This window comes from Hyphomicrobium sp. 99, assembly GCF_000384335.2.
Classification (GTDB): domain Bacteria; phylum Pseudomonadota; class Alphaproteobacteria; order Rhizobiales; family Hyphomicrobiaceae; genus Hyphomicrobium_B.
Window position 1 is genome coordinate 1950961 of record NZ_KQ031382.1, and the last position, 56231, is coordinate 2007191.

The window sequence follows — 56231 nt, forward strand, 5'->3', positions numbered from 1 at the left end:
TCGCGACAAACGTCGGCTGCTTGATGGCAGCGAGGCGCTGCAGTTTGCCGTGATCCGGAATGCCCCATTCAACCACCGCGTCGTACTGGGCGTCACGCGTCTGAAGCGTGCCCGGCGCATCACGGTCCTTCCGCTCCATGAAGCGGCCAAGGTATTCCATGCCCTTTGCCTGGCTGGTCGTCGTCTGCTTGAACATGATGTAAAGAAGCTCCTGGGCGCCAGGTTGATCAGTGCGCACTGCGTCCGCGATATCCTTTCGCCAACCGTGCATCAGCGGGCCGCCCTGTGGCCCGGTACCAGCGAGAATGAGCTTTCGCACCAGGTAGGGGCGGAGGAGTGCAACCTCCTGGCCAACAAAACCGCCGAGAGAAAATCCGAGCAGGTCGACTTCGCTGAGCTTCAACGCCTCGAGGAAAACGATGGCATCGCGAGCCATCTGCGTGACCGTGTTCGGCGTCGTGCCGCTCGTCGAGGCGACGCCCACGTTGTTGAAGGCGATAACCTCGCGTTCGGCGGCAAGAGCATCGAGCAGCGCGGGGTCCCAGTTATCCATGCTGCCGCGGAAATGCTGAAGCAGAACGAGCGGAACCGCGCCCGGATTTCCGAACCGGCGATAGGCGTATCGAATACCGTTGGCCGCCTCGACTGTCTGTGTGGCGATCGTGTTTGCGGTTACTTTGCCGAGCATGCGCGCTTCTCCGAATTAAATACTGGCATATGCCAGCAATTAAGGACGAGCGCGGATGGAAATCAAGCCGGCTTTCGCGCCGCAGCGAACGCCAAACCGTCGCCGACGGGATTTAGTCGAAACAAATCAGTGGCATATGCCTTGAAAATTTTTTCAATCCGCGCCAGATTGCGGGAAGAGGGCGCAAATGACACGCGATTGCAACAATGCGATGCTCCGCCGTGCCAGTCGCATGCTGGGACAAATCTACGACGACGCGCTGACGCCGAGCGGCCTGCGCGCCACTCAGCACGGCATGCTGGCCCAGATCGCCATCATGGGCGACCCAACGCTCCGCGATCTCGCGACGGAGATCGTCATGGATCTCTCCGCGCTGGGCCATACACTGAAACCGCTAATCCGCGACGGTTACCTCGCGCTGGTGCCGGATAAGAAAGACCGCCGCATCAAGCACGTGACGCTGACGAAAGCCGGACGTAAAAAGCTCGAGCAGACGACCAAGCTTTGGTTGGAAGCACAGCGGCGTTTTGAAAAGACGTTCGGTGAGCAGCGCGCGGCTGACCTGCGTGCCGTCCTCGAAGAATTATCTTCAGAGCAGTTCCGCACGTCGTTCATCGCCATCCGTTAATAGCGGCGCAAACGTTCAAAAAGATCTTTTTTTGCGGCGCGAAATGCCTTTTCTGCGCGGTGCGGAACTCAATGACTCCGGCGTGCGTTGCTTCCCCGAATGAATTGATATGGAGGACCACATGGGTGGTAATCTCATTTACTACGCGATCGTTTTTCTGATTGTCGCGATCGTTGCCGCCGCTCTTGGCTTCGGCGGAGTGGCCGGCACGGCTATTTCTGGCGCGCACCTTCTTTTGATGGTCGCCGTCGTGTTCATCGTCGTCGGCCTTCTCGCGGGCGTTCTGCGGAGAGGCGTCTAGACATTCTTGGTGATGAGCTAAGGAAGCGGTTTTCCGATGGAACCGTGCGAGCCCCGGCGCAGCAGCGTCGGGGCTTTGTCATATGCGAGGTGTCCTACTTGGCCGATGGCACGAGCATCGCGTAGCCGGCGGCTTTTTGAAATCGCTCGCGGCGCGCCTTCGACATAAACATCGTCCGCAGCATAACGATCAATTTTACCGGCAGCGGCATTTCAACGGGCCTGCCGAGGCGATCCGCTTCCTCGCCGAGATAACGGATCTCCGCGGTGCGCCAGCCATGTTCCTCAAAAAATCCGAACCAGTCATCGGGCCGAAACCGGAACGGTGCATTCTTCAACCGGTTGCCCATCATTCGTTCGCGTGTCTTGATGAGTTCCGGCGTATAGAAATCGACAAGCCAGCCCACTGCGTGATCGAGAACGCGCAGATCGTCGGCGAGCGCTGCAACTTCTTCCGCGTTCAAATACGGAACGACGCCTTCGGTGAGCACGAGCAATTTCTTGGCGTGCGCATTCGTGGTGGCAAAAAGCTGCCGCCGCTCACCCACATCGGCCAGATCGCATTTGATGCGCGTGAGCTGGAAACGCGGCGTCTCTCCCGCAAGACGCTCTTCCTTATACGCAATGACGTGCGGATAGTCGGCTTCGATCCAGACGAGAGAGGAGGGCAGATCCATGCGGTAGGGCCGCGTATCGAGCCCCGCGCCAAGGTTGAGAACGGTGTCCACTCCCTGGTCGACGGCTGTGCGAATGAAATCGTCGATAATGCGCGTTCGGATCGCGATGACCCAGGATGTCATGAAGCCCCGAGGCATGGCTTCCGCAATCGACTTTCCGCGATCGCCAGCGAGAACCCCGGCAAGCGGATCGCGAAAAAGCGCGTCGTCCCGCGTCGTCTCGACGCTCCGGTAGTGCGCAACCCAGAAAGCCGTGTCAGAGACGTTCTCGATGGTCGCATTCATCACGTGCCTCGCCCTCATCCGTGTGCGTCATAAATCATATAGGCGGAGATTGAGGTACTATTTTGGGCGTTCCGACTCACGCGTAGATCATCTTCACCGTCATGCCGCCATCGATCGTGATGTTTTGGCCGGTCATAAAATCCGCGCTTTCCGCAAGAAACAGGCAAGCCTTGGCGATATCATCCGGTACGCCGACGCGGCCAACCGGATGTTGCTCGTTGTCGGCCTTCGAATGATGAGGCTCTTTCGCCCGTCCAGAAAACTGCCAATCGGCCGTCTCGATCCAGCCCGGGCTCACCGAATTGACACGAACGCCATACGAGCCGAGGCTGATGGCCATGCCGTGGGTCAGCGCCAAGATCGCGCCCTTCGACGCAGTGTAGGCTTCCGTATTGGCTTCCGACATGAAGCCGCGTGTCGATGCGATATTGATGATCGCGCCGCCGAGCTTGTGCTTCACCATTTCCCGCGCGACGGCCTGCGAGCACATCACCGCGCCGCGGACGTTGACCGCTTGAACGCGATCGAACTCTTCTATGGGAAGCTCAAGGAAGGGTTTGTTGGCCATAATGCCCGCATTGTTGACGAGCACGCGGGGACAGCCGATGTCTTTGGAGGTTCTCGTAATCCACCGCTTCACGTCGGCTTCCTGCGATGTGTCGGCGCGTTCGTAAAGGCAAAGCGAGCCAAGTTTTCGTATGTGCGCCGCCGCTTCTTCGCCAGCATCCTCGACCGGATCGGCGAGCGAAACGGCATAACCCGCTTTAGCGAACGCATAGCCGATGGCGCGTCCGATGCCCTGAGCACCCCCTGTGATCGCGACGACCTTTTCGCTCATCCTGAAAACCCCAATTTTTTGCGGACGCCGAGACTGTATCGACGCGCTGTAATCGACGAAAGTTGCGTGAAACCATCAACGAAGTTCGAGCGTCGCCGGCATGCCGTATTTGGGCGGCATCGTAATCTGAGGCTTGATATCGATTACGGCATCAGGCGCGAGAGTGAATTTGTATTTTTGCCCAACGGCGGCGAGTACGATTGTAGCCTCCATCATCGCGAAGTGGCTGCCGATGCAAAGCCGTTGCCCGCCGCCAAACGGGTAATAGGCAAACTTCGGCAATCGCCCCGCCAATCCATCGAGCCAACGCTCGGGCCAGAACCTCTCGGGATCGGGAAAGTATTTCGGATCGCGGTGGCTGACCCATTGGCTCATCAGGATCGTGTAACCACGTTTGACGCGGTATCCTCCGAGCTCGAGATCGGTCGTCGCTTCCCGGCCAATTGCGTAGACGGGCGGATAAAGCCGCATCGCCTCGTGGATGACGGCGGACGTGTATGGAAGCGCGGCGAGGTCATCCGCATTTGGAATTCTCCCGCCGAGGACGCGGGCCCACTCGTCGACAAGTTTGCGCTCGGCTTCCGCGTGTTGCGAGAGGAGGTACCAGGTCCAGGTGAGCGTCAACGCCGTCGTCTCATAACCGGCGAGATAGAGCGTCATGGCTTCATCGCGAAGCTGCTGGTCGCTCATCCGCGTTCCGTCCTCGCGCTGCGCCATGATCATCGTCGATAAGAGATCGTTGGCGAGCGGACGAGACCGCTTCCGCGCAATAAAGCCGTCAACGAGAGCTTTGACGTTCGCGATGGCGCGGCGCAGCCTGATATTGGTGGGCGTCGGGACCCAGAGCGGCAGGCTGAAAGTTTTGTCGAGCCGCGCCGTCAGAGCATCGATAGCCTCCATCAAGCTTTGATCGACCTTCTCGCGCTCGCCGTGATCATCGAGGCCGAAAAGCGTCTTGAGCGCGATGGCGCTTGTGAGTCCGCTGAATTCGAATTCGAGATCGACGGCCTTGCCGGGCGCCCATTTCGAAAGCATCGCCGTCGTCAACTCGGCCATGATAGGCGCGTAGGACAACACGAGCGACTTCAGGAACGACGGTTGCATCAAGCGCCGCTGGCTGAGCCAGAAATCGCCCTCGCTCGTCACCAGCCCGTTGCCGAGGATCGGTTTGAAAACGCGCGCGCCGAAATGTTTCACGTAGTGTCGCGCATCGGTAACGAGCACCTGCTGGATCAGTTCTGGATCGCTGACGAGAAACAGATGCCATCCGCCCACGCGAAAACTCGCGATGGACCCGTAAGTCCGTGCGAGATCGAGAAAGAAGTCGACCCGCCGCGGTCCGATCTGGGAAATATTACCCCCGATCAGAGTGCCTTTGGGACCTGGCGGAAGCCCCGCTTTGGCAATTGTGATCGATCTGCTCATGACAGCATCGCAACATCAGAAAAATCGACATTCAGAAATCACACCGACACATCCGATGTGCCGAAGACCAAAATGAAAAAACAGTAATGGACCGGCGTTGAACTCGGCCGGTTCAAAGCCTCCGAGTTTGCGTGCGTCCTTGCAAGTGAAATTACGCTTCGCCCGCGTCCTTTGCAGCCAGTGATCCGACGGCTGACCAATCGAGATGGTCGCCACCATTTGCAAGCAACGTCAAAAAGCGGTCGCGCAGCAGACTGGCGAGCGGCAGGGGCACACGCAAGTCCTGACCCGCAGCGAGAGCCAGCCCGACATCCTTCAATCCGAGCGGAGCGGCAAAACCCGCTGGCTCGAACTTACCATCCGCGATCAGCGTACCGTAGGTCTTGTAGACGGGGGCGCCAAAGAGCGTCGACGTCAGGATTTCGAGATACTGGTGCTTATCGACGCCCGCTTTGCCGACGAGCGCCATCGCCTCGCCAAGTGATTCAATCACGGCCGCGATGAGAAAATTGCCGCTGAGTTTGACGATGTTTGCGGCCTCCGGCTGTTCGGAAATCGTGAAAGTCTTTTGCCCCACTGCGTCCAAGAGAGGAGAGACCGTTTTGACGGCATCGCTTTTGCCGGCGGCGACGACGAAGAGTTTTCGGGCCGCCGCCGCATCCGGGCGGCCGAACACGGGGGCGGCAACGTAGCGCTGCCCTCTTTTGCCGTGGTCTTCGGCCAACCTTTTCGAAAGCGCGACGCTGATCGTGCTCGACGAAATATGGACAGCGCCCTTTTTCAACGTCGCGAGGATGCCGCCATTCCCGTAGACGACCGCTTCGACGGCCTTGTCTTCCGCGAGCATCGAAAATACGGCTTCGCCCTTGCAGGCGTCGCCGGGCGTCTCGGCGATTTTGGCCCCTTTGGATGCCAGAGCCTCGGCTTTGGCGCGTGTACGATTATAGACGGTGACATCGTGTCCGGCCTTGAGCAGGTTGCCTGCGATGGCTGACCCCATTTGGCCTAATCCGATGAATCCGACTTGCATGCATCCTCGCAATTTGGCCGTTGTACCGATGTTCGCGCCAAATGGCCATTTTCCGGCCGATCCGAGGCGGTGGAGGGCGTCGCGCGGTCGCCCGCACCATCAACCCTCACATAGACAATTAGGCTGTATGGTTCGTTCCGGAAGCGGGCGCTTTGGAACCCTTTTCCGGGTCAGAGGTAAAAAGTTGATCAGTGGCCAAAAACTTAGCGGTATCCATCTAGCTTCATGCGTGCTATCGACGGTTCATCGAACTTTGGCCGGATATTGCGAGGCACTCCGCCTCTGGCGCAGCCAAGCGCACAGACGTCTTTCCAAAATCGAACTGAGGTCGGCACATGCGCTCGTATTGACGCATGGGTCAATCTCAAACATCAGAGCCTTAAAAGGAACATTCTATGATCACGGGTACCGTGAAATTCTATAACGATCAGAAGGGCTTCGGCTTCATTGCGCCGGACCAGGGCGGGAACGACGTCTTCGTGCACGCGACCGCTCTTGAGCGCGCTGGCATGCGCGGCCTTTCGCAGGGCCAGAAGGTCGCTTTCGAAACCGAAACCGATCGTCGCTCGGGCAAGATTGCCGTTAGCGTCATTCAGAACGCTTAAGTGACATTGCGCGGTTGGTAAGGCCGAAGGCCTTGCCGGCAGCTTTTATCGCTTTTTTGATCTAGGTCACATAAGGCCGCGAGTACGCATGCGTACTCGCGGCCTTTTGCTTGTCAAGCAATGCCGTGGCGGAAATCGGGTTGCGACCTGAGTTCGGCGATCGTCTTACGAAGCTTCTCATTCTCGGCGCGCGCATACGCATCTGCCGCATGTTGGCCAAGCTTGACCAGCATTTCCCGCTCGTTTGAGTCGATAGCGGTGCCCGCCTCGTGGGGGCCGTAAAGGGCGACGGCATACGAGTTGACCCGGTTCGCAGCAGGAACCGCTAGGATCGGCAAATCGAGCCCCGCCGGGAAGCCGGCGTCCTTGACCGCCTCCGCGTCGAGGCTGCTCATCTCGCCCTTCCGCAGATTTTCCATCTCGCCCGCACCAAGGCTGAGATCGCGCACCGCCTTATCGTCCCAGCCCGCGCTGACGTCAAAGCGATGAAACCCGCTCTCCGTCTCTCGGAATGTTGCCGCCGACGAAAGCTTCAAGGCTCTGGCGACCCCATCCGAGAGAAGGCGATCGATCTCGCCGGCCGTCCTCGCCCGCAATATTGCACCTGCGATTTCTTGTTCTGTCTTGTCGAGCCCGCGATTGAAATAGCTGTCGGCGACCTCGACGGACCATTCATGCAGCCGCCCTATCGCAAAGAGAACGAAGGCGCCGATGACAAGCCACGACCAGCTCGGAAGCTCGACGAGTTCGTGCAGATGCTCGGCCTGCTGATGAAGAAGCAGCGCCGGTAAGCTCGTCATCAGCGCGAGCACGGTAACGCGCCTCAGCGGTATCGCGACGTTCACGACGCGTTGGCGGCGTATGGCTTCGACGACGAAAAGGCACAAAATGCCATTGACCAGATAGATAAGCCCGACGACGTCTTCGGGCATCGCGAGCCCGCTCCAACTGGTCAGAAGCGTCGTGTACTCGTTGAGATCCGCGATGACGAATGCGGGCAGTCCGATCAGGCATCCCCACATCACCCACCGAAGACGCTGATTGTCTTTCGGCGATAGCGAGCGGCGTCTCTTCAGCAGAATGGCGACGGCCGCAACGCTCACGATAATTCCGAAGAGGATCGTTGCTCTCATCAGCAACTCGGTATGAAAACCGAAAGAGCTGCCGTAGGCCGCCATCAGCACGACCGCAACGACCGGGGTAAGCGCGAGAATGGCCTTCTCAAAACGCACCCAGTGCGGCTGAATTTCGCCGGTCGGAGCCCGCATCACGAACACGAGCAAGCCCGCATATCCCGCCGCCTGTGAAATGCTGCCAAGCGCGTTCTGCGCTAGAAGCACCAGCGGCCAGCGCTGCAACTGCGCATAAAACTCGTACGCTTGCCCTGGATTGAACCAGATCACATAGAGGAAAAAGCCCCAAGTCATTCGACTTGGTCGCGTCCAGACCAGCCAGCCGGCCGCAAGGATAACGGCGATGCCCGCGATCTGATCGAGGATCAAAACCAGACGCGCAAACCAGTTCGTCGGACGCGGCTCGGCAATCAGCGTCAGGTCCCGAGCGCCCTGCGTCTCCGTCGGTAGGAGGTTGATGGTTGTCTGCCGTCCAGGCAGCACATATTCGTTGCCACCGACCGCCGCTATCGTGCTCGCGCAAACATACGCATCGTAGGGTACGCAGCGCATGCGCGAGAAGTCGAGGTGATCTCCTGCGCGCACGCCGGCCTTCCAGGCAGGCGACTGAGCCTCGCTCTCGAAGGGTCCCGCAACGTCATAGATGAAGCCGTCGCTGTCGGCATAAAAACCGAACGAACCGAGCGGACGAACCACGCGCGCGAAATCCGGCACGATCATCGCGAGAGCCCAGATGAGCAGTCCGAGAAACAGCAGGCGATGACGTGTCATGGCATTAGCCCAGACAATAGGTCCGTTGTTGCATGGATGCTTGCCGGCCCTTCGGCGCTTCACGGCGATGGTAAGATGCCGACGGTGCAGACAGCAAGGCAGTGCAGAACTTCCCGTTGCGATGGAGTTAACAGTTTTCCGGCCGCCGGTTAAATGATCAGTCTTCCGTCGCATTACGGAATCTTGTGCGCTGACCAGTTCAAGAACGGAGAAACTCCAGAATGGAAATGCACTTACACCCGACCGCGCTCGATGTGGGGCTGCGTCTCGTACTGACGCTGGCGGCGTGCATCTTGGTTGGTCTGAACAGGGAGAGCGCCAGTCACAGCGCGGGGCTGCGCACCACAGTCCTGGTCGGCCTTGCCGCCTGCATCGCAATGACCCAATCCAATATCTTGCTCGGTCTCACAGGCAAGACGCAGGACATGTTCACGACCATGGACGTGATGCGTCTGCCCCTCGGCATTCTCACGGGCGTGGGCTTCATCGGCGGCGGCGTCATTTTGAAACGCGCGAATTTGGTGTCGGGCGTCACGACCGCGGCGACGATCTGGGCGGTGAGTGTCATCGGCATCTGCTTTGGCGGTGGCCAGCTGGTGCTCGGCTGCGCTGGGACGGCTTTGATTGTTCTGACGCTAACAGTGCTCCGTCGGATCGATGTCCGCATCCCCCGTGACCAGCGGGGGCAGCTCGTCGTTGCGTCGGCTGCAGAAGGCCCCCCGTTTCCAGACATGGTCGAGCTTTTACGCGGCTCGGGCGTCCATGCCCGATTGCTGGGCTTCAGCCACGTCGCACAACCCAAACGGACTCTTCTGACGTTCGATCTCCGCTGGAGGCAGCCCGAAATCGAAGAGCCTTCACTCGACTTTTTGAAAAATCTCCAGCCTGCCTATGAAGTGCGATCGTTCGAGGTGATCAAGGAGGCAATGCACTGAACGCACGCGTCCCTTGGCGCAAATCGCAACGAAACATCGCAACTAACCGATGTTGGTGTGGCGAAGCCGAAGCGCATTCGCAATCACGCTCACGGACGACAGCGCCATCGCCGCGGCTGCGATGATCGGAGAGAGAAGCAATCCGAAGACCGGGTACAGAATGCCCGCAGCAATCGGCACGCCCGCCGCGTTATAGACGAACGCGAAGAACAGGTTCTGCCGGATGTTCGACATCGTCGCTTCCGAGAGTTGCCGCGCTCGCGCGATCCCTTCCAGGTCGCCTTTGACCAGCGTAATGCCGGCGCTTTCGATGGCAACGTCCGTGCCGGTTCCCATCGCAATGCCGACGTCGGCCGCCGCAAGCGCCGGCGCATCGTTGACGCCGTCTCCAGCCATCGCCACCGCGCGACCCTTGCGCCTGAGTTCAGCGACGAAATTGGCTTTTTCCTCGGGCAGCACGTCGGCCTTCACGTCGTCGATGCCGAGCTTGGCGGCAACAGCTTTGGCCGTTGTCACGTTGTCACCCGTGAGCATGATGACGCGCACGCCGTCTGCCTTGAGCTTCCGGACCGCTGATAGCGTCGTCGCCTTGATCGGATCGGCAACCGCAATGATGCCAGCGGCTTTGCCATCAATAGCGACGTAGACAGCCGTCGCGCCGTCGCCGCGAAGCTTTTCAGCATCTAAGCCAAGAGCCGACGTATCGATACCAGCCTCGTCGAAGATCGTTCGGTTGCCGATGACGACTTTGCGATTGTCGATGACACCGGACACGCCCTTGCCCGAGGGAGAAGCGAAATCGCGAACATCCGACAATGCGATGTTGCGCTCCCGCGCCGCCATGACGATGGCCGCACCGAGCGGATGCTCGCTCGCCTGCTCGAGACTGGCCGCGAGCCTCAGAAGATCGGTTTCGCTGATCGACGACGCCGTGCGGATCGCCGTCACCTTCGGCTTGCCTTCTGTCAGCGTGCCGGTCTTGTCGACGACGAGCGTATCGATTTTCTCCATGCGTTCGAGCGCTTCGGCATTCTTGATCAGCACGCCGGACTGCGCGCCACGGCCGACGCCCACCATGATCGACATCGGCGTCGCGAGACCAAGCGCACACGGACAGGCGATAATGAGCACGGAGACAGCCGCGACGAGCGCGTAGGAGAAACGCGGCTCGGGGCCGAACGTCATCCAGGCGGCGAACGCAAGTACCGCAACCGCGATGACGAGCGGCACGAACCATCCAGCAACTTGGTCGGCGAGGCGCTGAATGGGTGCACGGCTGCGCTGGGCTTCGGCGACCATCTGTACGATGCGCGCGAGCATCGTATCGCGGCCAACCTTTTCGGCTCGAACGATGAGCGCGCCTGATCCGTTGATCGTGCCGCCGATGACTTTTGCTCCAACGCTCTTCGAAACGGGCAGCGGCTCGCCCGTCACCATCGATTCATCGACATTGCTTTTGCCATCGACGACGCTGCCGTCGACGGCAATGCGCTCGCCGGGGCGAACGCGCAGGCGGTCGCCGGCAATGATCTCGTCGATCTGAACCTCTTCGTCCGAGCCATCGGGCTTGAGAAGTCGCGCCGTCTTCGGAGCCAGATTGAGAAGCGCACGAATGGCGCCGCTCGTTTGCTCGCGCGCCCGAAGCTCCAAGACCTGTCCGAAGAGGACGAGCACAGTGATGACGGCGGCAGACTCGAAGTAAACCGGAACGGCACCGTGCATTCCTCGAAGCGACTCCGGAAAAATACCGGGGAACAGCGTCGCGACAACGCTATAGATCCACGCGACACCGGTCCCGAGCGCAATCAACGTGAACATGTTGAGGTTCCGCGTCTCGAGCGATTTCCAGCCGCGCTCGAAGAACGGAAATCCCGCCCAGAGGACGACAGGCGTCGCCAGCGCGAACTGCACCCAGTTCGATACAGTCGGACTGATGATGTGATGCAGATTGAAAAGATGGCTGCCCATCTCGAGGATGAAAACGGGAATGGCAAGTGCCGCCCCGATCCACAGCCGCCGCGTCATGTCCTGAAGCTCGGCATTGGGTTCTGCTTCAGCGGTGACGAGCTCAGGCTCGAGCGCCATACCGCAGATCGGGCACGAGCCTGGGCCGACCTGCCGGATTTCGGGATGCATCGGGCATGTGTAGATAGTGCCTGCGGGAACCGGCTCGGCCTTTGCGGTTTCGGGCTTCAGGAATTTGACGGGGTCGGCGACGAACTTGGTTCGGCATCCCGCGCAGCAGAAGTAATAGGTCTTACCGTCGTAATCGGCGCTGTGCTTCGCCGTGCTCGGATCGACGTTCATCCCGCATACCGGGTCTTTCACGTCGCTCGTGTGTTTGTGCGCAGCATGATTGTGCGAACAGCAGCTCTTCGCAGGAATGCTCGGCTCAGATCTTGTTCTCGGCTCGTCGGCGGCCATGATGCAATTCTCCTGCTGAACTCGGGCAGCGGTCGCCGGAGTTCATTGACGCATTTGACAGATATACCCCCATAGGGTATACGTCAAGTCATGGAGAAAGATACAAAAGCCGCCTGTCTCAAGCGCCTCAACCGCATCGAGGGCCAAGTTCGCGGCCTTGCAAAGATGGTGGAGGAGGGCCGCTATTGCATCGATGTCGTGACGCAGATTTCCGCCGTTCGCGCAGCGCTTCGGCGCGTTGAGGAAGAAGTTCTGCGCGATCACGTCGCCCATTGCGTCGAGCATGCGATCGCGAGCGGCGACACAGCCGATCAGCGCCGCAAGGTGGCCGAGTTGTTGGACGTGCTCGCGCGAACCTCCCGTTGAGCCGCAAAGAACCGACAAATAAGGCAGCCAGGAACGCGTATTGATCAGCGCGAATTCTCCTGCATCCGCTCACCTAACATCTTTTAGAACTTCGAGTTTCGTAACGCGATTTGTAATCCGGTGCGCACACGCTGCCATCGGTTTGCCACGCCAATGACCACATCCCGCGAGAAGCTCCAGCCATGGAACCGGACAGGCTTCCTTAGTGTTGGCCGGAAACGAATAAGTGATGGGTGCGCGGGGTTCTATGAAAGCCATTCTATTAGTAATCACTGCAGTGTCGGCGATGGCCGGCGCTTCGAGCCACGCCTTCGCGCAGCAATGGGATCCTTGGGACGGTCCGCGGCGGCCGCCCGTACAAGTCTTTCCTGGCGACGATGATCCCTATGCCGATCCGCGGGACGACCGTTACTCGACCAATCGCTACTTCGATAACCGCGAAGGACCCCGCGTCGACAATCGCTCCGATTATCGCGATGATGATCCGAGAAGATACGATCCGCGATACAATGGCGGTCCCGACTATGGCGACGACGATGATCGCGTTGGTCCACGTTATCGCGATGCCCGGCCCATCGATCGCGGCTACGTCAACGCGCCCCGGGATAATTACCCGCGTTACGGTGCACGCGATGACTACGGCGCCTGGGATGCGGCCCCATCTGCTGACGACGAAGCTCGCCTCAGCAAGACGCCTGGGACCAACGGCGGCGATAAGCCGAACATCAGGCCGGTTGCGCCTCCGCAGGTGGCGTTCAGCGGACCTTACGCGCCGGGCTCGATCGTAATCGATACCAGCGCCCGCAAACTCTATTACGTGCTGAGTTCAACCTCGGCCTATGCCTATTCGATAGGGGTCGGCCGCCAGGGGTTCACGTGGACGGGCAAGGAAAAGGTTTCGCGCATTGCCGATTGGCCGGACTGGTATCCGCCGGCTGACATGCGGCAGAGAAAGCCAGAGCTCCCCGTCCGAATGCTCGGCGGTATCCGCAATCCATTGGGCGCAAAAGCCATCTATCTCGGCAATACGCTCTACCGCATTCACGGCACGAACGATCCGAAATCGATCGGTAAGGCGGAATCCTCGGGCTGCTTCCGCATGCTGAACGAGAACGTCTTGCATCTTGCGACGCTCGTGCGCCCCGGAACCGAGGTTACCGTCGTACGCTCGCTCGGCAACAAGATTGCGTCGAACGCGAAGTCGTCCACATCGCGCGCTCGAACCGAAAAAACCACGTCACCGCCGCGAACGGTTGCCCGCGACGCAGTTCCTCGAGATGACGACGATTACGATCCCTACAACGGGTGGCACTAGCCGCCTTGCGCGGAGTGGAGGGCCTTGAACTCCGCCATGCCGAGCGTTGCGACGGTATTGAGGTTGTCATCGAGGATCTCATAAACGAGATCTCCGACGTTGCGATTGCTGAAGAAGGCAATCACATCCTGGTCGCCGCCACCTTCGCGATGCGGCTCGCCATCGGCGGTTCCGGAAACGTAGGCGCCGGTCGGCCGAACTTCCTTCAACTCTCCGTTGGGGCGGTAAATGCGCAGCTCTCCGCTGAGCGTCAGCGTGATGTAATCCGCTTTGTGCCGGTGCAACGCGATCTGCGAATTGGCGTCGAACTTGAACAGGATATCGACGATGCGCTTTTCCTCATCGACAGCGCAGATATGGTACGCGAGGTGCGGAAATCCTTCGAGCGTGTACCACTTGATGAGCTCATCGAAGGGAACTGCTGCCGCAGGCGTTGCGTGCAGGATGTTCATGGTTGCTACTCCCCGTTTCCGTTTTCGATATGCGCACGCATCGATGGTCCTGTTCCATAACGCCATCGTGACTTGAAGGCCGTTCTACCGCTTGCCATTTTGCGCCAGTTTCGAACGAATCTTTGGGCACGGCGACAGATATGGCACCTCGTCTTTCCGGCGTTACCAGAGCGAGTTCTCTTGGTCCCATAAGCACGTTCATGAAGGACCAGGGTGGCTCGATCGAACGGGTCCTTCGCAAGGTCGATCTGCCTTACGCAATTCTTGAACAACGGGAATTGATCGTTCCTCTTCGCGAGCAGTTTCGCCTGCTCGAGAGGGCGGCTCGCGAGACGGGCGACCCATATTTCGGCGCCCGGCTCGGCCAAGCTGTGAAGAGCGAAGACCTGAGTGCCTTCGGTGCTTGGGTATGTAAGGCAGGCACGCTCGGCGACGCGATGAAGCGCGCCCATGTGGGCCTCAACGCGATGTTGCAGACATCGACCGTCTTGACCGTCTCGTTAAACGGATCGCGCGTGCGCTGGTCGATAGAATTCATCGAACCGGAGACCGAGGGGCGTCACCATAACGAGTTTCTCGCATTGGGATACGCGATGGACATCGTCCGCGTCTACGCTGGGCGACGGTGGACGCCGGACGTCGTAAGGACGGCCCTTCCGTCCGGATCGCCCCGCGCGCCGCTCGAAGACATTTTCGGGGCAAACATATCACACGGTCATGCAGTGCCGGCGATTGAGTTCAGTGCCTCGCTTCTCGGGAATACGATATTCTCGGGCGTATTGGCGCCCGCTGAGGTCACGGAAAGCTGCGAACCTCCCGTTCCGCGCCAAAGCGACGTTCTCTCCACCACGGCCGCAGTGATCGAGCTTGCTTTACACGAGGGTTATCCTCGCATCGACTGGGTCGCTGCCAAGCTCGGGACCACGCCTCGATCGCTGCAACGCCGCTTGAGCCAACACGGAACGTCATTCGCCGATCTGGTCGATGAACTCCTCTTACGCCACGCGAAAAGGCTGCTGCGGGGGAGTACGGTGCCTGTCACCGACATTGCAATACAGCTCGGATATTCCGACCCCGCTCATTTTACCCGCGCATTTCGCAGATGGACGGGAGAGTCGCCGAGTGCGTATCGGCACGCAGCGTCTGGCGGTTGAGTTCACGCGCCTTTCGACGTCTCGCCGTCCTTGCTCCAGGTCGTGAACGGTGAGCGAGCGAGGCTCGAGTTTTCGTAGCGCGGGTCGTTGGTCACCTCGTCGCCAACCCAAGGCGGAAGCGTGATCGCTTGATCAGCGCTCTCGAGTTCGATCTCGGCGAGAACCAAGCCCGCATTCGCCCCCTCGAAAACGTCGACGGTCCAGATGTTGCCCTCGAAAGGAACGTCGTAGCGAACCTTCCTGATCGGAGTTTCGACGCTGAACTGCCGTATCATCTCGGCGGCATCCGACTTCGGGATCTTGTATTCGAATTCCTGGCGCGACAGCGCACCCGTCGCATTCGCGCTCTTCAACGTGATGTATGCGTTGTCTCCGAAAATGCGCACACGCGCTTTCACGAGCGGCGTCCGCGCGAAATAACCCTGCTCGATGGGCGCGGAACCGATCTCCGATCGCCGCCAGGCGTCATCGCGTACAATGTATTTTCGTTCAATCTCGATTGCCATTCGATCTCCGCCGCAGAGCAGGCACCTCGGACAAGTGGGACGCCCGACGCCGAAATCCACATGTACCTCGTGTATACGAAGTTAACGTATCATCGCGCTACCCGCGATGTATGTTGCTCCAATGAATACAAATAGCCCTGAAATCGATTTAGCTTCGGCGACAAGCGAACAGAGCCAACTGGATTGGTCCCATGAAACTAGATCTCACCAACAAGACGGCTGTTGTTACCGGTTCGACGGTGGGCATCGGCCTCGCGATCGCAAAAGGTTTGGCGCATGCGGGCGCGAAAGTTGTCATAAACGGCCGCAAGAAGGAAACGGTCGATAAAGGCGTCGCCGCCGTCCACGGCAGCGTCAACGCAGCGGCCGTGTCTGGGGTCGCCGCTGACGTTTCGACTGCCGAAGGCTGTGCGGCTCTCGTCAAGGCAGTTCCATCCGCAGACATCCTGATCAACAATGCCGGGATTTTCGAGCCGAAGCCCTTCTTCGAAATCTCCGATGCCGAATGGACGCGTTTTTTCGAGACGAATGTGATGTCTGGAGTGCGCCTTTCGCGCGCTTACATGCCCGGCATGCTCGAACGCAATTGGGGACGCATCATTTTCATCTCGTCGGAATCGGCGGTGAATATTCCAAAAGAAATGATCCACTACGGCCTCACCAAAACCGCGCAACTCTCGCTGACACAGGGGCTCGCGCAGCTGACGGCCGGAACAAACGTAACCGTCAACTCGGTATTGCCCGGCCCGACGCGATCCGAAGGCGTTGAAGAATTCTTGAAGGCCATGGCGGTAGCAAACGGCAAGACGCCCGACGATATGGCCGAAACGTTCGTACAGACACACCGGCCGACTTCGCTTCTCCGCCGTTTCGCGACCGTCGAAGAGGTCGCAAACATGGTCGTGTACGCCGCTTCCAATGAAGCCTCAGCAACGAACGGCGCAGCGTTACGCGTTGAAGGCGGTATCTTGAGGACGATCGGATAAGCCAAAAGAAAAGCCGCCCATCGTGGACGGGCGGCTTTTGTGGCGGGCATTCAGCGGAGGCTATTTCGATGGCGCCTCGATCTTGACGCCAGGGGCGTCGACGCGGGTACCGTGCTCGTCTTTTTCGACATGAGCAAACGGCGCATCGACTGTCGTCTCGCCTGTAGCCTTATTGGTTTCGATGCGTACGGCCGGTATGTCGACCAGCACCTCGGATTGTGAGCGCTGATAAGCGGCGACGCCGCCAACGACGGCAATCACGGCGACAGCGCTCAGGCCTGCGTATATCAGGAGGTGGCGCGCTTCCATGGTGTCTCCGATTCCATTTGATAGAGCCCAGTAAAACGCTTCGGCCTATGGGATCGTTCCACAAAGCTAGGATTACGGGTTCTGCCCGTGCACTGAGACCTCTAACGTCGTCCCGCCGGTTGCGGTCGACTTCAGCGCATAAACCTTTTTGTTTTCAGCGCGAGTCCGAGCAATTTCCGTCGTGGTCGAAAGGAAACCGTCCAGTTTCGACATCACCAGCTCGCCCGGCGAGCAGGCCGTCAAAACGGCGGACGTGCCCGGTTGCAGCTCCCGGGTCCGACCCTGGAAGGAATAGCTGACGCCGGCGTTCGATAGGTTCATCACCTTGAAGGAATAGATTTCAGTCGCGGGACGGCCCAAAAGCTCGACGGAAATGAACTTCGGCTTTGGGCTGGGTGCACGGGCGACACCCACGCCGATCTCCGTGACCGAGGCCCGCATCATGTTGGCGCGATGCGGAGGCGAGTTCATCCATCCCGCGATGGCTTGAAGTGCAAGAGCGCCGGTGTCGAAGCCCTGGCTGTTTTGATCCATCGCGAGATTTTCAGCGATGTCGCAATGTTTATAGCCGGCGCTTTCCGCGCGTTGGGCAGGCGTCCGCCCGTCCGCGTTATGAGAAAATGTACCGCTGCGCGCCACGCGTTCGGCGTAAGCCCGCGCCGCTCTCGCCAGTATCGCGTTGACCTTCAAAGGCGCGAGCCTCTGGTCTTGCCGCGCCTTATTCGTGATTTCGACGATGTGCTGTTCAACCTGCGGCAGGTCAGGCACGAGGGCAGCCATTACTTGAATACGTCCCGCTGAGCTTGATTGTGTTGATGATCTAGCCGTCCAGATGCCCTGGCGCCACCCGTCCCGGCGGGAGCCAAATCCTCTTTGTGGAAGAGTGGCCTGCCGGCACCTGCGGCACGCCAACTTGCGCCCAAATGGCGCGGCGCTGGACGTCACCCGTAGGACGCAAGGTCGCTCAGGCTTGAGAGCGCACCGGAGGCACTGTAGGGATGCGCCATGACCACAAAACCGATTCTGCCGGGCGACGGCCCGATTGAGCCTGTCGAACTCCGGACCGCTCTTGAAGAGCGTTATCTGGCTTATGCTCTGTCGACGATCATGCATCGCGCGCTCCCCGATGTGCGCGATGGCATGAAGCCTGTCCATCGCCGCATCCTCTATGCGATGCGCGAACTGCGGCTCAATCCCGAGGGTGGCTACATCAAGTGCGCCAAGATCGTCGGCGACGTGATGGGTAACTACCATCCGCACGGCGATATGGCGATTTACGACGCACTGGCGCGCCTCGCGCAGGATTTCGCCGTACGCTATCCGCTTGTCGACGGTCAGGGAAACTTCGGCAACATCGACGGCGATAACCCGGCGGCCGGGCGATACACCGAAGCGCGCATGACCGAGACGGCCGCGCTGATCCTCGAAGGGATCGACGAGGACACGGTCGATTTTCGCCCGAACTACGATGGCCGCGTCGACGAACCGGTCGTGCTGCCAGCTGCGTTCCCGAACCTGCTTGCCAACGGCGCCACCGGCATTGCCGTCGGCATGGCGACAAGCATCCCGCCGCATAACGTCGACGAACTGTGCGCAGCGCTCTTGCATCTGATCAAGCACCCGAACGCGACGATCGAGAAGCTCGTCGAAATGATTCCGGGCCCCGATTTCCCAACGGGCGGCGTCATCGTCGAGCCGCGAGAGCAGATCCTCGAAGCCTACAAGACCGGCCGAGGCGGCTTCCGCGTCAGGGCGCGATGGACGAAGGAAGAAACCACGCGCGGCGGTTACCAGATCGTCGTCACCGAAATTCCCTACGGTGTGCAGAAGGCGAAGCTCGTCGAGAAAATCGCCGATCTGATGAGCGAGAAGAAGCTGCCGCTTCTCGGCGACGTGCGTGACGAAAGCGCGGAAGAAATTCGTCTCGTGCTGGAACCGAAGAGCCGCACGGTTGATCCCGTTCTGATGATGGAAAGTCTGTTCCGGCTGACCGAGCTCGATGTCCGCGTCAGCCTCAACATGAACGTGCTGTCGAACGGCCAGATCCCGAACGTTCTCAATCTGCGCGACGTGCTCTGGCAGTGGCTCGAGCATCGCATCGACGTTCTCGTTCGCCGCTCGAGGCATCGTTTGCAGAAGATCGAGCATCGTCTCGAAGTTCTTGCCGGCTATTTGATCGCCTACCTCAACATCGACGAGGTGATACGCATCGTCCGCCATGAGGACGATCCGAAGGCCAAGCTGATCTCGAAATTCAGCCTCAGCGAAGTCCAGGCCGAAGCCATCCTGAACCTGCGGCTGCGGTCATTGTCGAAGCTCGAGGAAGTCGAGATCCGCGCCGAGCACGACAAACTTTCGAAAGAGCGCCGCGAGCTGAAGCAGCTTCTGAAATCGGAAGAATTGCAGTGGGAGCACGTCGCCTCCGAGGTCAAGGAAACGCGCGAGAAATATTCGAAGAAAACCGCGCTCGGTAAGCGCCGTTCCACCTTCGACGACGCGCCGGAGGTCGAACTCGATCTCGCCGCCGCGCTCGTCGAGAAGGAACCGGTCACGGTTATCCTGTCGGAGAAGGGTTGGGTCCGCGCACTGAAGGGCCACCAGGACGACCTGTCGAAGCTCGAGTTCAAGCAGGGCGACGAGCTGAAGCGCGCCATCAAGGCATTCACGACGGATAAGCTCGTCCTCTTTGCAACGAACGGCCGGTTCTTCACTCTCGAGGCCGGAGCGCTTCCGGGCGGCCGCGGCCACGGCGAGCCGCTGCGCCTGATGATCGATCTTGAGGAAAATCACGACGTCGCGGAAGTCTTCGTCCACGAGCCGGCGCGGAAGCTGCTCGTCGCCTCGACCGGCGGCTACGGATTTATCGTGCCCGAGGAGGAGGTCATCGCCTCAACCCGAAAGGGCAAGCAGATCCTCAACGTCTCGGAGCCTGAGGAGGCGCGCGTCTGCGTTCCCGTCGACGGCGATTGCGTCGCGACGATCGGCGAAAACCGCAAGCTGCTGGTCTTCAAGCTCGACGAGGTTAACGAGATGACGCGCGGTAAAGGCGTCATTCTTCAGCGCTTCAAGGACGGTGCGCTGTCCGACATTCGCGTCTTCAAAAAGTCTGCCGGCCTGACGTGGCTCGACAGTGCAGGCCGCGAATTCACTCTGTCGTGGAGTGAATTGAAGGAGTGGGTCGGCGAGCGCGCCCAGGCGGGCAAGGTGGCGCCGAAGGGTTTCCCACGCTCCAATTCATTCGGGCCGCGCTTTTAATTCGGTGTGTTGATCGCCGGCGCTTGTCGCGAAGCCTGAGCAAAGCTACGACTGCCAGCTATGTGTGGGTTCAGGGGACGAGCGGCCATCGCCGCCGGAATAGGTCTTGCGATTGTTTCGTTCTGTCCCGGTCTTCGGGCAGAAGAAACCCAGACCACGTGCAGCAAGGAAGATTTCGAGTCCGTCGTCGAGGCGGCCTCCGGAAGCTTGCGCGACTTGAACAACCAGAACCGCCCCGTATTTCAGGAAAAGCTGCGCGAATTGAAAGAAAAGCGCCACTGGTCGCATGACGAGTTCATCGCGCAGGCGAAGCCTTTCGTGAAAGACGATAAAACGGCCGTCTACGATCAGAAGGCGGACGAACTGTTATCGGCGATCGCGTCGATGGGGCAGGAAGGCGCGGCCGCTGCCGCGCCTGATTGCGCGCTGCTGCTCGAGCTTCGTGCACGCATGAAGATGCTTGTCGATACGCAGTCGGCCAAGTGGTCTTACATGTTCGAGAAGCTCGATGCCGAACTCGAAAAATAAGACTCGCGATTTTACTCTTGGTCGCGGCCGGAAACACGTTCCCATCGGTCAGGCCCAAGGCGCTCTTGCGGTTTGAAACGCGTCTTGTAGGCCATCTTCCGCGAGCCCTCGATCCAATAGCCGAGATAGACATGCGGCAGCCCGATGCGCCGCGCGAACGCGATGTGTTCGAGGATCATGTAGGTGCCGAGACCGGCGTCGGCGTCCGCGGGATCGTAAAAGCTGTAGACCATCGAGATGCCGTCGGTGAGCCGGTCGCAAAGCGCGACGGCCTTTAGCGGCCAGGAGTCGAAATCGAGATCCGTGGCATTCGCGGGTTTCTGCCGGTACTCGGTGAGAAAGGTTTCGATCACCGTGTCTTCGACCATCATCCGATAGTCGAGGATCGTCATATCCGCCATTCCGCCATCGCTGTGGCGGGCATCGATGTAGGCGCGGAAGAGCTTGAATTGCTCCATCGTCGGCGTCGGAGCCGTACGCTGCGCGATGAGCGATGAGTTACGGTTCCAGCTCCGGCGCATGGAGCGGTCGGGTTCAAATTCGTTGACGAGCACGCGCACCGACACGCAGGCTTGGCAGCCTTCGCAGTAAGGCACGTAGGCGATATTTTGGCTGCGCCGAAATCCAGTCGTGAGAAGACGATCGACGAGTTCCGGTGGCTTGTCATGAGTGAGATGCGTGAACAGTTTACGCTCGAGCCGGCCCGGCAAGTACGGGCAGGGCTGTGGAGCAGTCACGTAGAACTCTGGAAACTTCTTTTGCTGCTCCGTCATTCCGACGCGTCCCTCGGGCTCGAACCGACCGAAGATGATTGAAGTATGACCGGCCCAAATTCAAGGTATCGGTGATAACTACGCAGCATCAACAGTAAACCGCAGGCAAATTTATCGAATTGCTTCGGAAAAATTGAGTTATTTCAAAAGTCGGAAAAACGAGCGCATGATGAACCACCGTAATTTTTCGAGCACAACGATCTCGTGAGCGAGCTGGTTTTTCTTATGCCAAGCCGCTTCTGAACGCGCGATGAAGCTCGCAGGATCCGGCAACAGCAAGCCGCACTGCGCCGCGGTCGAGTTGCGGGCAGCGTCCGAAACCCTCTTCGATGGGTAGATAAAACTCGGGATGCCTCAAACTTTGAGCGTAGGTTCCGCAGCCTTATGCACTTGGATGTCATTCGCCCCAACTTGGCTCGCCAGCGCATAAAGCGTGCAGGCGAACACGATGGCGACGGTGATGATGCCAATCCACAGCGCGGAGCGCCGAACGAACCAGCCGACTGTCGGTGTGGGAGATGTGCTTACGCTCTCGAACGCTGCACTTTGGGCTGCCTCAGCCCCGTGATTAATCATATGCCGATCTGCCGCCTTACAAAGTCTGCCCCGCGACTCACCCCGGTCACATCGCTCCGACCCCCCGCCTTGCACAAGTTCGGTGTTGGTCGTTTCAACAAAAATCGAATCAATTGTTGCCTTCGCGCATGCTTATCGAATGCGATACCTATGCTGACAAGGCGGAAGTGTGGCGCATGCGATACGTTTTGCGCCTTGATGCGGGCTCTATCTGCAACATTCCGCGGGAAAATTTCCCATGACGCAAAAATGGGCGTTGGCTGCGACAGCCGTGTTCTTGTGCAACGCATTATTTCCTTCATACTTTGCCCATTCTTCCTGCGAATGAACAAAAAGCAGACTTGAGGAACCGCCCAGGGCTTTACGGACCGCTTCAACGAGCGGTTGGCAGACCTACACCTGGAGGTCCTATGATTGAGCTTGTCTTCGCCGTCTGCATGGTTGATCAACCATCGCGTTGCAGAGATGTCACCCTGAATTTCGAAGGCGAACGGGTCACCGCCCAACAATGCATGTCCAATGGCCAGATCGAGATGGCTAAGTGGATCGGCGACCACCCCAACTGGGTCATCCAGAAGTGGAGCTGCGGCATCGCCGGGCAGTTCGCCAAGCTCTAAGGATCACGAGGCTGCCGGCCGTGCCTTGCGCGTCGGCGGCCGATAAACGCGACGTGCGCCTGGGCGCCGAAGCGCGGACGGCGGCAAAACGAAGCCTGACCGTTGCGGCGTGCTGCAACGTCAGTTGCCCGAGCTGACTTTCTCAAGGCTCCCTGGCCCCGGCAGAGCCGACCGGGGCCAAACCCGGTTTCGGCCGCGATGTCGCGATGGCGATAAAGAGCGCGCCGGGCTTCTGTGCCGTCGGGTCGCTGCCTCTGGAGTGGCGAAACCTCCACCCTACCAAAAGATTGTCCAAAACATGCTCGTTGCGTCTTCACCTTTGGCCTCAAGGGCAGATAAGAAGCGCGACGAGCCTCGCATGGGGTCGAAGCTATCAGGCCTTCTCGCCAACATCTGGCCATTCGGGAAGTCTGGGTGCGGCTTCGGCTTCTGCGACGATCAAAGAAGCATCTAGAATGAAGCGTCTCACAAGCAGCTGGCTTCTGCCCTGTTTGAGAATGCGACCGGGAAGGGATTATGAACCATCAGCTTGTCCTCCAGTTCCAGGGTGACGACGACGACACTCTCGAGAGAGTCATCGCACTTGAGGATCGCCTGATCGAAGTCCTGGGCGGCTCGACCGCCGCCGAAGTCGATGGTCATGAGACAGGCGACGGCGTCATCAATCTCATCCTGCTGGCCAAGAACGCAGCGAAAGTCTGGGAAAAGATCGAGCCGATCGTCGAGGATGCCTCCGACGAGCTCGATATCAACGCAGTCGCGTTCCGCAACCTCGATGCAGAAGAGTTCACGGTGCTCTGGCCCGTCGACTACGAAGGCGAGTTCGAATTGGCCTGACCATCCACGGAAGCTCGTTGAAACGAGCTTCCGCCAAATGGCCCGTGACGACGCGCGTGCGACTACTGGCCGTCAGCGCGCTTTGACGTAGGACCCGGGCGCATCCTCGATCGCGCCGAGTTTGGCTCCAGGCACGCGAGCGGGAACCCATCCGCCGGACTGCTGCGAGAGCCAATCGATCCAATACGGCCACCAAGACCCCGGATGCTCGGTCGCGGAAGCTTCCCACTTGCCGACGCTCGTCATCGTCTTGCCGCCGGTCCAGTACTGATATTTGACCTTTTCCGGCGGGTTGACGACGCCCGCGATATGGCCCGACCCGGCAAGGACGAACTCCACCGGGCCGCCGAACATCTGAATTCCGCGGAAGACGGAAGCGGCCGGCGCAATGTGATCCTCGCGCGTCGCAACTGAGAAGATCGGCAGCTTCACCTTCTTGAGGTCGAGCTTGATGCCGCCAATCGTCATCTCGCCTTTCGCGAGCCGGTTTTCGTTATAGAATTCGCGCAAATAATATTTGTGGTTGGCAGCCGCCATCCGTGTCGAATCCTGGTTCCAGTAGAGGAGGTCGAACGGAAACGGCTTCTTGCCGAGCAGGTAGTTGTTGACCACGTACGGCCAGATAAGGTCGCGCGGCCGCATCATGTTGAAGACGTTCGCCATGCGCGAGCCATCGAGGAAGCCGCGCTCGTTCATGAGAGCGTCTAGGCTATCAAGCTGCATGTCGTCGGTGAACAGCAGGAGATCGCCGGCAAGCGAGAAATCGACCTGCGTCGTCAGCAGCGAGCAGCATTTGAAAGGCTCTTCGCCGCGCTGTGCGAGATACGCCAGTCCCGTCGCAAGAGCGGTGCCACCGACGCAATAGCCGAGCGCGTTGATCTGCTCGACGCCGGTCTCTTCTTGAACCGCGCGCACAGCCTCGAGAATACCTTCGAGCACGTAGTCCTCGAATGTCTTCTCCGCGAGCCGCTCGTCCGGATTGACCCACGACACGACGAACACCGTGAAGCCCTGGTCCACGACGTACTTGATGAGGCTCTTCGACGACGTGAGATCCAGGATGTAATATTTATTGATCCACGGCGGCACCATGATCAAAGGCCGCAAACGAACCTGCTCGGTCGTTGGCGCATATTGAATGAGCTGCAGCAGCTCATTCTGAAATACGATCTTGCCCGGTGTCGTTGCGAGGTTGCGGCCGAGTTCGAACGCGTTCGGATCGGTCTGGCTGATTTTCATCAGATCGCCCGAGCGCTTCAGGTCTTCCGCCAGCAGGTCCGCTCCGTTGAGGAGGTTCTGGGCATTCGTCGCGATGGTCTCCCGCAGCACTTCGGGATTGGTCGCGGGGAAGTTCGACGGCGAATAGGCGCTCGTGAGCTGCCGCAGATAAAACTCGGCCCGATGGCGCTCATAAGGTTCGAGATCCGGCGTCGCCGCCAACTGGTCCTCTGCCCATTTGCAGGCGAGGAGATAGGCCTGTTTGCAGAAGTCGAAGAACGGGTTCTTGTCCCACTCCGGATCCTTGAAGCGATTGTCGCCGGGAGCAGGTTGAATGAGCGGCGGTACGGCGAGGCCCATCATGCGGATGAGCACGTTGTTCCAGAGTGCCGCGAACTGCCTGACGAACTCGGCCTGGGCTTCGGAAAGCTTGACCGGATCGGAAAGCCATTTTCTCACCAGCGCCGAGACCGTTTCGGTGGCGGCCGAAAACTCTCTCGCCGGCGTGTAAGGCCCCATTTTCGCGTCAGGACGCTCGGCAAGCTGAGCGAAGGCTTCGCTTCCACGTTCGAAAGCCTTGAGCAGGTTCGAGGCGAACGTCTCCGGGTCCGAAATATGGTACGCAGAGAAAAAGGGCGGCAACTCGTGGCTGTCTTGCGGCATGGCGATTTTAGAAGCTTTCTGTTCTTGCCCCGTTGACGCGGGGTGGGACCCGTTCCTGCCGAAACCCTTGGCAACTGTGCAGTCAAGCCAGAGGTTGAATCAAGGGCGAATCGGACATGCCGGGGTTCAGGAATAGGTAGGCGGAGATGGCATCATCAAGGCCGCGGCGCATTTGCTCCCGCGTCGCGAAAAAACGCCGGGAAGGCGGTATTTGGAGCCATTCCTTGTTGCGGCGCGCTGCGGACTGGACGGGACATAGGGCGCAAGCGTAAAGAGGCATCGCCGGGCCAGATAGCGAACCAGATCGCGAAGGTGCGCCCGGTCGCCTGCTTGGCTCCAAGTGACACCTTTGGACCTTCGCGCGAGCCGACACTAACTGCCGTATTGCTGCGGCGCCGAGGGGTATAGATCTTTGAACGAAGAGTTCCACCGCATTAAGCGCCTGCCTCCTTACGTCTTTGCGGAAGTGAACCGTTTGAAGGCGACCGCCCGCGCGCGCGGCGCTGACATCGTCGATCTCGGTATGGGCAACCCCGACATGCCGACGCCACAGCATATCGTCGACAAGCTCATCGAAACGATCAATAAGCCGCGCACGCATCGCTACTCGGCGTCTAAAGGCATACCCGGGCTGCGCAAGGCTCAGGCCGCGTACTACGAACGGCGCTTCGGTGTGAAGCTCGACCCCGAAACCGAGATCGTGGCGACGCTCGGGTCGAAGGAAGGTTTCGCCAATATCGCACAGGCGATCGCCGCGCCCGGCGACGTCGTGCTGGTGCCCAATCCGACCTACCCGATACACACCTTCGGCTTCCTCATCGCCGGGGCGTCCGTGCGCCATCTGCCAGCGAGCAACGGAGATGATTTCCTCCGCGCCATCGAGCACGCGGTGAAGCATTCGATCCCGAAGCCGCTGGCGGTCGTGATATCGTTCCCGTCCAATCCGACGGCGATGGTTGTGGGCCTCGACTTCTACAAAGAAGCCGTAGCGCTCGCGAAGAAGCTCGGCATTATCATTCTGTCCGACATCGCCTACGCCGAACTCTACTACGACGACGAACCGCCGCCCTCGATCTTGCAGGTGCCGGGCGCCAAAGACATCACCGTCGAGTTCACGTCGCTGTCGAAAACCTACAACATGCCCGGCTGGCGTATGGGCTTTGCTGTCGGCAACGAACGCCTGATCGGCGCGCTGGCGCGTGTGAAGTCGTACCTGGACTACGGCGCTTTCACACCGATACAGGTCGCGGCGACTGCGGCTCTCAACGGACCGCAGGATTGCGTCGACGAAATCCGTGCGATGTACAAGAGCCGCCGCGATGTCCTCGTCGAAAGCTTCGGCAAGGCCGGTTTCCCCGTTCCGCCGCCGCCCGCAACGATGTTTGCGTGGGCGCCGGTGCCAGAACGCTATCGCGATATGGGCTCGGTCGAGTTTTCGAAAATGCTCATCGAAAAAGCCGACGTCGCCGTTTCTCCGGGCGTTGGCTTCGGCGAATACGGGGAGGGCTTCATTCGTATCGCTCTCGTTGAAAACGAGCAGCGAATTCGTCAGGCTGCGCGGTCGATCAAAAAGCTTTTTTCGGAATCAGCTGAGCCTTCGCATCCAGTCTCTAGTCCTAGAAAATCCGCTAGCCGATAATCATCACCCATGGAACCTCTCACACTTGGTATAGCCGGACTAGGCACGGTTGGCGGTGGCCTGCTGGGACTACTTCAGGCCAACGGATCTCACGTCGCCAATATCATCGGCCGCGAAATTCGCGTCACGGGAATCTCGGCACGAAATCACGCCAAGGAACGCGGCATCGCCGTGGATGGCGTCAAATGGTTCCACGATCCTGTCGCACTCGCGCGCGATCCGTCAAACGCGGTTTTTGTCGAGTTGATCGGCGGTGAAGAAGGCGTCGCGAAGGAAGCGGTCGAAGCCGCTCTTAACGCCCGGAAGCACGTCGTCACGGCCAACAAGGCGCTCCTTGCAAAGCATGGCGTCGAACTCGCGCGTCTCGCTGAGAAGAACGGCGTCGCCTTGAACTTCGAGGCGGCAGTCGCTGGTGGCATTCCGGTCATCAAGACGCTGCGCGAAGCGCTGGGCGCCAACCGCGTCAAGCGCGTTTACGGCATTCTGAATGGCACCTGCAACTATATCCTGACGCAGATGCAGAATGAAAAGCGCACCTTCGCCGACGTGCTGAAGGAAGCGCAGGCGCTGGGATATGCCGAAGCCGATCCGACGTTCGACATTGGCGGCTTCGACGCCGCGCACAAGCTCGCGCTTCTGACGAGCCTCGCCTTCGGAACACGCGTTGCCTTCGAGCAAATCCATGTCGAAGGCATCCAGTCGATCACGCAGGCGGATATCGAGGCGGCCGACAGTCTGGGCTACCGCATCAAGCTGCTCGGTGTTTCGATGGAGACCGAAAGCGGCATCGAGGCTCGCGTCTCGCCGGTTCTGATCAACAAGGATTCCGCCATCGCCGAAGTTTCCGGAGTAACGAACGCCGTCGCGATCGATGGCGATTTCTCCGGGAATATTCTGCTCGTCGGTCCGGGTGCGGGCGCTAAACCGACGGCTTCGGCCGTGGCGGGCGATATCCTCGATATCGCGCGTGGTCTCGTCGTGCCGCCGTTCGTTACGCCCGTCGCACAGCTGAAGGCCCACAGGCGCGCCAAGCTCGATCAGCATTATGGCTCCTACTACGTCCGGCTGGCGCTGTATGATAAGCCGGGCGCCATGGCGAACATCGCCAAGGGCATGGGCGACCAGAACATTTCGCTCGAAAGCATCGTGCAACATCGTCCGCAGACACTGCACGCGCCGCGAGTGGGCTCGCGAATTCCGAAGAATGCAGATCAGCCGGTCATCATCATTACGCATGAGACGACCGAAGAAGCGATGCGCAGGGCGCTCGATACGATCGAGAAAGACGGAAACGTCACTGAACGCCCCCAGATGATACGAATCGAAGAGCTTTGATTTTCCCCTTAGGCCCCCGCGTGGAAGGACATCAATATGAGCAGAGCTGAGCAATCGAACGGCACGCACGGGCCGGGTCTCGATCGGATTTTGGTGCTCGAGCTCGCACGTGTGACTGAAGCAGCCGCCATCGCCGCCGCGCATCTCCGTGGCCGCGGCAACGAGAAGGCAGCCGACAAGGCCGCCGTCGATGCGATGCGCCGCGAACTTGGCCGCGTCGAAATCCGGGGCACCGTCGTCATCGGCGAAGGCGAGATGGACGAAGCTCCGATGCTTTATATCGGCGAGAAAGTGGGAACGGGTGAGGGCCCCGAAGTCGATATTGCGGTCGATCCACTCGAAGGCACGACCATCTGCGCGAAATCGATGCCGAACGCGTTGGCTGTACTCGCGATCTCCGAGAAGGGCGGATTGCTCCACGCGCCCGACATGTACATGAACAAGATCGCCGTTGGCCCCGGCTATCCCGAAGGCGTCGTCGACCTCGATGCCTCACCGGCTGAAAATCTCAGCGCGCTCGCGAAGGCGAAGGGCGTGCCGATCTCCGAGATCATGGCTTGCATTCTCGACCGTCCGCGCCACGCCGAATTGATCCGCGCCGTGCGCGAGGCCGGTGCGGGCGTGTCGCTCATTCCGGACGGCGACATCGCAGGCGTGATCTGGACGACCGATCCCAAGGAAACGGGCATCGACATCTACATGGGCTCGGGCGGCGCGCCGGAAGGCGTGCTCGCAGCCGCCGCCTTGCGCTGCATCGGCGGTCAGATCCAGGGCCGTCTCATGCCGATGAAGGACGAAGAACGTCTGCGCGCCGAAAAGATGGGCATTTCCGACATCACTCGGAAGTTCAAGCTTGAGGACATGGCATCCGCTGACGTCGTCTTCTCGGCAACCGGCGTGACCGATGGCTCGCTGCTGAAGGGCGTTCGCATCAGTGGCGATTTCGCCGAGACTGAAACGGTCGTGATGCGCTCGAAGACGGGCACCGTCCGCCGCATCAAGTCGACGGTCCGCAACGTCGGAACGCGCTTCATATAAGTCGGATCTGGCGAAGGGCTCGTATTGCAGTGGATACAACGCGAGCCCCCGCCGCCGGATAGACCGAATCGACCTACAACCTGATTGGATCAAATGCGCACGGCAGTCGCACGGCGGCCGGCTCCGCGCAGCGGAGTCGCCGTGCGCAAAAGACGGCCGCGCACGGCGGCCGGCTCCGCGTAAGCGGAGCAGCCGTGCGCAAACAAAAAAGGGTATTCGATTGCGCACGAATCTCGCGACGATGGAATTGGAGGGCGGCGCGGAGCGTGCCTTTCTCGGCGTTGAAAAAAGCGCGCGCGGTTTCACTTGGCGCGAGCGTCTGCCGCAACATCTAAGACCGCTCGGAACAGCCATCAGCCAGCGTCACGGATTGCCCGATCTGATGGGCCGTGTGCTCGCCGCTCGCGGCGTTCAGCTCGACGACGTCGCAACCTTTCTCGATCCGACGCTCAAGGCGCTGATGCCCGACCCGAGTTCGCTCCGCGATATGGAGAAGGCCGCAGCGCGCCTCGCCGACGCTGTGCAAGCAAAGCAGAATGTCGCGATATTCGGCGACTACGACGTCGACGGCGCGTGCTCATCGGCCCTCATGAAGCGCTTCCTCGAGCATCATGACACGCCCGCGCGCATCTACATTCCAGACCGCATCTTCGAAGGCTATGGCCCGAACGCGGCCGCCATCGAGACGCTCGTCAACGAAGGCGCGAAGCTCATCGTGACGGTGGACTGCGGAACGACGAGCCACGAACCGCTCGCGGTCGCGCGGAAGCTTGGCGCCGACGTCGTCATCATCGATCACCATCAGGCGGACGAGCGCCTGCCCGAGGTCCAGGCGGTCGTCAATCCGAACCGCCAGGACGACATCTCGGGGCAGGGGATGCTGTGCGCTGCCGGCGTCGTGTTCCTCGTGCTCGTCGCAACGGCCCGCGAACTGCGGCGGCGCGGATTCTATGCCGCCTCTCGCGAACCCGACCTGTTGGCACTGCTCGACCTTGTTGCCCTCGCGACAGTCGCCGACGTCGTTCCGTTGGTCGGCCTCAATCGCGCCTACGTCAAAAAAGGCCTCGCGGTGATGCGCGCGCGCGAGAACGTCGGCCTGACCGCTTTGGCCGACGCGGCAGGCCTCACCGTGCCGCCGACGCCCTATCATCTGGGATACATCCTCGGGCCCCGCATCAACGCGGGCGGCCGCATAGGCAACGCGGCTCTCGGCGCGACGCTTCTCTCGACATCCGACCCAGTCGAAGCCCAACGCATTGCCGAGCTGCTCAATCGCCTCAACAAGGAGCGCAAGGACATCGAGACGCTGGTGCTGGAGGAGGCGCTAGCGCTTGCCGATCGCCAAGTCTCTGAGGATCCATCACGCGCGCTTCTGATCGTCGCTTCGGACACGTGGCATAAGGGCGTGGTCGGTCTCGTCGCCAGCCGCCTTGTCGAACGTTTCCGCCGGCCCGCATGTGTGATCGCATGGGAAGCAAACGCGATGGGCACAGGCTCGCTGCGATCCGTCCCCGGCATAGATCTCGGAGCCGCAATTCGCGCCGCCGTCACGGCGGGCCTCTTGGCGAAAGGCGGCGGCCACGCCATGGCCGCTGGCTTGACGGTCGGAAGAGACGGTCTCGCAGCGCTCGAGCAATTCATGCTGGCTCACCTGGGCTCGGCCGCGCAAGGCGTAGGCGACACGGCGCATCTCGACATCGATGCCTCGATCGTTGCCTCCGGCGCGACGCGCGAGCTGATGGATCTGATCGAGCGAGTCAGCCCGTTTGGTCAGGGCAACTCGGAAGCGCGTTTCGCGTTGCCGGCGCATCGCGTCAAGTTCGGGAAGCTGATTGGCGAAGCCCACATCCGCGTCATTCTGGAAGGCGGCGACGGCTGCCGCTTAGACGGCGTGGCATTTCGGGCCGCTGGGCAGCCACTGGGCGATCTTTTGATGTCTGCGGGCGGAATGCCCCTGCACGTCGCAGGCCATCTGCGGCGCGATACCTGGGGCGGACGAGAGCGCATCGAACTGCAGATTGAGGACGCCGCCGACCCGCGCCGCCAGTAAAATTGGCCTGCGGCGTCAGGTGCCTATCCTGTCGCAGGAAATGGGCGCGCACTCGGCTTGCCAAACGCGGTGAAAGCCGCTTATAGGGTGCAGCTCTTGTTACCCACGGCCGCTCCCTTCGTCTATCGGTTAGGACGTCAGATTTTCATTCTGAAAAGAGGGGTTCGATTCCCCTAGGGAGCGCCAAGCACAACATCTCCCCATGCCGGCTCGTCGACAGCCCGCGAAGCCGCAGAAGCGGCTAGGTTTTTGGTACTTGGTTCGTCGTGTCCCGAAGGAATTCCGGGATGTGGACAGACGCAATCCTGCGATGATCAGCAACAGGCATTCGGATCACATAGGATCTCCGTGGAATGCGAGCGAGCCACGAGGTTGGAGCAAGAGTGGAGAGTCCTCAAAACACCTCGAGATTCGGCGGAAGAAGAATCTTCAAAGAGATCCGCGAATGCCGGACACTGAAATTCGAGGAGCTTCTTCGTCCCATCGATTACTTCGCTCAAGGTCAGACTCGAAGCGAACGCGAAACCACGTGCGAACGCTGAGGGCGCTACGAGATTGTCGAGAAATCCCAGAAGCGGACTCTTGGCGGTGCTGAAGGACCCTCGCTCCAGCGGGTCGCAACGACGACCGCTTTCGAGTGGTTTGCGGACCTGACCCGTACGTCTTTCGATATGCCTGCAAAGCTACAGAAGATGCGTTCTCTAGAGCTGCGACCGTAGCTCCGTCTTACCGGACCGCATCGTCCGCACCAGCGGCACAGCCCAAACAGCGCTTAAATATATAGCGGCGGCCGTGAAAACCTCGAGCGGCCGGACCCATGCGGGATGATCATAGAAGCCGCGATCAGCAATGCCGATGACGCCGGCAGTGAGATAGGCGAGCGAGATCGCTGGAAAGATGGACCAAGATAGAGGATTGGGGCGCAAGCTCGCCCAAGGAACCGCCCACAGAAGGTACCATGGATTGATGACCGGCGCGAAAAGCAGAAGCGCAATCAGCCAGGTATCCGCGGGGGGGAAAGTTCCCCGTTCCTTAAGCAGCCAACGAAGGACCAGCGCACCACTTAGCCCGCATCCTAACGCGAGGCCGAGGATACGAGCCGCAGGATCCCCACACGCCTCCTTCAGGACAGCAAAACCGAACGAGTTGAATTCAAACCATTGCGCGAAATATTGCAGCCCTGCCTGCTCGGTCGCGCCTTTCAGGATAAATGGCGCATAGAGAGCGGCGAGTGCGGCCCCGGCGCCGAGGGAAACCAAGCACCAGCGGCTGCGGACGAAGCTCGGAGCAATGATGATCGCGAATGGTTTGCAGGCCAACGCCAGACCGAACGCCAAGCCGCTTTTTATCGAACGTCCCTTGCCAAGCAGCGCAAAGCTCGCCACCGTTAGAAAAGCACCCACCACGTCCGCGTGCGCGTTGAACGATATCTCGAAAATAACGAGCGGGCAGAGCGCGTATCGCAGTCCGGCGCGATATCCGCCCAGCCGTGCAACGAGCGCCCAGAGACCCAAATCAAAAACAAGGAACAGCGACTTGAGGGCGGTTAAACTCGCCGGGGCGATCCACGCCGACGCCGCGAAGACGTATTGAAGGGACGGCGCGTAAATCGTCGGAATTTCAGGGTTGTTGATTTGGGCCAGGATCGCGCGCCACGCAGGGGTAAGGCTTGCGTCGTCGACATACGAGAGCGGAGGCGTTCCGTAGGGGGTGCCATCAGCCAAGAACCTGAAGCCGTCCCAAAGATATCGCGCCCAATCATCCTCGTAGACAGGGTGGCTCCAAATCCCGGCAACACGGACCGCGATGGCGCACGCGGTCGCCCATCTCAGAGTAAATGGCGAGAGCTCTTGACCGGCGAAGAAGAGAGCATAGGCAAGCCACGCTAGGCCAAGCGACATGACGAACGATAACGCGTGCACGGGAGGCGATTGCGCTAGCCACGCGAGCATCGCAAATGTGGTCAGGATAAGCGTTGAGGCCACTGCGCCGCGATAGGTGGCAAAGAGCTTCATGCTTTGAGCGGATCAACGATCCACATCATTGAGCTTCCAATTGTAAAAGAAGCCATCGATGCTTTCGAAGTGGTTCAGCCGTTTTGAAAGCGGCTCGGACGCATAGGCGCGGAGATGCGTTATGACGCCCTTATCGTCACCTCCAAAATCCTCTTTGAACCACTTGTAGATCTCCGAAACGCGCAGTGCCTTCTCTGATGCATCGACGCCGTGTGAGTCGTTGATGAACTCGCGCGCGGCTGCATCAAGCTGTGTCTCGAGCTTGGCGCCCGTGAAGCCTTCCGTCTGCAGGTTCGGGCAGCCGATGGAGGCGCAGTTGAGCGCATAGTGGACGCGCGGATCGTGGAAAACTGGCCTGAGGATGCCATGCTCGATGTCGTCAAGGCTGAGTTCAACCCCGCGCAGCTTCGTAACCTTTTTCTTCCACGGGCCGCCGGTGAACGTCGCCACCAATCCGCCGCCGAGCGAAATATTTTTGATGGACGCGACCGGATAATGATCAAGAACGATGTCGATCGTTTTGGCATTATAAAGATTGGCAAGAAGGGCGAACTGCTCCGGCCGGTCAAGCGTTGCGGGATCCACGCCCTCCAGCTGAGAGATGTAGTGTTTCAAGCGCTGGCGGTCTTCCGGTAGAACAGACTTATAGTCGAAGCTGGTCGTATTCCCGCGTCGCTTGACGTATTTGCCGAGGATACCGTCCCAAACGCTGTGATCGACCACAACCTGCGAACCGGTCGCCGCGTTGGCAAAGAGTTCGGCAGGCCCTTCAGCCCGAGCTTGCTGGCTGACCATAAAAAACGCAATGCACAGCAAGCCCCTGCGCAGGAACGCCGCGAAAAAAGCGCCGGTCCGACGTATGGCCGGTTTCGTTATAAACATGAGCCCCCGCCCCCTCTGTTTGAGTCCTTAGCGATTGTTATGAGGCGAACGGTGCTTCCGATCGGTCGCCCGGTCTCGTGAGAGTTATCAGTCGACCCGGCACGACGCCTTTCCGAGGACGCAGAAGCGAGAGCAATGGCGATGATTGAGGCTCACAGTCGACCGGGCGTCCTCCAGCGTGCCGCCCAATTCGAAGTCCTTCGCATAAGGAAGCAAGGTGCACGCCACGACAGTCGGGCTTTCTGCGCCCTTGCGTTTGATGACCATTCGCGATGAGGCACACATCACATCGCGAGGGCTGAGGTTCAGCTTCTTCCAGCATCCCTCGCTAACCTCTGGTGTGTTGTCGTCATCCAACATCTCAGGGAATAGGATGAGGCGCCTGCTGTCCGCGGCATTGATGTCGAGGCCAACTTGGGAGAACAGCTGCTGATAGCCGCGGCGCATCTCGTCCTCATCAATAGTCCAAAGAAGCCTGCCCGCTATCGATACATCGAAACTGTGCTTTGCAAGCCAGGCCAAGCCCTCCAAGGCGGGCTGCCAAGTGCGAGCGCCACGAATTTCCTCATGACCTTCTTGCTCGTAATGGTCGAGCGAAACGCGTAACGATAATCGGCCGGGAAACCGCGTTTGCAGCTCCTGCAGCGCCTCGCGATGCCTCTGCATCGGGCGCATTGCGTTGGTCAGGACGAGCACTGAAAAGCCTTGAAACAGGCAATCCTCGAGCATGCCGATGATGTCGGGGTTCATGAAGGGCTCGCCTCCCGTAAAGCCGATCAGGCTCGGCTTTTTGGGGATCTGACGCGCTTCATCGAGAAACCGGCCGACCTCCGCTCGCGTGAGATAAACGAGCTGATCGTTCTTGGGCGAAGAGTCGATATAGCAGTTTTGGCACGCGATGTTGCAGAGCGTGCCGGTGTTGAACCACACCGTCTCGTAGCCTTGAAACGGAACCTGTGCCCTCGGTTCGCCGGTGATCGTGACGTCGGGATTGGAGAACTTGCGCGGAGCGGCAGTCTGCCCAGTCTCAGTCGATTCAAGCGCAACAATCGTCATCACATCTCGCAGCGGGAGGTGACGGATGAGTGGTGGAACTCCAGCCCGTCGCTGTGAGTCCCGTTGTCGCTCCATGCGAACTCCGCCCCTGGGCTCGTCGTTTAAAGAGCGAGCTTCAACGGTCCAACGAAGAAAACAAAATATGCTTAGCTCCGACGGTGATATCGCGCAGGTCTGCGCGGCATGATGCAGCATGCCGCCATCGTCGATGAAATGGATGATTTCGTAGTCGGAGGTTCGGGCTCCCGGAATATCGCGGCTCCGCGCATCATCGCGCTCCGGCGTCGCTCGCTATCGAGGCTCCCAACCATATTTTCGCCGCCTTATTCAAAATTGAACAATGCTCAGCAGAAAAGATCATTTCCCGGTTAGGAGCCGAGCACCTAGCGATCTGCGGTCGAGTTGTTGTGGTGATGCTCTGACCAAACTGGGGAAATAGATGCGAATTAAAATTGTAGGGATCGCAGTGTGCGCACTCGCGGGGTTTGTGGCCACGAATGCCGCGAACGCGTCCGGCAGCTACGGCGGCGCCGCCGGGTTCACTCCTCCGAAGCTCAAAAAAGAATCGAAGCCCGCTGAAGCTTCGGAGCCGAAGAAAGAGGAACCGAAGAAAGAGAAGAAGAAGAAATCCAGCGAACTCACTGTGCCCGAAGCGCATAGCCGGAAGTCCTAAAGAAGTTATGAACGCCCGTCCGTGGGGGAGGGCGTGGATAAAGTCGAGTACACGGGGGTTGCATAAAAAATGAAGACTATCGTTCAAACCGCACGCCATTCAAGGCTGCGGCTGGCGCAAGCTATTGCCTGCTCCACAGCTATTATGGCCATCATTGGAACGTCACAGGCCATGGCGCAGCAGTCTGCTTATGTGCCGAATAAAGGCGAACTCCAAACGTCGTTTGGAACCGTCTACCAGGACTATAATAGCGCATGGCAAGGTAAGACTTTCGGGGAATATCCGCGGACGACAACGATCCAGGAATACCTGGTATCGATCTCCTACGGCCTCACCGAAAACCTATCGCTGGATGCCAGCACCGGCTACGGAACACTCACCGGCGGCCTTTCGAAAGGCGCACGGCCCAACCCGAACGGCTGCTGGAACAAACCCCTCAACACATTCGATGGACGGCAGTGCCAGGATCCGATCCCGCAAGGCAGCCGCGACGGTCGGCTCGATTCGACCGTCGGCCTGCGTTGGAGCGCGGTCAAAGAGAACAGCGAGCAGTGGGATAGCCTGCCCACGATTGCGCTATACGGCGCAGCCATCATTAAGGGTGACTATGAGCCGACGCCGCAGGCGCTCGGTAACGGTGCGAATGGATTCAAATCCGGCATCGCTCTCGGACGGTACTGGAAGCAGATCGAATTCGGTATCAACGCCGGCCTCGAGTACCAGTACTTGAAAGGCCCGCAGGACGTCGTGCCGAACAACTTGAATGGAAGTGTCGGCGTCTACAAATTCTTGGGGCCCTACTTCGTTTCGAGTGGCTATCAGTTTCAGCACAGCCAGAGCGGCTGGGACACCGGCAAAGGACCGTTTCTTGCCAACCCGGACAACTTGCCGGCCGACCTGGTCGGTCCGCCGGATAGCCGCGACTACAATCGTATGCTGAACGCGGTAGGCCGGAAGGAAAATTGGCAGAGCTGGCAGTTAGGCGCCGGCTATGTGACGGAAGGCGGCACGGTCATTTTTGCCTCCTACACTGACGTGTTCGACGGCCGGAACACGGCTGATCGCTCGACATGGCAGCTGAACCTGACAGTTCCAAATCAACTTTTCCACCGGGACTGACAGCGGTAACCGACAGCAAACGGTATCCGGCCTCGTTGAACCGCAGCGACATTCTGATCGCTGCACTCGACGAGGCCGGGTCCCAAACCAGCTGATCAAAGAATTAGGATCTACCGATGAGCCCGCAAAGATTGAGCGTCGAGGATATCTTCGTATTGATCCCCGCACTCAATGAAGCCGGGTCGATTGCCTCAGTGATCGGCCGTCTTCGCGCTTTGGGATGCTCTCATATCCGAGTAGTCAACAACGGCTCGACGGATGACACGGCTGCAATCGCGCGCGGTGCAGGCGCTGTCGTCGTCGATGAGCCGATAGCGGGCTACGGAATGGCGTGTTGGCGTGGACTGCAAGACCTACCGGAGAACGCCCGGTGGGTTCTGTTCTGCGATGCAGATGGCTGCGATGAGCTCGAAGCTCTCCCGCACTTTATCGCGGCGGCGAGAGAGGGTGCGGACCTCGTGCTCGCAGATCGTCTCAGTCTGCCTGATTCGGCGGAAAAACTGACGTTACCGCAACGCTTCGGAAACCGCTTGGCTGTGGTTTTGATCAGGCTGCTCTGGGGCGCAAGGTTTAACGACCTGGGTCCGATGCGCCTCGTCAATCGCGTGTTGCTCGATGAGATCGACATGCAGGATCGCGGGTTTGGCTGGACCGTTGAAATGCAAATTCGAGCAGCCCAACTCGGTGCCCGCTTTACGGAGTTACCCGTCTGCTATCGATCGCGGCGGCACGGACGTTCCAAAATTTCCGGAACCGTACGGGGCGTGATTATGGCCGGGACGACGATACTCTCAACGATCGCGTACCACGCGCTTTGGCCGCGCGGTGCAGACCTTAAATTCGCTTCTCTCAGGAGACCTATGTAGTGGCTCGGACACCTATCATTATCGCCGCTCTTGCGATCGCCGCTGCTGCGTCGGCATACATCTTTGGCGTGGGATCGCCGCATGCGAACGAGATGCTCGACCTGAACGAGATGATCGATACCGTTCATCGCAAATTCCCCGACATCAAACACGTAGACACGGCGGCCGTCGAGCAGCTTCTGAAGAATAACGACGCTGTCCAGGTCGTCGACGTCCGCGAACCCGAGGAGTTCAAGGTCAGTCACCTTCCAGGCGCTATCAATGTTCCTCCGGGATCATCGGACGATGACATCCTCGCGAAGATCAAGCCGGACCGTCCCACGGTCGTCTATTGCTCGGTGGGATGGCGCTCCTCCGAAATGGCCGAGCGCCTGCAGGCCGCAGGACGCACCAACGTCGTCAACTATGCCGGATCGATCTTTGCCTGGGCGAATGCAGAACAACACTTGGAGTCGAGCGGGGGCGCCACAAAGTTAGTTCACCCCTATGACAAACATTGGGGCCGCTATCTAAAACCCGAGCACCGCGCCTTCTAAGCATTGGGTTGCAGCCCGAAATCTCACACATCTTGTTCTGGAGACATCTAATGCACATCGACCTGGTCAAGGAGTACTACGGAAAGATCCTGAAGACTTCGGGCGACCTGAAGACGAAGGCCTGCTGTACACCGGACTCGATGCCGGAGCGCGTCAAGGAGCTCCTGAAGAACGTCCACGAAGAGGTCATTGCCAAATACTACGGCTGCGGCTTGGTCGTGCCCGAACTTCTCGAAGGAAAACGCGTGCTCGATCTCGGATGCGGGTCGGGTCGAGACGTCTATGCGTTGGCGCAGCTCGTCGGCCCCAAGGGCGAAGTCGTGGGCGTTGACATGACGCCTGAACAGCTACTCACGGCGCGCGAGCATATCGATTGGCACATGCAAAAATTCGGGCATGACAAGCCCAACGTTCGATTCCTCCAAGGATTCATCGAGGCGCTTCCCAGTCTCGGGCTCGAGCCGGAGAGCTTTGACGTCATCGTTTCCAACTGCGTCGTAAATCTCTCCATCGATAAACCGGCAGTTCTCAAAGGCGTATTCGATCTCCTGAAGCCGGGCGGCGAATTCTACTTCGCAGACGTCTACGCTGATCGCCGGTTGCCGTCAGAGGTGAGGGATGATCCCGTTGTCTATGGCGAATGCCTTGGTGGCGCTTTGTATTGGGGTGATTTCCAGGCGCTCGCGAAGGGAGCCGGTTTTGGCGATCCCCGTCTCGCGACGAGTCGAAAAATCGAAATCGACGATCCTTACGTCCAGAAGAAGGCCGGCTCCGCGCAATTTTTCTCGGCGACCTATCGTCTTTTCAAAATCGCCGGACTGGAGCCGGTATGCGAGGATTACGGTCAAGTCGTCGTGTACAACGGCGGCGTGCCCGACGCAGAACATGCCCTCACGCTGGACGGACACCATGTGATCGAGAAAGGCCGGTTCTTCCCGGTCTGCGGCAACACTTGGAACATCCTGAAGCAAAGCAGGTTCGAGCCTTACTTCTCGTTCCATGGGGATTTCTCGACGCACTTCGGGGTATTTGCCGGGTGCGGCACGACAATTCCGTTTGTGAGAGAAGGCGCTTCAGGCGCAAGCGCCGGCGCATGCTGTTGAACGCCATTGATCCACCAAGGCCAACGGTCGAGATCTCTCACGTCCGGCAGGAGTTTCATCTCCGCCGGGCGGGGAAGGCCGGCCCCTCGAAGAACCAATCATGAAGAAGCTGTTACTCATCGGCGCGGGGCACACCAATGCCCAGGTGCTGCGCGCCTGGGTCCACGAACCGCAGCCCGACGTCGAGGTTGTCGTCGTTGCGCCTTCGACGCGGGCGCCATATTCCGGAATGGTGCCGGGATGGCTCAGCGGTGTCTATGCGTTCGAGGAAATCTGCATCGATTTTTTTGCCTTGGCACGCGCGGCCGGCGCCAAGCTCATCGTCGATGAATTGGCTTCCATCGATCCTGATCACCGCATCGTCCGCTTGGCCAGCGGCAGAGAGCTCGGCTACGACGTCCTCTGCCTCAACGTCGGATCGACTCTCAATCCACCGGCTCTTTCTGATACCCTGCTGTTGCCTCTCCGGCCGCTTGGGCGTCTTCGATCGGCATGGGAAACCTTGCTGTCCACCATCGAGCGTGACGCAGGAACGACGCCATTTACGGTGACAGCGGTGGGTGGCGGCGCGGCGGGTGTCGAGGCGCTGCTTGCTTGTCTCGCGCGCCTGCGCGCCAAACAACCGGGACGCGTCATTCGGGGCCAACTTGTGACCCGTGGCGCATCCCTGTTGCCGGGCCTCGCACCCGGGGCGGTTAGAAGCGCGCGGCGCGTCCTGGAGCGGGCTGGCGTCACGATCCATCTTGCGACTCAAATCAACGACGAGATCGCAAGGTCCAGCGATCTAATCCTGTGGGCCACCGGTGCTGAGGCGCACGCATGGCAGCGCGATTGCGGCCTTGCCGTAAGCGAACGAGGTTTCATCCGGGTCGATTCGCATTTGCGTTCCGTTTCTCATCCCGATGTGTTTGCCGTCGGCGATTGCGCCGAATGGGCGGACCCACTTCCCAAAGCCGGCGTTTATGCCGTCAGGATGGGACCGGCATTGGTCCAGAACGTAAGAGCTGCGCTAAGTGGGCTAGCCGATGATCTCGAGCACTTCAGGCCCCAAAGGAATTTTCTTGTCCTATTGGCAACCGGCGATGGCAACGCCATTGCATCGCGGGGACGATGGTCCGGGCATGGCCGGCTCCTCGGTCGGCTACTTTGGCTTTGGAAGGACCGTATCGACCGGAAGTTTCTTGGGCTCTTCCGGGTAGCAGCCACAGGCGACGAAGAGCACCGCCCCGCCGATGTTTTCACGAGGATCGAGCCGTCAAGGAGCGTTGATGGCCGAACTCATTAGGGCAGATTTGTGCATCATCGGGGCCGGCTCGGCCGGGCTATCGATCGCGGCCGGTGCAGCACAGATGGGCGCCCGAACGGTCCTGATCGAAGCTCACCGGATGGGCGGCGATTGCCTCAACTCGGGTTGTGTTCCCTCGAAGTCGCTGCTCGCGGCAGCGAAAGTTGCGCACGTTGTTCGCAATAGCGCGAAGACCGGAATAGCATTCCAAGAGCCGCGCATCGAATTCGCGCAAACCCAACGTTATGTTCACGACGTCATTCAAGCGATAGCTCCCCACGACTCGGTCGATCGATTCACAGGTCTCGGCTGCCAAGTGATCGAGGCGCCTGCGCGTTTCGTCGATGGGAAGACTGTGGCGGCCGGAGATTTCAAGGTTCGCGCCCGCCGCTTTGTCATCGCGTCGGGAAGCCAACCTTATGTCCCGCCCATCGAAGGTCTCGCGAACACGCCTTACTTCACCAATGAAACGATTTTCGAGAACACCGTGCTACCGGAGCACCTCATCATCATCGGCGCGGGCCCTATGGGATCCGAGATGGCGCAGGCTCACCGGAGGCTCGGCGCGCGCGTGACGTTGCTGGACGCAGCGCGCATGCTGCCGAGAGATGATCCGGAAGCAGTCGAGGTTCTCCGCGAGAGGCTTTCATCTGAAGGCGTGGACATCATCGAGTCTGTCGAAATTATTCGGGTCGCTTTGTCTGGTTCGGAAATCGACGTCACCATCAGAGACAACGGCCGCGAACGAAAGCTTCGCGGATCTCACTTGCTCCTGGCGGCGGGGAGACGCGCGAACGTCGCGGGCCTCGGTCTGGAACAGGCTGGGGTAAAATATGATGAGAAACGTATCGATGTTGATGCTCGACTTCGTACGACGAACAAGCGGATCTTTGCGGCGGGTGACGTCATTGGTGGTCAGCTGCTCACCCACGTCGCCGGCTATCACGCGTCAATCGTGCTCAAGAACGCGTTGTTTCGCCTCCCGGCAAAGACGTCGGCGGGAGATCTCCCTTGGGTGACGTATACGGATCCCGAGCTGGCGCAAGTCGGCCTCACGGAAAGTTCCGCAAGACAGGTTCACGGCGATTCCGTTCGTGTGCTGCGCGCAGAATTCTCGCAAAACGATCGCGCTCGGGCGGAGGGAACCACCTACGGGTTTCTGAAGGCCGTCGTTTCGAAAAGAGGCAAGATTCTCGGCGCGACCATCGTGGGCCCGCACGCGGGAGAGCTGCTTCTGCCGTGGGCCCTCGCCATCGCGCAGGGAAATAAAATCGGCGTGATGGCTGGCCTGACGGTGCCGTACCCGACCTTGAGCGAGATCACCAAGCGCGCGGCTGGCAGCTACTTCACGCCAGCACTGTTTTCACCTCGGATCCGGCGATTGGTCCGCTTCCTCGGAGTATTCGGATGACTTTGAAGCGCCTTTTACCGCTCCTCTTACTTGTTGCGCTGTTGATCGGCGCCTTTGCGCTCCGGCTCGACCGCTATGTCACACTCGATGCATTGCGCGACAACAGAGCGGCGCTCTCCGATCTGGTCCAAAACCATTCGGTATTGTCGGGCCTCTTCTACATTCTGCTCTACACCGTCGCGGTAGCTCTGTCGTTTCCCGGCGCAACCATTCTGACACTCGCTGGCGGTCTGCTCTTTGGCGCAACCGTGGGTGCATCCTTGACCGTGATTGGCGCGACAGCGGGCGCAGCGGTTCTATTCGTGATTGCCCGATCTGCGGCCGGTGACGTCTTGCGCCGCCGGGCAGGCCCTTTCCTCGCGCGTTTGTCAGAAGGGTTCAGTAAAAACGCATTCAACTACCTGCTTTTCCTTCGCTTGGTGCCGGCGTTTCCTTTTTGGGTCGTCAATCTCGCACCAGCCATTCTAGGGATGCGACTTTTGCCGTATATCGTTGCCACAGGGATTGGCATTATTCCCGGCACGTTTGTCTTCGCGGCTTTCGGGGCAAGTCTTGGAACGGTGTTTGACGCGGGGCGCGAGGTCCAGCTGAAGGACGTGCTGAGCCCGACGCTGATAGCTGGCCTAGTCGTTCTTGGTTTCTTATCGTTGCTCCCTATCCTGCTGAAATCGAGGGCGAGACAACAGAATTGACGTTATCGATCGTAATACCGACGTTCGATGCTGGTGCGACCCTGGCACAGACTTTGGTGTCCCTGGGAGACGCTTGCGACGTTCTGGTTGTCGACGGCGGCTCGCATGATGACACTGTTCTGATCGCGGAGCGCAGCGGAGCCCGTGTGCTTCACACGCAAAAGGGACGAGGTTGCCAGCTCGCAGCGGGAGCGACGAACGCTCGCGGGGACTGGCTTCTCTTCCTGCACGCGGATACGTGCCTTGAACGTAATTGGAAAGCTGCGGTCACGTCGTTCATCGAAGATCCCGCCAACACGGCGAGGGCTGCAGTGTTTCGCTTCCAGTTGGATCATGGGTCCGCTGAAGCGCGACGATTGGAGGCAATGGTCGACTGGCGTGTGCGCCGCCTCGGGCTACCCTACGGAGATCAAGGTTTGCTGATCCATCGCGATTTCTACCACAGCATCGGGGGCTTTCGCCCCATTCCGATCATGGAGGACGTCGATCTTGTTCTTCGAATTGGCAGGACGCGTTTGGAAATTCTGCCGATCGCGGCACGAACCTCGGCAAAGCGCTGGATGGAACAGGGATGGATGTTGAGAAGCGCACAAAACATCTTCTGCCTGATCCTCTATTTCGTCGGCGTGCCGACGCGTTTCATCTCTCGCGTTTATCACTGAGCAATGTCGTTGGAACGCCATCTTGTTCTGTTTACGCGCTACCCAAGCTTCGGCACGGGGAAGCGCCGTCTCGCTGCAGGCGTCGGGAATACGACAGCACTCCGCTTTCAGCGTGTCAGTCTTTCGCACACCATACGGCGACTGGGCGGCGACCAAAGATGGAGAACATGGCTCGCGGTCACCCCGGATCGTTCCGGGCCTTGGCCGGGCCAGTCCAATGTCGTGCAGCAGGGCAAGGGCGATTTGGGGCAACGCTTGGCTCGCGTCTCATCCGGACTGCCACGTGGCCCCGTGCTCATTATCGGCAGTGATGTCCCGGGCATCACCAAAGAGTTGGTGGCTGAGGCGTTTCATTTGCTCGGCGGGCACGACGCCGTTGTTGGTCCGTCCGCAGACGGAGGCTACTGGGCCGTCGGGCTTCGTCGACGTCCCCGCCTGATAAATCCCTTTCGAGCTGTCAGGTGGTCTTCGCCAAATGCCCTCGAAGACACCTTGGCGAATCTGCGAGGGCACTCGGTCGGCAGGCTTTCGTCTCTCGACGATATCGATGATGTCGATGCCATGCGACGCTTCCCAGATTGGGCTCTCTTACATGCGTCGCGTCACGGAGACGACCGGTGAATGAAATCTCATTTCAACGATCAGCTATTCCAGGAATGCTGCTTTGCTTTTCCGATTAACGCCGTTCGCAGGAGTGCAGGCGTAAGCTAGGAGAGGCCAAATGAAAGTTGGGGGATTGGCGTAATGGCACAATATTCGGATCAAAAACGCGTGGGTGCCGAGTTCCTCGGTAGCGCCTTTTTGCTCGCGACGGTGATTGGATCCGGCGTTATGGGCGCGAAGTTGGCAGGCGGGAATGATGCGCTCGCTTTGCTGGGGAATACGCTCCCCACCGGAGCGATACTTGTGGTGCTCATCACCATGCTTGGACCGATCTCCGGCGCGCACTTCAATCCCGCGGTTACGGGAGTGTTCTGGCTCCGAGGCGAAATCACCGCGCGCCTCGGCTTGCTCTATGTTGTTGCCCAGATAGCGGGGGCCGTCGCCGGTGTATTTGCGGCCCACCTGATGTTCGATCTTCCGGTTCTGCAGTTGTCCGAGAAAGTCAGAAGCGGAAGCAGCCAATGGTTCGCGGAGTGGGTGGCGACCTTTGGCCTTGTCTTGACGATCCTTGCGACGTTGAAGGCAAAGCCAGCAGCGATTCCAGTGTCCGTGGGACTCTACATTACGGCGGCCTACTGGTTTACGGCGTCGACCTCCTTTGCGAACCCCGCAGTGACTTTTGCGCGGGCCTTCTCCGATACCTTTGCGGGGATCAGATTTGCGGACGTGTTGCCGTTCGTCGCTGCACAGCTTCTCGGTGCCGTTTCCGCCGTCGTTGCGGCTCGCTGGCTTCTCGCGGAGCCAGCAGAGATTGCGGAGCCCGGGTTGGCTGCACCATCGCCTGCGGAATAGTTGCTTACTAAAAGCGGCGCTTTTCTTGAAAGGTTGGAGAAGGAGATTCAGGACCGAGAGCGCAAGGATCCGTTGGCAAAAGCCAGAAGGATTATCGAAAGGTACGCGGGCACTCAGCGGTAGAGCTGCTTCGGCAAACTAATAATGCGTTGGGCTCTGACGTCGACGTGAAGGTCTTGACCGCCGCAAACTGATGTCTCTGATCACCCAACCGCAATCGCTGTTGTCAACCTGAAGGCCGATTTCCTTTGCCAGTACACGAACGCAACATTCACCCCCCAAAGTGAAAACGAGCTTTTGGACCTCCAATTCCGTCACCGCATGAATTGATACGGAAAAAGTAAACAACATGACGAGCTGGCCAGATGGCCTAGCCTCTGTTGTTGCTGCCTCATCTTCTGGGCGGCGATGAGCAGCCGCCGCATGATCAGTTGACTGCTCTGCACTGCCTCTTGTCGTCGCGGTCATTTGCGGGTAGATACCCGCATCATGGCAACGAAATGCTACTGCATTGCGCTTCGTAAGGCTGAGCGGAGGGTGACATCGGCCTACGATGATGCCCTGAAGCCGGTTGGCGTCAACATTGCGCAATTCAGCCTCATGCGGACGATCGAACGGGAAGCACCTATATCGCTCAGCAAAATTGGCCGGTTAGCAGAGCTGGATCGCTCGACCGTTGGCCGGAACGTCAAGGTTCTCGAGCGCATGAATCTCGTAAGGACGATTCATGGTGAGGATCATCGTGAGGCCGTTGTGGTGCTGACCGTTCGAGGAAAAAACGTGCTTATCGAAGGTGCAACGCTGTGGGACGAAGCCCAGACGAAGATCGAGAAAACCTTGGGCGTTGCTGTTGCCAGGAACCTGAGAACACTTCTTCAGACATTCTAATTTTGGGACAACATACGGGTATGTGCCCTCATAACTGAACCATCAGGACTTGCGATGATCTCGACCCGGCTTGCCTCATGGCTCAACACGAAGAACATTCACTATGGGTGGGTCGTCGCCGGAACCACGTTCCTGACCATGCTCGCGACTGCTGGTGCACTGGGATCTCCCGGCGTCATGCTAGAGCCGCTTCAACGCGATTTCGGCTGGCAGAATGCTGATATCTCATTCGCACTCGCCGTTCGCTTGGTGCTGTTCGGTTTAATGGGCCCGTTTGCTGCCGCACTGATGAACCGCTTCGGCGTTCGCAACGTCGTCATCGCGGCGCTGATGCTTATTTCTGCGGGCCTTCTCGGATCCTTAGCGATGATGTCGGTGTGGCAGCTCGTCGTCTTCTGGGGCATCCTCGTGGGCCTCGGCACGGGCATGACGGCGCTCGTCCTCGGCGCGACAGTCGCAACCCGCTGGTTCTCACGGCGGCGCGGTCTCGTCGTCGGCATGATGACCGCGAGCACCGCCACTGGCCAACTCGTCTTTCTGCCTCTCCTGGCCGAGCTGACGCAGCGCATCGGATGGCGGGCCGCTCTGCTTTTCGTCGTGGCGATTGTGCTCCTGGCTCTACTCGCCGTCTCGCTTTTTATGCGCGACTACCCCTCCGATGTCGGCTTGGCTCCATTTGGCGAAAAGGAAATCGTCGAGCCGCCCGCACGCGATCGCCGTCTTCTGTCGCTTCTGTCCTCTCCGCTCATCGCGTTCCGGGAGGCGTCGAGTTCATCAACTTTTTGGGTTCTGTTCCTGACCTTCTTTGTTTGCGGCCTCAGCACCAACGGGCTGATCCAAACGCATTGGATATCGCTGTGCGGAGATTTTGGAATCGCACCCGTCGGTGCGGCGGGCATGCTTGCCACGATTGGCGTCTTGGACTTCATCGGTACGATCTTCGCGGGCTGGCTATCGGATCGCTATGACAATCGCTGGCTGCTTTTCTGGTTTTACGGATTGCGCGGGCTGTCACTCCTTTACCTGCCCTTCAGTGAGTTCACAGTCGTCGGCTTATCCATCTTCGGCCTCATCTACGGCCTTGACTGGGTGGCGACGGTGCCGCCGACAGTCAAGCTGACGGCCGAACGCTTTGGACCCGAACGAGCCACTCTAACCTTCGGCTGGATTTTTGCCGGGCACCAGCTCGGAGCCGCAACTGCTGCGTTCGGAGCAGGGGCGACGCGCACCATCTTCGGCACCTATCTTCCGGCGCTCTATGTCGCCGGCGCTATGTGCATCGTCGCGGCATTGCTCGTCATTTCTCTAAAGCAAAGAGCGAAGCTAGAGCCTCGGTTCAAGTTGGCGGCCTCCTGACGGAAGGCCGTGTATCGCGGGCGTTTTGACCTCGGCTTGACGAGGATGCTGAAGGCCGAGCCGGGATGCCTGGCTTTTCACAAAAATCTGTGGCCGCGCCGCAGTTGAGGTCTGCCAAGTTTCCCTTCAGACTACGGGAAATTCAGAAAAAGATCTGGGAGGCCCGCTCGGGGGGCCGGTTTCACGCAGTCATGAACCGTTCGGCGTAGAACTCCTGAATCCCGAGCACGCGTTATGGTGCAGGAGTTGGGGTCGATGCTGCGCTTGGCGGCAGGATCGGGTATGTCACCTGCGGCTGGTCGCCCGTCAAAGAGCGCAAGAACGCCGTGATCTTCGTGATTTCGCTATCCGTCAGTTTTTCACCGAGCTGACTGTTCCCCATCACGGCAACGGCTTGCCGAAGGTCCCACGCTTTCCCGCTATGGAAATACGGCGGCGTTAGCTCGACATTCCGCAGCGGCGGTACGCGGAAGACGTACTCGTCGCTCGCGGTCTTTGTCACGTCGAAGCGGCCTTTATCATTCGGCGGCAGAAATTCGGCGCCAGGCTTCTCGATCACGCCGAATGGCGCGTACATCTGCCCGCCGACGTTGATGCCGGAATGGCAAGTCGAGCAGCCCTTGCTCATGAACAGCTGCAGACCCTCCCTCTGCTCAGGCGTTAAAGCGGCAGCGTCGCCGCGCAGGAATTTATCGAACGGTGCATTGGGCGTGATGAGGGTCGCTTCGAATACTGCGATGGCATCCTCGACATTTCCTATGGTGATAGGGTCTTTTTCCGATGGGAAAGCGGATTTGAAGAGCGCCTCATAACCGGGAATGCGTCTCAAGGTATCGACGGCGTGCTGATGACTGATCCCCATCTCGACGGGATTCTGAATCGGACCGCCGGCCTGTGCCGCTAAATCTGCAGCGCGGCCGTCCCAGAATTGCGCGATGTTGAATATGGAGTTCAATACTGTTGGGGCATTGCGCGAGCCATGCTGCCATTTGTGGCCAATGGAGGTGGGCAGCATGTCGACGCCGCCGAGGCCGATCTGATGGCAGGTGTTGCAGCTGATGTTGTGGCTTTGGGATAGCCGGGGATCGAAGTAGAGCGCCTTGCCGAGTTCGATCAGTGCGGGACTGGCGGTTACGCCTTTTACCGGGGGTGGTGTGAGAGGAATCGGCGCGAATTTCGATTGGGCTTCTTTCATCACCGGGTCTTCTTCAGCGATGACGAACCCAGGGGTAGAAGTCAGGAACACCACCGCCGCCAAAACAACAGGTACACGCATAGGCGCCTCCAAGACATGGTCATGTCCGAGCTTTATAGGAGAGCTACCGCTAAGTTAGCGCGAACGCGGCGCATACGAATTGACCTAAGTCCCATGTATCCCGAGCCCGTTCCCATGACTCACCCGGCGATGTCCTACGGGCCGAGCGATACGGCCAGCGCGCGCTGGCCGTATCGCTCCTGAAGCTCGCGATGGCAGCCGGAAAAGATATCCGCGTTGCTCATCGTGTTCCTCCCTGTGGGTTCACGCTGTTTGAGGCGCAGCGTTGGGCGCGAGGTCGTCAGCAGCTGACGAGCGCCGCTCGACCAACGCGAACAGCTCCTCGATGCGCTGCCGCTCCTCGCGCGACTGCGGTATCAAATAGGCGGCCGCAACGTAAATCGCCAGATTCACGACGAGCGCCACCGCGCCTGATGTGAGGCCGTAGGCCCATGGCAAATATCCGGGATAGATAAGCTCGAGCACGACGGCGACCGCGAAGCCGGCCGTCATTCCGGCGATGGCCCCGTATTTGTTGCCGCGTTTCCAGAAGATCCCGAGGAATTGCGGCACGGCGAGCTGAATAATGCCTTGGTACGCGAGCACGGCCAGCTGAAACAGGGCAGGCAATTCGAGGCACGCGAGCCAAGAGGAGAGGATCGTAAGGCCAAGCATGCCGATCTTGGCGATGACGATGAGCTGGGCCTGCTCGAGCTTCTTGTAGTTGCCGACGAGGTCGTTGGCGATTTGGGCTCCGGTCGCTTGAATGTTGCCGTCGGTGTGGCCCATCGAGGCCGCAAGCACGACGACGCCCGCAAGGCCGAGCAACCAAAGGCCACCAGCTTCGCGGCTGACAATGAACCACACGTTGTTGGGTTCTGCGCTGACGCCACCGACTTGCGAGCCGAGCATCCCGAAGACCAGCAGCGCCACCCCGAATGCCAACGATAATGGCACCGCAACAGCAGCTGACTTCTTGAGGCTGCGCACGCCGTCGGCTGTGAACAGTCGCACGAAAATATACGGCCAGCACCAGCCGCCGATTGTGCCGGTCAAGATGAGACTGAAGACGTAGAGCGGACCTTCCTTCGAACCGATGCTCGGAATGGCGAACTTACCAGCATCGAGCGAAGCGAAAGTGATGCCTTGCGAAACGACCATCCAGACGATCAGCCCGATGAGGATCGCGCCGCCGCCGATGTAGGCAACGATGCCTTGCGCCATATCTGAGATCACGACGCCGCGCATGCCCATGCGTACCGTCCAAATCTGGCGTAGGGCGATGACCCCGACGCCGGCGATGACAGCCTCTGAGAACGACAGAGCTCCAAGCGACATCTGTTGGAACAGCGTGCCGAGCGCCTGCATTCCAAGTACGAGCCAAGGAATGCCCGAGATAATGCCGATGGCGGCAGCAATCGTCTTGATGTGGCGAGAGTTGAAGCGGAGCGCCAAAAGATCAGGCTGCGTGCGCAGATCGAATGTCTTGCCCCACACCCACACAGGCCGCGCCATCAGATACATCAGCACGACGGTAAGCAAGCTGTAGGAGAGCACGTAAAACGATATGACGCCAGCGCTTGCGGCCATGCCGCCGAATGCCGTGAACATCGCACCGGGATACCAGGTGTTGAGGAACGACATCGCCTGATAGTTCGCGCCGAATGATCGGCCACCGACGGCATATTCGGTGAAGTTTCGGTCGCGGATACCGCTAAGCTGCAAGATGATGACGATGAGCGCGAAGAAGATCGCGATGCATCCGAATGTGATCAGCATCAGCCAGCCTCCCCAACGCGAGCTTCCGCGAAGTAGGCAGCAACAATGCTTGCCGCGATGCAGGTCGAGACAGCGATAAAGTAGAAAACCGCCGCCGGCACGCCGAGCAGGGGTGTTCTATCGCCGTCGAATGCCCAATACAGCGGGGGCGCCAAAGCGACAATGGCGTCTAGGATGAACCATGCTGTCACCCAACGCGGAAGCGCATAAAGACGGTGCTTGCGGACGACGGACATTCGGCATTCCCCCTCATTATGTTCGTTTTTATTAGTGTTGGTCTCTCGCCCCGAACGAGGTCTCCAGCTTATCGAAGCAGGTGGGCCAGCCTTCACGATAGCCGTCGGCTGCTTCAGGTGTGGTGATGTGTGTTTGCACGACCGTCATTGACGTCTGGCCACCGGGAGCCGATGCGAGATCGATCTCCAGCAATGTTTCCATTTTGCACAAAAGTTCGACGGGGCCGGAATAGCTCCACGTCATGACGATGCGTCGTCCGAAGTCCAGATCGCGGTATGTGCCGTCAATGGTGTGTAAGGTGCCGTCGGGAGCGGTCGAGCGAATATAAAAGGTGCCACCAACCCGGACATCAGTGCGGGCGTCGACGACTTTGTTCTGACCTGGGGCCAGCCACTGCCTCATCAGCTCCGGCTGCGTCCATGCCTCGAAGATCTCGTCAGGCGAACCAGAGATCACACGTTTGAAAACGAGAGCTGCCGGCGCATTCATTTCTTGTTCTTCTTCTTGGCGCGAAACAGATCCTCTAACGCATCGAAACGCTCGTTCCAAAAGATTTCGTAGAAGCTGAGCCACTTCTGCGCTTCAGCGAGGGGCTTTGCATTCAAGCTGCAGACGTGCGTGCGCCATTGCACCGAGCGCTGTATGAGACCTGATTGTTCGAGAACCTGGATGTGCTTGGAGACTGCAGCCAACGACATCGGCAACGGTTCGGCAAGTTCGCTCACCGTGCGTTCGCCTGAAGCCAGCTGGCCGAGGATCGCCCGTCGCGACGGATCGGCAAGCGCGTGAAAAACTCTGTCGAGCGTATTTCCGTCTCGTTCAACCATATCGTTGAGCTATACGAAGCGCCTTAAAGGGTCAAGCGTCGTGGAGCGGGAATTTCATGACCCTGTAGAGATCATTGGAACGCATGAGGTCGCTCTTCGTTGGCCTGAGGACTAGGAGGCGTACGTACGGCTGCCTGAGCGGTACGTAGACGGATCGCATCATAAGGCGTCGAACCGGAATTTTTGCCTGCCGCCACTCCGCGAGTAGGCGAGCTTATTTTAGCGGGAATACATCATGGCTTATTTCGTCACTTTCGGCGCAATGCCCGTGCCAATCGGCAACGAGCATCCTGACCTCTCCGCAGCGTTGGAAGAAGCTTGCCGGTTGATCGCCGGCGGTCAAACGAACGTCGCCATACAGTTTGGCGACGGCAGATCAATCTCCGGCGATGATCTCGTCGCGTGCTGCTCCGGAGAAAAGGTCATAGGCGATCATTTGTTCAAAAAGAGCGCTTAGGTCATCCGCCGAATACGCGTTAGCCTCCGGCGTAGGATCTTGCCAGCAGCATTTTCTTCTCTAAAGCGATGTCACCGTATCGGATTCTGGCGCGCCGCTTCGAAGAACCCGGCGAGCGAAGCAGAAGGAACCAGGGTATGAATGGTGCGCAATCACTTGTTGCGACAGCAGTCAGCGAGGGCATCGAAGTTTGTTTCGCCAATCCCGGCACGACCGAGCTGCCTTTGGTGCTCGCACTGGATGAGGTGCCGGGGCTTCGCAGCATCCTTTGTCTCCACGAGAACGTCGCGACCGGCGCCGCCGATGGCTACGGCAGGATGTCGTCCAAGCCGGCGATGTGCTTGCTCCATCTCGGGCCCGGACTCGCGAACGGTCTGACCAATCTGCACAACGCGCGCCGGGCCGGGACGCCGCTTCTCAACATTATCGGCGAACATGCGACATGGCACATAGACGCCGATCCGCTGTTGGCATCGAATATCGAAGCTCTTGCTCACACGGTCAGCACGTTCACGAAGAGAAGCGCCGACGCAGCGAGCGTTGCAGTCAATTTGGCCGATGCGATCCACGCCACGGGAACAGATGGTGGTGCCATCGCGACGCTGATCGTGCCGCATGACTGCCAGTTGGCAAACGCGGGCGACAATATTCCCGCACGACGCCCGGTACCGAAAAGCAGCTATTCATCGGCAAATGTGGACGCGGTCGCCAAGGCACTGCGGCGGGGCAAGTCCGCCATCCTGTTGGGCGGCAAAGGCCTGTCGGAAGCCGGCATGAAGCTCGCAGGCAGGATCGCGGCCGCGACCGGCGCCGATCTCCTCTGCGATACGTTCTTCGCGCGCATGGAGCGCGGCGGTGATTTGCCGAAGGCGACGAGGCTGCCTTACTTTCCTGATCAAGCGCAGGCGCTGACCCGTCGCTACGACGCGATCGTGCTTGCGGGCGCGCGCCGTCCTGTCGCCTTTTTCGGTTATCCAGGTTTACCGAGCTATTTGACCAACGAAGAACAGACGGTCACTTTGGCCAGCAGCGCGGAGGACGTCCTCGGAGCGCTCGAGGCATTGGCGACAACGCTCAATGCGCCTGATGATATCCCGCACCAGCCTCGCGCGGCGCCGCCAGCTATGCCGAAAGGCAGTCTCGACGCCGTGTCGATCGCTGCGGTCATCGCACGCCTTCAGCCCGAAGACAGCATCATCATGGATGAGGCGCTGACTGTGGGAATGGCATACTTCGACGCGTCGCAAAGTGCTCCGCGCTTCAGCCATCTGATGTTGACCGGCGGAGCAATCGGCCAAGGTCCGGGAGCAGCAACGGGCGCCGCGATCGCGTGTCCCGGCCGCAAGGTCATCAATTTCGAATCCGACGGATGCGGAGCGTATTCCGTTCAAGCATTCTGGACGCAGGCGCGCGAGAATTTGGATGTGATCACGATTATCGGCTCCAACCGCAGCTACAACATTTTGAATGTGGAATTTCAACGAGCAGGGGTAAGCGCGCCTGGCCCTGTCGCGCGCTCGATGACCGGGCTCGATCATCCCTACCTCGATTGGGTCAGGATCGGGGAAGGCTTCGGTGTCCCGTCCGCCGCCGTCGACAGCGCCGAAGCCCTCGCGCGCGAATTGGAAAATGCGCTCTCTCAGAAGGGACCACGGCTGATCGAAGCCATCATGTCGTAGAGCAATCGATCGTGGTTTTACGGGCTCAATGCTTCTCTGGCTCCGCTATCAGCAGCCGGTAGAAAATGTTCGGGTCCTGAATGGAACGCAGCTTCTGCGTAACCTCGCGGCTTCGCATCCGTCGTGACACCGCAGCAAGCATATTGAGGTGATCGCCATCGGCGGTAGACGGCACGAGCAGAACAAAAACCAGATCGACCGGCAGGTCGTCGATGGCTTCGAAATCCACGGCCGGTTTCAGACGCGCGACGAGTCCGAAAGGCTTTTTTAGTCCAATATAGCGTGCATGCGGAACGGCCACTCCGCCACCCACTCCCGTCGATCCGAGCTGCTCGCGCTTCATGAGCTCGGCGACGATCATGTCGCTGGTCAACCCTGTGGAAGGCGACGCACGCTGCGCGAGGTCGCGTAGCAGAGAGAATTTGTCCGGCGAGCGGACATCGAGGAATACGTCGCTCGGTGAGAGAAAGCTCGAGATGTTAATTGTCATTTCGCCTGCTCAAGTTCGTCGGGAATGCGAAGTCGATATCCAACGCCTGTTTCGGTCAGAATGTATTCAGGGCTGTCCGGACGCGCTTCAATCTTCTGCCTTAACTGGCGGACGTAGACACGCACGTACTGTGAATCTGCCGAGGGCCCCCAGAGTTCCCGCAGCAAAAAGTTATGGGTAAGCACTTTTCCCGCGTGCTGAACGAATAAGCGGAGAAGATCATATTCCTTCGGCGAAAGCTTCACCTCGCGCTCGCCGACTTTGACGATGCGCCGGACGAGGTCGACCGTCAAATCTCCAGTCCGAAAGATCGGACGCTCGCCATGGCTTTGCAGCTGGTGGCGAAGCGCAGCGCGAATGCGGGCAAGAAGCTCATTGATGCCGAACGGCTTCGTAACGTAGTCGTCGGCGCCGAGATCGAGCGCATGAACCTTAGCGTTTTCGTCGGCCCGGCTCGAAAGCACCACAATGGGGACGGATTCGCTTCGCGAGCGAAGAGCGCGCAGAAGATCGAGACCTTGCATATCTGGAAGTCCGAGATCCAGGATGATGAGATCGGGTCTTGTCTCCAATAACTCCAAAGCGGCTTTGGCGTTGGGCGCGTCCGTAACCTGATAGCCCTGGGTCGCAAGCCCCATGCGGAGGAGCTTTCGAATAGGCGGCTCGTCGTCAATGATCAGAACTTTTAGAGGCGCACTCATGCGGCGTGATCCAAGGTTTCGCTCTCATATCCCGCGGGCAAGGAAATCGTGAACACGGCACCGTGGCCGTCGATACGGTTGGAGGCTGTTATCGTACCGCCCATGATCTCGACGAAACCCCGCGCGATCGGAAGCCCGAGGCCCGTACCGGCGCGAACCCGATCACCTTTATAAGCGCGATAGAATTTATCGAAGATGCGCTCGAGATCGGCGGATGGAATTCCAGGACCTTCATCCGAAATCTGCAACGTCAGCCGGTCGTAATCTTGCCACGCGTTGATTTGAATGGCTGTGCCTTCCGGAGCATATTTGGCGGCATTATCCAGAATATTGAAAAGCACCTGCTCCAGGAGGACCGGGTCGGCCTGGACTTGTGGATTGTCCGAACCCGCACTGTATTGAACGCGATGATGCGCCAGAATTTTCTTTGCTCGTTTGAGCGTCGCGTCGACGATCTCGTTGACGTCGTGCACCTCTGGCTTCGGCGCAACGGCGCCCGCTTCGAGCTTTGTCATGTCCAACAAATTTGCAATGAAGCGGTTGAGGCGCTCGGATTCATCGATGACCGTTGAAAGTAGCTCGCCGCGTGACGCGTCATCGAGTTTGTCGGAGACGTCGCGCAGGGTGCTCGCGGCTCCGAGAATTGCCGCAAGCGGAGTCTTGAGGTCATGCGATAAAGACGTCAGCAGCGCGGCGCGAAGACGCTCGGTCTCCATCGTGCGCTTCGCCTGTTCGATGTCCTGGACCAATCGTATGCGCTCGATGGCGAGGGCGCCCTGGTTGATCAGAGCATCGAACAGTCGCCGCTGATCGGGCGTCAGCAATGGCCCCGGTTTGTCGCTATCGATCCCGACGACGCCAACGACGCCGCGATCGGTGTGCAGCGGCAGAAAGAGCCTTTGAGAGCCAGGCAGCGTGTCCGCGCCACGTCCGGCGGGACGATCGTTCGTCCACGCCCAGGTGGCTGCCGCGAGATCCGAGGCATCGAGTGTATCCTCCGGAGGATAGCCGGCCTTGACGGCGATGCCGCCATTCTCCGGAAGCAGAAGCACGACGCGAACCTTCAACATGGAAGCGATCTGAAAAGCAGTCGCCCAGAGAACATCATCGAGCGCGCCCGTCCCGGCGAGCTTGCGGCTGAACCCGTAGAGCGATTCCGTCGTGCTGGCGCGATTGACCGCGATGACGGCTTGGCTGCGCATGCGAGCGGCGATGTTTGAAACGATGACGGCCACGACCGCGAACGAAACGAACGCGGCGACGTTCTTTGGATCCGAAATGGTGAATGTATAGAGAGGCGGAAGAAAAAAGAAATTGTACGTCAGCGATCCGAGCACGCTCGCGACGAGCGAAGGCAGAAGACCATAGCGAACCGCGACGGCGATAATACCTGTCAGAAAAATGAGGTCGACGCTCTCGACGCCGATCCACGGCTTGAACAGCCATGCTAT

General features: G+C 59.4%; 56 protein-coding genes and 1 tRNA gene (2 of these 57 only partly in view). 32 read left to right on the top strand and 25 right to left on the bottom strand.

Annotated features, from left to right (window positions below):
• Positions 1-688 carry the 5' portion of an alpha/beta fold hydrolase gene (locus G359_RS09390; protein WP_045835914.1) on the bottom strand. Its footprint begins 161 nt before the window's first position, so 688 of the gene's 849 nt are visible here — the first part of the coding sequence; it begins with the start codon at positions 686-688; the stop codon falls past the left edge of the window.
• A 187-nt stretch (positions 689-875) separates the two neighbouring features.
• On the opposite strand from G359_RS09390, the gene G359_RS09395 reads away from it, so the two are divergent.
• Both G359_RS09395 and G359_RS09400 read left to right on the top strand, forming a co-directional pair.
• Positions 876-1316 carry a MarR family winged helix-turn-helix transcriptional regulator gene (locus G359_RS09395; protein ID WP_045835915.1) on the top strand — a complete coding sequence of 147 codons (441 nt, stop codon included), beginning with the start codon at positions 876-878 and terminating at the stop codon, positions 1314-1316.
• A 121-nt stretch (positions 1317-1437) separates the two neighbouring features.
• Positions 1438-1617 (top strand): DUF1328 domain-containing protein, encoded by a 180-nt coding sequence (locus G359_RS09400; protein ID WP_045835916.1) that lies wholly within the window; start codon positions 1438-1440, stop codon positions 1615-1617.
• A 94-nt stretch (positions 1618-1711) separates the two neighbouring features.
• Here the strand turns inward: G359_RS09400 and G359_RS09405 are convergent, their stop codons facing one another.
• The 4 genes from G359_RS09405 to G359_RS09420 form a co-directional block, all read right to left on the bottom strand.
• Positions 1712-2578 carry a class I SAM-dependent methyltransferase gene (locus tag G359_RS09405; RefSeq protein WP_245279973.1) on the bottom strand — a complete coding sequence of 289 codons (867 nt, stop codon included), beginning with the start codon at positions 2576-2578 and terminating at the stop codon, positions 1712-1714.
• 76 nt (positions 2579-2654) lie between these two features.
• Positions 2655-3416, bottom strand: coding sequence for an SDR family oxidoreductase (locus tag G359_RS09410; RefSeq protein WP_045835918.1), 762 nt, complete (start codon positions 3414-3416; stop codon positions 2655-2657).
• Between the two features lie 75 nt (positions 3417-3491).
• Positions 3492-4841, bottom strand: coding sequence for a cytochrome P450 (locus tag G359_RS09415; RefSeq protein WP_045835919.1), 1350 nt, complete (start codon positions 4839-4841; stop codon positions 3492-3494).
• Positions 4842-4992: 151 nt separating this feature from the next.
• Entirely contained in the window at positions 4993-5871 is an 879-nt protein-coding gene (locus G359_RS09420) for an NAD(P)-dependent oxidoreductase (RefSeq protein ID WP_045835920.1), read from the bottom strand.
• A gap of 395 nt (positions 5872-6266) precedes the next feature.
• Between G359_RS09420 and G359_RS09425 the strand changes: the two genes are divergently transcribed.
• Complete coding sequence (locus tag G359_RS09425) at positions 6267-6476, top strand: cold-shock protein (protein WP_045835921.1); 210 nt, start codon at positions 6267-6269, stop codon at positions 6474-6476.
• 113 nt (positions 6477-6589) lie between these two features.
• Here G359_RS09425 and G359_RS09430 read toward each other — a convergent pair whose 3' ends face one another.
• Entirely contained in the window at positions 6590-8380 is a 1791-nt protein-coding gene (locus G359_RS09430) for a hypothetical protein (RefSeq protein WP_045835922.1), read from the bottom strand.
• Between the two features lie 221 nt (positions 8381-8601).
• Between G359_RS09430 and G359_RS09435 the strand changes: the two genes are divergently transcribed.
• Positions 8602-9315 carry an MgtC/SapB family protein gene (locus G359_RS09435; RefSeq protein ID WP_045835923.1) on the top strand — a complete coding sequence of 238 codons (714 nt, stop codon included), beginning with the start codon at positions 8602-8604 and terminating at the stop codon, positions 9313-9315.
• 42 nt (positions 9316-9357) lie between these two features.
• Here G359_RS09435 and G359_RS09440 read toward each other — a convergent pair whose 3' ends face one another.
• Positions 9358-11739, bottom strand: a complete 2382-nt coding sequence (locus G359_RS09440) for a heavy metal translocating P-type ATPase (RefSeq protein ID WP_045835924.1) — start codon at positions 11737-11739, stop codon at positions 9358-9360.
• 90 nt (positions 11740-11829) lie between these two features.
• Here G359_RS09440 and G359_RS09445 point away from each other — a divergent pair, with 90 nt between their 5' ends.
• Positions 11830-12105: a metal-sensitive transcriptional regulator gene (locus G359_RS09445; RefSeq protein ID WP_045835925.1), complete on the top strand. Its 276-nt coding sequence runs from the start codon at positions 11830-11832 to the stop codon at positions 12103-12105.
• A 247-nt stretch (positions 12106-12352) separates the two neighbouring features.
• Positions 12353-13420 (top strand): L,D-transpeptidase, encoded by a 1068-nt coding sequence (locus G359_RS09450; protein WP_045835926.1) that lies wholly within the window; start codon positions 12353-12355, stop codon positions 13418-13420.
• Here the strand turns inward: G359_RS09450 and G359_RS09455 are convergent.
• Complete coding sequence (locus tag G359_RS09455) at positions 13417-13872, bottom strand: hypothetical protein (RefSeq protein WP_045835927.1); 456 nt, start codon at positions 13870-13872, stop codon at positions 13417-13419. The genes G359_RS09450 and G359_RS09455 overlap by 4 nt on opposite strands.
• Before the next feature lie 200 nt (positions 13873-14072).
• Between G359_RS09455 and G359_RS09460 the strand changes: the two genes are divergently transcribed.
• A complete protein-coding gene (locus G359_RS09460; RefSeq protein WP_052699279.1) occupies positions 14073-15026 on the top strand; it encodes a helix-turn-helix transcriptional regulator in 954 nt (317 codons plus the stop codon).
• Between the two features lie 2 nt (positions 15027-15028).
• On the opposite strand, the gene G359_RS09465 is transcribed toward G359_RS09460, so the two are convergent.
• Positions 15029-15532, bottom strand: coding sequence for a CYTH domain-containing protein (locus G359_RS09465; RefSeq protein ID WP_045835928.1), 504 nt, complete (start codon positions 15530-15532; stop codon positions 15029-15031).
• A gap of 191 nt (positions 15533-15723) precedes the next feature.
• Here G359_RS09465 and G359_RS09470 point away from each other — a divergent pair, with 191 nt between their 5' ends.
• The gene (locus G359_RS09470; protein WP_045835929.1) at positions 15724-16518 is read left to right on the top strand and encodes an SDR family NAD(P)-dependent oxidoreductase; all 795 of its coding nucleotides are present in this window, start codon (positions 15724-15726) and stop codon (positions 16516-16518) included.
• Positions 16519-16578: 60 nt separating this feature from the next.
• Here the strand turns inward: G359_RS09470 and G359_RS09475 are convergent, their stop codons facing one another.
• A complete protein-coding gene (locus G359_RS09475) occupies positions 16579-16827 on the bottom strand; it encodes a hypothetical protein (RefSeq protein ID WP_045835930.1) in 249 nt (82 codons plus the stop codon).
• A gap of 72 nt (positions 16828-16899) precedes the next feature.
• Positions 16900-17607, bottom strand: a complete 708-nt coding sequence (locus G359_RS09480) for a CAP domain-containing protein (protein WP_045835931.1) — start codon at positions 17605-17607, stop codon at positions 16900-16902.
• Positions 17608-17832: 225 nt separating this feature from the next.
• Between G359_RS09480 and parC the strand changes: the two genes are divergently transcribed.
• Both parC and G359_RS09490 read left to right on the top strand, forming a co-directional pair.
• On the top strand, positions 17833-20082 hold the full coding sequence (parC, locus tag G359_RS09485; RefSeq protein ID WP_045835932.1) for a DNA topoisomerase IV subunit A: 2250 nt from the start codon (positions 17833-17835) through the stop codon (positions 20080-20082).
• Between the two features lie 60 nt (positions 20083-20142).
• On the top strand, positions 20143-20610 hold the full coding sequence (locus G359_RS09490; RefSeq protein WP_197077556.1) for a hypothetical protein: 468 nt from the start codon (positions 20143-20145) through the stop codon (positions 20608-20610).
• An 11-nt stretch (positions 20611-20621) separates the two neighbouring features.
• On the opposite strand, the gene G359_RS09495 is transcribed toward G359_RS09490, so the two are convergent.
• The gene (locus G359_RS09495) at positions 20622-21383 is read right to left on the bottom strand and encodes an arginyltransferase (protein ID WP_045835933.1); all 762 of its coding nucleotides are present in this window, start codon (positions 21381-21383) and stop codon (positions 20622-20624) included.
• A 354-nt stretch (positions 21384-21737) separates the two neighbouring features.
• The gene (locus tag G359_RS09500) at positions 21738-21959 is read right to left on the bottom strand and encodes a hypothetical protein (RefSeq protein ID WP_045835934.1); all 222 of its coding nucleotides are present in this window, start codon (positions 21957-21959) and stop codon (positions 21738-21740) included.
• 410 nt (positions 21960-22369) lie between these two features.
• Between G359_RS09500 and G359_RS09505 the strand changes: the two genes are divergently transcribed.
• The gene (locus G359_RS09505; RefSeq protein WP_045835935.1) at positions 22370-22576 is read left to right on the top strand and encodes a hypothetical protein; all 207 of its coding nucleotides are present in this window, start codon (positions 22370-22372) and stop codon (positions 22574-22576) included.
• A gap of 516 nt (positions 22577-23092) precedes the next feature.
• Positions 23093-23413 carry a hypothetical protein gene (locus G359_RS09510; protein WP_045835936.1) on the top strand — a complete coding sequence of 107 codons (321 nt, stop codon included), beginning with the start codon at positions 23093-23095 and terminating at the stop codon, positions 23411-23413.
• A 72-nt stretch (positions 23414-23485) separates the two neighbouring features.
• Here G359_RS09510 and G359_RS09515 read toward each other — a convergent pair whose 3' ends face one another.
• Positions 23486-25294: a PHA/PHB synthase family protein gene (locus G359_RS09515; protein ID WP_045835937.1), complete on the bottom strand. Its 1809-nt coding sequence runs from the start codon at positions 25292-25294 to the stop codon at positions 23486-23488.
• Between the two features lie 412 nt (positions 25295-25706).
• On the opposite strand from G359_RS09515, the gene G359_RS09520 reads away from it, so the two are divergent.
• From G359_RS09520 to G359_RS09540, 5 genes are all read left to right on the top strand, one after another.
• Positions 25707-26933 (top strand): LL-diaminopimelate aminotransferase, encoded by a 1227-nt coding sequence (locus tag G359_RS09520; protein WP_045835938.1) that lies wholly within the window; start codon positions 25707-25709, stop codon positions 26931-26933.
• A gap of 9 nt (positions 26934-26942) precedes the next feature.
• On the top strand, positions 26943-28268 hold the full coding sequence (locus G359_RS09525) for a homoserine dehydrogenase (RefSeq protein WP_045835939.1): 1326 nt from the start codon (positions 26943-26945) through the stop codon (positions 28266-28268).
• Positions 28269-28304: 36 nt separating this feature from the next.
• Positions 28305-29306, top strand: a complete 1002-nt coding sequence (gene glpX, locus G359_RS09530) for a class II fructose-bisphosphatase (RefSeq protein ID WP_045835940.1) — start codon at positions 28305-28307, stop codon at positions 29304-29306.
• A gap of 241 nt (positions 29307-29547) precedes the next feature.
• Positions 29548-31356: a single-stranded-DNA-specific exonuclease RecJ gene (gene recJ, locus G359_RS09535; RefSeq protein ID WP_045835941.1), complete on the top strand. Its 1809-nt coding sequence runs from the start codon at positions 29548-29550 to the stop codon at positions 31354-31356.
• Positions 31357-31467: 111 nt separating this feature from the next.
• Positions 31468-31542, top strand: a tRNA-Glu gene (locus G359_RS09540).
• Positions 31543-32057: 515 nt separating this feature from the next.
• Here the strand turns inward: G359_RS09540 and G359_RS09545 are convergent.
• The 3 genes from G359_RS09545 to G359_RS09555 form a co-directional block, all read right to left on the bottom strand.
• Positions 32058-33371 carry a hypothetical protein gene (locus tag G359_RS09545; protein WP_045835942.1) on the bottom strand — a complete coding sequence of 438 codons (1314 nt, stop codon included), beginning with the start codon at positions 33369-33371 and terminating at the stop codon, positions 32058-32060.
• A 12-nt stretch (positions 33372-33383) separates the two neighbouring features.
• Complete coding sequence (locus G359_RS09550) at positions 33384-34166, bottom strand: DUF547 domain-containing protein (protein ID WP_197077557.1); 783 nt, start codon at positions 34164-34166, stop codon at positions 33384-33386.
• A 174-nt stretch (positions 34167-34340) separates the two neighbouring features.
• Positions 34341-35309 (bottom strand): radical SAM protein, encoded by a 969-nt coding sequence (locus G359_RS09555; protein ID WP_045835943.1) that lies wholly within the window; start codon positions 35307-35309, stop codon positions 34341-34343.
• Between the two features lie 439 nt (positions 35310-35748).
• Here G359_RS09555 and G359_RS09565 point away from each other — a divergent pair, with 439 nt between their 5' ends.
• The 13 genes from G359_RS09565 (at position 35749) to G359_RS09625 (ending at position 47355) form a co-directional block, all read left to right on the top strand.
• Entirely contained in the window at positions 35749-35982 is a 234-nt protein-coding gene (locus tag G359_RS09565; RefSeq protein ID WP_156150720.1) for a hypothetical protein, read from the top strand.
• A 69-nt stretch (positions 35983-36051) separates the two neighbouring features.
• Positions 36052-37101 (top strand): hypothetical protein, encoded by a 1050-nt coding sequence (locus tag G359_RS09570; protein ID WP_156150721.1) that lies wholly within the window; start codon positions 36052-36054, stop codon positions 37099-37101.
• 116 nt (positions 37102-37217) lie between these two features.
• On the top strand, positions 37218-37967 hold the full coding sequence (locus G359_RS09575; protein ID WP_082072885.1) for a glycosyltransferase family 2 protein: 750 nt from the start codon (positions 37218-37220) through the stop codon (positions 37965-37967).
• Positions 37967-38503 (top strand): rhodanese-like domain-containing protein, encoded by a 537-nt coding sequence (locus tag G359_RS09580; RefSeq protein WP_052699281.1) that lies wholly within the window; start codon positions 37967-37969, stop codon positions 38501-38503. The genes G359_RS09575 and G359_RS09580 overlap by 1 nt, the downstream gene beginning before the upstream one ends.
• A gap of 50 nt (positions 38504-38553) precedes the next feature.
• Positions 38554-39606: a methyltransferase domain-containing protein gene (locus tag G359_RS09585; protein ID WP_045835947.1), complete on the top strand. Its 1053-nt coding sequence runs from the start codon at positions 38554-38556 to the stop codon at positions 39604-39606.
• Between the two features lie 100 nt (positions 39607-39706).
• Positions 39707-40891, top strand: coding sequence for an FAD-dependent oxidoreductase (locus G359_RS20010; protein WP_082073080.1), 1185 nt, complete (start codon positions 39707-39709; stop codon positions 40889-40891).
• Positions 40875-42302: a dihydrolipoyl dehydrogenase family protein gene (locus G359_RS09595; protein WP_156150722.1), complete on the top strand. Its 1428-nt coding sequence runs from the start codon at positions 40875-40877 to the stop codon at positions 42300-42302. The genes G359_RS20010 and G359_RS09595 overlap by 17 nt, the downstream gene beginning before the upstream one ends.
• Complete coding sequence (locus G359_RS09600) at positions 42299-42994, top strand: TVP38/TMEM64 family protein (RefSeq protein ID WP_052699283.1); 696 nt, start codon at positions 42299-42301, stop codon at positions 42992-42994. Before G359_RS09595 ends, G359_RS09600 begins: the two co-directional genes overlap by 4 nt.
• A complete protein-coding gene (locus tag G359_RS09605; RefSeq protein WP_045835948.1) occupies positions 42991-43656 on the top strand; it encodes a TIGR04283 family arsenosugar biosynthesis glycosyltransferase in 666 nt (221 codons plus the stop codon). The genes G359_RS09600 and G359_RS09605 overlap by 4 nt, the downstream gene beginning before the upstream one ends.
• A gap of 3 nt (positions 43657-43659) precedes the next feature.
• Positions 43660-44277 (top strand): TIGR04282 family arsenosugar biosynthesis glycosyltransferase, encoded by a 618-nt coding sequence (locus tag G359_RS09610; RefSeq protein WP_045835949.1) that lies wholly within the window; start codon positions 43660-43662, stop codon positions 44275-44277.
• Between the two features lie 123 nt (positions 44278-44400).
• On the top strand, positions 44401-45111 hold the full coding sequence (locus G359_RS09615; RefSeq protein WP_045835950.1) for an aquaporin: 711 nt from the start codon (positions 44401-44403) through the stop codon (positions 45109-45111).
• Between the two features lie 489 nt (positions 45112-45600).
• Positions 45601-45999: a MarR family winged helix-turn-helix transcriptional regulator gene (locus G359_RS09620; protein ID WP_045835951.1), complete on the top strand. Its 399-nt coding sequence runs from the start codon at positions 45601-45603 to the stop codon at positions 45997-45999.
• A 54-nt stretch (positions 46000-46053) separates the two neighbouring features.
• Positions 46054-47355, top strand: coding sequence for an MFS transporter (locus G359_RS09625; RefSeq protein ID WP_045835952.1), 1302 nt, complete (start codon positions 46054-46056; stop codon positions 47353-47355).
• A gap of 232 nt (positions 47356-47587) precedes the next feature.
• On the opposite strand, the gene G359_RS09630 is transcribed toward G359_RS09625, so the two are convergent.
• From G359_RS09630 to G359_RS09650, 5 genes are all read right to left on the bottom strand, one after another.
• Positions 47588-48631, bottom strand: coding sequence for a cytochrome-c peroxidase (locus tag G359_RS09630; protein ID WP_045835953.1), 1044 nt, complete (start codon positions 48629-48631; stop codon positions 47588-47590).
• 243 nt (positions 48632-48874) lie between these two features.
• Complete coding sequence (locus G359_RS09635; protein WP_197077558.1) at positions 48875-50389, bottom strand: sodium:solute symporter family protein; 1515 nt, start codon at positions 50387-50389, stop codon at positions 48875-48877.
• Positions 50389-50625 carry a hypothetical protein gene (locus tag G359_RS09640; protein ID WP_045835954.1) on the bottom strand — a complete coding sequence of 79 codons (237 nt, stop codon included), beginning with the start codon at positions 50623-50625 and terminating at the stop codon, positions 50389-50391. The genes G359_RS09635 and G359_RS09640 overlap by 1 nt, the downstream gene beginning before the upstream one ends.
• Before the next feature lie 31 nt (positions 50626-50656).
• Positions 50657-51115: an SRPBCC family protein gene (locus G359_RS09645; protein ID WP_045835955.1), complete on the bottom strand. Its 459-nt coding sequence runs from the start codon at positions 51113-51115 to the stop codon at positions 50657-50659.
• Complete coding sequence (locus G359_RS09650; protein WP_045835956.1) at positions 51112-51453, bottom strand: ArsR/SmtB family transcription factor; 342 nt, start codon at positions 51451-51453, stop codon at positions 51112-51114. Before G359_RS09650 ends, G359_RS09645 begins: the two co-directional genes overlap by 4 nt.
• Before the next feature lie 235 nt (positions 51454-51688).
• On the opposite strand from G359_RS09650, the gene G359_RS09655 reads away from it, so the two are divergent.
• Complete coding sequence (locus G359_RS09655; RefSeq protein ID WP_045835957.1) at positions 51689-51910, top strand: hypothetical protein; 222 nt, start codon at positions 51689-51691, stop codon at positions 51908-51910.
• A gap of 137 nt (positions 51911-52047) precedes the next feature.
• Complete coding sequence (locus G359_RS09660; RefSeq protein WP_045837852.1) at positions 52048-53589, top strand: acetolactate synthase large subunit; 1542 nt, start codon at positions 52048-52050, stop codon at positions 53587-53589.
• A 25-nt stretch (positions 53590-53614) separates the two neighbouring features.
• On the opposite strand, the gene G359_RS09665 is transcribed toward G359_RS09660, so the two are convergent.
• The 3 genes in view from G359_RS09665 to G359_RS09675 are tightly spaced (each overlapping or abutting the next) and all read right to left on the bottom strand, a layout consistent with a single transcriptional unit that may run on beyond the window.
• Positions 53615-54079 carry a PTS sugar transporter subunit IIA gene (locus G359_RS09665; RefSeq protein WP_052699284.1) on the bottom strand — a complete coding sequence of 155 codons (465 nt, stop codon included), beginning with the start codon at positions 54077-54079 and terminating at the stop codon, positions 53615-53617.
• A complete protein-coding gene (locus G359_RS09670; protein WP_045835958.1) occupies positions 54076-54780 on the bottom strand; it encodes a response regulator in 705 nt (234 codons plus the stop codon). Before G359_RS09670 ends, G359_RS09665 begins: the two co-directional genes overlap by 4 nt.
• Positions 54777-56231: the 3' portion of a sensor histidine kinase gene (locus tag G359_RS09675; protein ID WP_045835959.1), read on the bottom strand. 1269 nt of this gene lie beyond the right edge of the window; the window shows 1455 of its 2724 coding nt (coding positions 1270-2724); its start codon lies off the right edge, out of view; it ends in the stop codon at positions 54777-54779. Before G359_RS09675 ends, G359_RS09670 begins: the two co-directional genes overlap by 4 nt.

What these genes read in the sequence shown, in the direction of transcription:
- G359_RS09395 (WP_045835915.1), top strand. Translation starts at nt 876, where the DNA reads ATGACACGCGATTGCAACAATGCGATGCTCCGCCGTGCCAGTCGCATG.
- G359_RS09400 (WP_045835916.1), top strand. Translation starts at nt 1,438, where the DNA reads ATGGGTGGTAATCTCATTTACTACGCGATCGTTTTTCTGATTGTCGCG.
- G359_RS09405 (WP_245279973.1), bottom strand. Translation starts at nt 2,578, where the DNA reads ATGAATGCGACCATCGAGAACGTCTCTGACACGGCTTTCTGGGTTGCG.
- G359_RS09410 (WP_045835918.1), bottom strand. Translation starts at nt 3,416, where the DNA reads ATGAGCGAAAAGGTCGTCGCGATCACAGGGGGTGCTCAGGGCATCGGA.
- G359_RS09415 (WP_045835919.1), bottom strand. Translation starts at nt 4,841, where the DNA reads ATGAGCAGATCGATCACAATTGCCAAAGCGGGGCTTCCGCCAGGTCCC.
- G359_RS09420 (WP_045835920.1), bottom strand. Translation starts at nt 5,871, where the DNA reads ATGCAAGTCGGATTCATCGGATTAGGCCAAATGGGGTCAGCCATCGCA.
- G359_RS09425 (WP_045835921.1), top strand. Translation starts at nt 6,267, where the DNA reads ATGATCACGGGTACCGTGAAATTCTATAACGATCAGAAGGGCTTCGGC.
- G359_RS09430 (WP_045835922.1), bottom strand. Translation starts at nt 8,380, where the DNA reads ATGACACGTCATCGCCTGCTGTTTCTCGGACTGCTCATCTGGGCTCTC.
- G359_RS09435 (WP_045835923.1), top strand. Translation starts at nt 8,602, where the DNA reads ATGGAAATGCACTTACACCCGACCGCGCTCGATGTGGGGCTGCGTCTC.
- G359_RS09440 (WP_045835924.1), bottom strand. Translation starts at nt 11,739, where the DNA reads ATGGCCGCCGACGAGCCGAGAACAAGATCTGAGCCGAGCATTCCTGCG.
- G359_RS09445 (WP_045835925.1), top strand. Translation starts at nt 11,830, where the DNA reads ATGGAGAAAGATACAAAAGCCGCCTGTCTCAAGCGCCTCAACCGCATC.
- G359_RS09450 (WP_045835926.1), top strand. Translation starts at nt 12,353, where the DNA reads ATGAAAGCCATTCTATTAGTAATCACTGCAGTGTCGGCGATGGCCGGC.
- G359_RS09455 (WP_045835927.1), bottom strand. Translation starts at nt 13,872, where the DNA reads ATGAACATCCTGCACGCAACGCCTGCGGCAGCAGTTCCCTTCGATGAG.
- G359_RS09460 (WP_052699279.1), top strand. Translation starts at nt 14,073, where the DNA reads ATGAAGGACCAGGGTGGCTCGATCGAACGGGTCCTTCGCAAGGTCGAT.
- G359_RS09465 (WP_045835928.1), bottom strand. Translation starts at nt 15,532, where the DNA reads ATGGCAATCGAGATTGAACGAAAATACATTGTACGCGATGACGCCTGG.
- G359_RS09470 (WP_045835929.1), top strand. Translation starts at nt 15,724, where the DNA reads ATGAAACTAGATCTCACCAACAAGACGGCTGTTGTTACCGGTTCGACG.
- G359_RS09475 (WP_045835930.1), bottom strand. Translation starts at nt 16,827, where the DNA reads ATGGAAGCGCGCCACCTCCTGATATACGCAGGCCTGAGCGCTGTCGCC.
- G359_RS09480 (WP_045835931.1), bottom strand. Translation starts at nt 17,607, where the DNA reads ATGGCTGCCCTCGTGCCTGACCTGCCGCAGGTTGAACAGCACATCGTC.
- parC (WP_045835932.1), top strand. Translation starts at nt 17,833, where the DNA reads ATGACCACAAAACCGATTCTGCCGGGCGACGGCCCGATTGAGCCTGTC.
- G359_RS09490 (WP_197077556.1), top strand. Translation starts at nt 20,143, where the DNA reads ATGTGTGGGTTCAGGGGACGAGCGGCCATCGCCGCCGGAATAGGTCTT.
- G359_RS09495 (WP_045835933.1), bottom strand. Translation starts at nt 21,383, where the DNA reads ATGACGGAGCAGCAAAAGAAGTTTCCAGAGTTCTACGTGACTGCTCCA.
- G359_RS09500 (WP_045835934.1), bottom strand. Translation starts at nt 21,959, where the DNA reads ATGATTAATCACGGGGCTGAGGCAGCCCAAAGTGCAGCGTTCGAGAGC.
- G359_RS09505 (WP_045835935.1), top strand. Translation starts at nt 22,370, where the DNA reads ATGATTGAGCTTGTCTTCGCCGTCTGCATGGTTGATCAACCATCGCGT.
- G359_RS09510 (WP_045835936.1), top strand. Translation starts at nt 23,093, where the DNA reads ATGAACCATCAGCTTGTCCTCCAGTTCCAGGGTGACGACGACGACACT.
- G359_RS09515 (WP_045835937.1), bottom strand. Translation starts at nt 25,294, where the DNA reads ATGCCGCAAGACAGCCACGAGTTGCCGCCCTTTTTCTCTGCGTACCAT.
- G359_RS09525 (WP_045835939.1), top strand. Translation starts at nt 26,943, where the DNA reads ATGGAACCTCTCACACTTGGTATAGCCGGACTAGGCACGGTTGGCGGT.
- glpX (WP_045835940.1), top strand. Translation starts at nt 28,305, where the DNA reads ATGAGCAGAGCTGAGCAATCGAACGGCACGCACGGGCCGGGTCTCGAT.
- recJ (WP_045835941.1), top strand. Translation starts at nt 29,548, where the DNA reads ATGGAATTGGAGGGCGGCGCGGAGCGTGCCTTTCTCGGCGTTGAAAAA.
- G359_RS09545 (WP_045835942.1), bottom strand. Translation starts at nt 33,371, where the DNA reads ATGAAGCTCTTTGCCACCTATCGCGGCGCAGTGGCCTCAACGCTTATC.
- G359_RS09550 (WP_197077557.1), bottom strand. Translation starts at nt 34,166, where the DNA reads ATGGTCAGCCAGCAAGCTCGGGCTGAAGGGCCTGCCGAACTCTTTGCC.
- G359_RS09555 (WP_045835943.1), bottom strand. Translation starts at nt 35,309, where the DNA reads ATGACGATTGTTGCGCTTGAATCGACTGAGACTGGGCAGACTGCCGCT.
- G359_RS09565 (WP_156150720.1), top strand. Translation starts at nt 35,749, where the DNA reads ATGCGAATTAAAATTGTAGGGATCGCAGTGTGCGCACTCGCGGGGTTT.
- G359_RS09570 (WP_156150721.1), top strand. Translation starts at nt 36,052, where the DNA reads ATGAAGACTATCGTTCAAACCGCACGCCATTCAAGGCTGCGGCTGGCG.
- G359_RS09575 (WP_082072885.1), top strand. Translation starts at nt 37,218, where the DNA reads ATGAGCCCGCAAAGATTGAGCGTCGAGGATATCTTCGTATTGATCCCC.
- G359_RS09585 (WP_045835947.1), top strand. Translation starts at nt 38,554, where the DNA reads ATGCACATCGACCTGGTCAAGGAGTACTACGGAAAGATCCTGAAGACT.
- G359_RS20010 (WP_082073080.1), top strand. Translation starts at nt 39,707, where the DNA reads ATGAAGAAGCTGTTACTCATCGGCGCGGGGCACACCAATGCCCAGGTG.
- G359_RS09595 (WP_156150722.1), top strand. Translation starts at nt 40,875, where the DNA reads ATGGCCGAACTCATTAGGGCAGATTTGTGCATCATCGGGGCCGGCTCG.
- G359_RS09600 (WP_052699283.1), top strand. Translation starts at nt 42,299, where the DNA reads ATGACTTTGAAGCGCCTTTTACCGCTCCTCTTACTTGTTGCGCTGTTG.
- G359_RS09610 (WP_045835949.1), top strand. Translation starts at nt 43,660, where the DNA reads ATGTCGTTGGAACGCCATCTTGTTCTGTTTACGCGCTACCCAAGCTTC.
- G359_RS09615 (WP_045835950.1), top strand. Translation starts at nt 44,401, where the DNA reads ATGGCACAATATTCGGATCAAAAACGCGTGGGTGCCGAGTTCCTCGGT.
- G359_RS09620 (WP_045835951.1), top strand. Translation starts at nt 45,601, where the DNA reads ATGGCAACGAAATGCTACTGCATTGCGCTTCGTAAGGCTGAGCGGAGG.
- G359_RS09625 (WP_045835952.1), top strand. Translation starts at nt 46,054, where the DNA reads ATGATCTCGACCCGGCTTGCCTCATGGCTCAACACGAAGAACATTCAC.
- G359_RS09630 (WP_045835953.1), bottom strand. Translation starts at nt 48,631, where the DNA reads ATGCGTGTACCTGTTGTTTTGGCGGCGGTGGTGTTCCTGACTTCTACC.
- G359_RS09635 (WP_197077558.1), bottom strand. Translation starts at nt 50,389, where the DNA reads ATGCTGATCACATTCGGATGCATCGCGATCTTCTTCGCGCTCATCGTC.
- G359_RS09640 (WP_045835954.1), bottom strand. Translation starts at nt 50,625, where the DNA reads ATGTCCGTCGTCCGCAAGCACCGTCTTTATGCGCTTCCGCGTTGGGTG.
- G359_RS09645 (WP_045835955.1), bottom strand. Translation starts at nt 51,115, where the DNA reads ATGAATGCGCCGGCAGCTCTCGTTTTCAAACGTGTGATCTCTGGTTCG.
- G359_RS09650 (WP_045835956.1), bottom strand. Translation starts at nt 51,453, where the DNA reads ATGGTTGAACGAGACGGAAATACGCTCGACAGAGTTTTTCACGCGCTT.
- G359_RS09655 (WP_045835957.1), top strand. Translation starts at nt 51,689, where the DNA reads ATGGCTTATTTCGTCACTTTCGGCGCAATGCCCGTGCCAATCGGCAAC.
- G359_RS09660 (WP_045837852.1), top strand. Translation starts at nt 52,048, where the DNA reads ATGAATGGTGCGCAATCACTTGTTGCGACAGCAGTCAGCGAGGGCATC.
- G359_RS09665 (WP_052699284.1), bottom strand. Translation starts at nt 54,079, where the DNA reads ATGACAATTAACATCTCGAGCTTTCTCTCACCGAGCGACGTATTCCTC.
- G359_RS09670 (WP_045835958.1), bottom strand. Translation starts at nt 54,780, where the DNA reads ATGAGTGCGCCTCTAAAAGTTCTGATCATTGACGACGAGCCGCCTATT.